Genomic DNA, 49787 nt, shown 5'->3' with positions numbered 1-49787 from the left:
CCCGGCGCAGGCCGGGACCCATAACCACCACCGTTCGTTGGCGTACGGACACTGGCCGCTTGCCCTTTCCGATGGCCACGGCGTATGGGTCCCGGCCTCCGCCGGGACGACGCTGTTGGTTGGCGAGATGATGCGGCTAATCCCGTCCGAACTGGTGCTTCAACTCGACCTTGGCGCGCTCCAGGCGCGACCGCTCGGTCTTCGGCAGCGTCTTGCCGGCGCGGTTGATATAGAAGGTCAGCATCGAGAGCGCGGAACGGTAGGCGCCGCTCTTGCGGCGCGCGCTGTGCTCGGCGGATCGCTTCAGCGATGATGCGATCTTCTTCGCGCTGGTCTGCTTGAACACGCCGTGCTTGAGGTCGAGCGCGTCGCTCTCCTTTGTCACCCGCTGCGACCAGCGCTTCGCCGTCCTCTTGCTTACGCCACGCCTGCGACGCGTCGTGCTCGTGGACCGTGCCGGTGATGTCCTTGCCGTCTTGCGCGTTGCTTTCTTGTGTGCGGCCATCGATGCCTCCGTGTCTTTTAAGCCGAGAACAGCTCGCTGCGATCGCGGTTCCTATGCCGCATTGCGGGAACCCTTGCCGGCCTGCGGCGTTGACACCGCGTGGCGGGCACTCCGTTTGCCGCAATTCCGGGTGAGTGAACCTTGGAACGGATCGTTCCGGGGTTTTTCTCATTGGTCGATTCTGATGACAGTGCAGCCGACACAGTTGAGTTCCGCGACGACGCAACAGGCCGTGGCTCCGGTCACGCCGGACGATGACCGCATCATCGAGACCTCGATTCCGGTCCGGCTCGACAATCTCAGCTGGAGCCGCTTTCACACCCGCGTCGTGCTGGCGCTCGGCATCACCTGGATCCTCGACGGGCTGGAAGTGACGCTCGCGGGTGCATTGTCGGGCGCGCTGAAGGACAGCCCGACGATGAACTTCTCCAATGCCGATGTCGGTCTTGCCAGCAGCGCGTATCTCGCCGGCGCCGTGCTCGGCGCGCTGGGTTTCGGCTGGCTGACCGACCGGATCGGGCGCAAGAAGCTGTTCTTCATCACGCTCGCGCTTTATCTGTCGGCGACCGCCGCGACCGCGCTGTCGTGGAATGTCGCGAGCTACGCGCTGTTTCGCTTTCTCACCGGTGCCGGCATCGGCGGCGAATATACGGCGATCAACTCGACCATCCAGGAACTGGTGCCGGCCCGCTATCGCGGCTGGACCGATCTCGTCATCAACGGCAGTTTCTGGATCGGGGCGGCGATCGGTGCGCTGAGCGCCATCATCCTGCTCGACCCCGCGTTCCTTGCGCCGGACCACGGCTGGCGGATAGCCTATTTCACCGGCGCGGTGCTCGGCCTCATCGTGCTGTTGATGCGGATGTGGATCCCGGAAAGCCCGCGTTGGCTGATGATCCACGGCTATCCCGACCGCGCCCACAAGATCGTCGCCGATATCGAGACCTCCGTGCTCGGCCGCGAGCAGTCGAGCGCAGACTTCGAGAAGATCAGGCTCCGGATGCGCGATCACACGCCGCTGCGCGAGGTCGCGGTGACGCTGTTCTCCACCTATCGGCAGCGCTCGCTGGTCGGGCTTACGCTGATGGCCGCGCAGGCGTTCTTCTACAATGCGATCTTCTTTACCTTCGCATTGATCCTGACCGACTTCTTCGGTGTCGCCGCCAGCAATGTCGGCTGGTACATCCTCCCCTTCGCCGCCGGCAACTTCCTCGGGCCGCTGCTGCTCGGCCGCCTGTTCGATACACTCGGCCGCCGCACCATGATCGCGCTGACCTATGGCATCTCGGGCGTGCTGCTGGCGCTGTCCGGCTATCTGTTCTCGATCGGCGTGCTCAGCGCGCAGACCCAGACCATCGCCTGGATGGTGATCTTCTTCTTCGCCTCGCCGGCCGCGAGCGCCGCCTATCTCACCGTCAGCGAGACGTTTCCGCTGGAGGTGCGCGCGCTCGCTATCGCCGCCTTCTATGCGATCGGCACCGGCATTGGCGGCGTGATTGGACCGGCGCTGTTCGGCGTGCTGATCGACACCGGATCGCGCAACAGCGTCTTTGCCGGCTACCTGCTGGGGTCGGCACTCATGATGGTCGCCGCGGCGGTCGCATGGCGCTATGCCGTCGCGGCCGAGCGGAAATCGCTCGAATCTGTCGCGCGACCACTGGCATGTGTGGAGTAGACTATGACGAAGCATGACGTGGCCGAAATGCCCATGGATGATGACATCGCCCCTGACGCCAAGACGGACAGCGTGCCGACGCCGGCGTCGCTGATTCCGCCGCTCCACCAGGCCGCGGTGCTGCTTGACATCGACGGCACCCTGCTCGATTTCGCGCCGACGCCGCGCGAGGTCTGGGTGCCGCCGGAACTGTCGACCACGCTGAAGCGACTGCATGAGCGCAGCCACGGCGCGCTGGCGCTGGTCAGCGGCCGCTCTCTCAACGACATCGACCTGATCTTCGCGCCGGAAGTGTTTCCCGCGATCGGCGGCCACGGCGCCGAGATGCGGCTGCAGCCGGACAGCGAGGCGGTCGCCGCACACGCGCCGCCGCTCGACAAGGAATTGAAGCGCCGTCTTGCCGCGATCGCAAAGCTCAGCCCCGGCATTCTGCTCGAGGACAAGGGCTATTCGCTGGCGCTGCACTATCGGCTGGCGCCGCAGGCGGAGAAGGCGATCTATGAAGCGGTGTCGCTGATCCGCGCCGAGCTGCCGAATGCGCCGATCGAGGTGCTGCCGGGCAAGAGCGTCTGCGAGATCAAGCATTCCGGCTTCACCAAGGCGACCGGCGTGCTCGAGCTGATGACGCATGAGCCGTTCAGGGGACGGCGTCCGTTCTTCATCGGCGACGACGTTACCGACGAGACCGTGTTCGCGATCATGCCTGATTTCAACGGTCTCGCGTTCTCCGTCGGCCGTCGCGCAACCGGCGTCGCCGGACATTTCGACGGACCGAGCGACGTGCGCGAATTCCTGGCGCATCTGCTCGACGTTGATAGGGACGTTAGCCTGTCCTAACCGAGACGCATTCATCGCAGCCGAATCGAATACGGTGCTTTTGCGTCGTGGCGTCAACCTCGCGCGCAATTTTCTTTTCGCGAGTTCCCGCGAGTTCCGTGCGTGTTCGCCAGAATTTGGTTTCAATTGGGAGATTCCTTGATCAGGAACCATCTTGATGAATGGTTGTTAATACGCGAGTTGACCAACAGGAGGGGACCTGGTGAACCTCGTCGTCGTATCGAACCGCGTCTCGCGCGGAAAACCCAATGAACCCATGACGGGGGGGCTGGCTGCGGCACTATTGCCGGTGGTGGAAAAGACAGGGGCAATATGGGTTGGTTCCAGCGGACGCGTCCGCGACGGGAACCTGAAGGAACCTTTCGCGGAGGTCGAAGCGCTCGGGGCGGGCGCCTTGGCGATGCTCGATCTGCCGGCCGCGCACTATGGCGGCTATTACGAAGGCTTTGCCAATTCGGCACTGTGGCCCGCGATGCATTCGCGCGCCGATCTGATTCGTGCGTCTCGCGAGGACTACACGAGCTATCGCGAAGTGAACGCGTTCATGGCGCGCGCGTTGCTGCGCTTCCGCAAGCCGGATTCCGTGTTCTGGGTCCAGGACTATCATTTCCTCGCACTCGGCGCCGAGTTGCGCGATCTCGGCGTCACGCAGCCGATCGGCTTCTTCCTGCACACGCCATGGCCGGCGCGCGCGGTGATCGCGGGCGTGCCCAATCATCGCGAGCTGATCGAGGCGATGCTGTCCTATGACCTGATCGGCTTCCAGACCGATGAGGACTGCGAGAACTTCCTGAGCTATGTGCAGCACGATCTCGACTTCGAGCTGCGTGACGGCGTGATCAATTCGTCGTTCGGCCGCACCCGCGCCGCGGTGTTTCCGATCGGCATCGATCCCGGCAAGTTCGCGCAGCAGGCGACCAAGGCGATGACGCATCCCGACGTGACGCGGCTGCGGCGCAGCCTCAACGGCGAGAAGCTCGCGATCGGTGTCGACCGGCTCGACTACTCCAAGGGCCTCGTCAACCGCATCAAGGCGTTCGACAAGATGTGGACGCTGCATCCGAACCTGAAACGTTCGGTGTCGCTGCTGCAGATCGCAACGCCCTCGCGCGGCGCGATCGAAGCCTACGGCAATCTGCAGAGCGAGGTGGCGAAGCTCGTCACCGACGTCAACGGCGTGCATGGCGAGGTCGACTGGACGCCGATCCGCTACCTCAACAAGGGCTTTGGCCAGGGCGTGCTCGCAGGCCTTTACCGCACCGCGCAGGTCGGCGTCGTGACGCCGCTGCAGGACGGCATGAACCTGGTCGCCAAGGAATATGTCGCCGCGCAAAACCCGGCGGACCCCGGCGTGCTGGTGCTGTCGAAATTCGCCGGTGCGGCGAACGAGCTCGACGCCGCGCTGCTGGTCAATCCGCACGACATCGACGGCATGGCGCGCACCTTGGCGATTGCGCTCGCGATGCCGCTGACCGAGCGGCGGATGCGCTGGGAAGCGATGATGGAGAAGCTCAACAGCGGCACCATCCAGCAATGGTTCGCCGATTTCATCGAGGCGCTGCAGGATACGCACAATGCGGGAAACGCGGCGCTGCCGGAGCCACCAACCCTGTGGCCGCGCCGCACGGCGGATCTTGCCGCGCGATATCACTGAGGCGAGCATGACGATGCAGGGTGGGTGCGTTGGTTCGCCCATCCGCCGTTCTGTCGTCCCTGCGAAAGCAGGGCCCCATGCTCCGCGGCGGATGTTGTGAATGGGACTCGTCGTACCAGCATTGCGCAACAATCGGCATTTGTGGTTATGGGTCGCTGCTTTCGTGCGCAATTGCGCATTAGGAAGGGACGACGCTGAGTGTGTTGCGCGGTCAGTGGTCATAACCTCGCATGCTCGCGACGGGGCTCCCGAAGGCGAAAACCCGGACTCCATTCTTCCACGAGCGAGGCGCCCCAATAGATTCCCGGCTCTCGCCGGCGGCAGGCCCCGGAATGACGAAACGGCGGGTTGATCGGATGCACTCGTTGATTTGCGCCGGTCCCTGACCGGCGGCCGGCCAAAAGCGCGCACGGCCGCGCGCAAGCCCGCGGCGCGCGGCTGCCATCGCTATCAATTTACCCAATGTTTTCAATCTGTTGTGGAAATTTCGCGCTCCCGGCCTGCGCTCCCTTGCAAAATCCGCCTCAGCCCTTCAAGAGAGGGCCTCCCGGAGAGATGGCCGAGTGGCTTAAGGCGCACGCTTGGAAAGCGTGTGTGCGGGAAACCGTACCGTGGGTTCGAATCCCACTCTCTCCGCCATATCAACTTGAATACACTGTAGTATTTCCAGATTATGGCAATTGACTCCCGGATGTATTCCCGGTTCGCTCAGCAGATTTTGCCCTTCACGGTCGTTTGAATGGTGGCTTCCAAAGCTACACCGCAACCGCGTGCTATGTCTTTGTAGGAAATTATTCCTTGACCCCACGGCCCAAGCACTACGATTCCGGCGTGCGTGTAATAATAGCTTTCGCCTCCGAGGGGTAGGCCACTTACGGCCTTAGCTCATCCTGCTGGACCTTCGAGCGACCTGAAACCTTGGCGGCAGCGCTGCGGTTGGCGAGTTCCGGTGGAAGCTCGTCGGGCAGGTCGAAAGACAGTTCGCGGAGAGCGTCGCGGCAATCAACCTTCTTTGCCCATTCACTCACCATGCGATTGCCCGCAGTCTTTCGGAGCGCTTTGTCGACTTTTCCCACCCAGCTCTCAAGGAGCTTGTAGAGTTCGGGCGAAATCGCCTGCCGCGTCCAGATCATGTCGAAATCTAAGCGCCCACCGGTCGCCCACGAAAGGCAAGCGATTGTATAGGCAATGATGTTGGCCTGAAAGGCGGCGAACTTCTTTGCCTTGACGATTGATTGAGTCGTCCTGAAGAGGATCGCCTTAGCAACGAAGGCCTTGTACCACGCCGCATCCGGCTCGAATCCGTCTGGATGCTCATCCTTCACGCTCTGCATAAAGAATTGAAAGTTCTTCTGGTTACCGAAGCTGACCTGCTGCGCCTGCCCTTCCCAAGCATTCAGGTACTTTGCTAGGTCGGTCTTCGAAAACCTGCGCTCTTTTGGCGTTTCCTGCGCAAATCGCCGCTTTTGTGCCGCGGCGAATGAAGCCTTCAATTCTGCAGCACCGTAGCTGCCGCGAGCGCGTTCGTAGAACCAACGCCCTTTGCCATCGGACAGCCAGGTATTGTTGGCCAGCTTCTCGACAGCGACATGGAACGGGTCGTTCGCTGAAAAGTCCGCCGGCTGGACCGTGTTCTGGCTGTTGGCGGATTTCGAGACCGCGGCGACCATTTCGTCCAAGTCTGCGCCGCCGCCCACGCAAATGATCTTGGCGGGGACTGAGATCGCATCCAGATCAGCCCCGTCCTGCTTTTTGGCACGATGCAGACTTGCAGTGGTCTGACCGCCATTGACTATCTGGAGGCCTCGGACCGACTTAATACCGAACTGACCGTTGCCGTGATCCTCTACCTCCATCGCATCGACGGTGGCGACGATGCCGTTGTTGTAGGCCAGAAAGCGGTGAGGGAGTTCGCGAATTGTCGCCCTAAGACCAGCGTTGACGCTCTTGCGACCGCGAAGCCCGAGAAACGCGCGCACGTTCAATTCGAGCAGTCGGGTGCCGTATTTCTCATAAACATCGGCGAGCAGCGGGCCCGGAACCGAAGCCAAGTATGCATCATAGTCGGCGCTTCCTGAGGAAGCTTTGAGACATGGAAGGGGGCCGCCAAAATCGGCGCTGAAATCCACAACGATGTCGTCGCGGCGCAGCCCTTCTCCGAGAATGCGCTGAAGCCGCTCGATGCCGAAGAGATCAACGATGATGCGCGTGCCGTCGAATGCCTTCTTGAGGTCAATCGATCTGAGCCCTGTCAGCCCGTCCGAAAGCAGCACAATCCGAAGGACACCGATCTCTTCGCGAGCTTCAAAGATGTGGCGCGCGAGCTCGCTCGCATCGGTATTCGATGGCTCAATCTTTGTATGAAGCCCTTTGCAGCTGCATTCGTAGAATTTCATCGCCTGCTGCAGTGCAGTCAGCATCTCGTCTCGATTGAGCGCACGCGGCGGCAGTTCCTCCGTGTGGATGGTCGTCACCAATACGAGGCGCTCTTCGTCATCCGGAATCGAATATCCGGTAATCTTGTATTTCGTGCGTGCAAAGTTGCCCTCCTGCCAAAGAAGGGTCGGGTTCTCGATAGCTCCTTCATCACCGAGACGGTCGAGCACGATGCGCGTAAATTCCTCCTCGCTATAGATGCTGTTGTCTCCGGAGCGAATCGCTTCCTCGACCTCTGCCGCGAGTTCCCGAGCGAAAGTATCGAGCGCTTCATCACTCATAAGGTTCTGCCCATCATTCTGAGAAATCGAGATAAACCATCACCGTCAATAAGAAAGCCGCCTAGTAGTCTTTCGTCCAGAGAATAGGACGCATCCACAATTTCCTGCGGTACCGAGAGGCCAGTCAATCGTGGGAAGTTCTCCCCTACCTCAAAACCGTAGAGATCCTGAAGGATAAATGAGAAAGGAGATGCTTGGCGATCCACCTCAACCAGGCCGAGCCTGAGCAGTCGATCGTCGAACGCCGGTCTTACGCCGGCCGCCGATCGATCCAGGGCATCGCGGACATCGCGCACTGCCGTCAAGACGGTGCGTCCCCCCGGTGCCTCCTGGAATCGCGGACGTGCGATGAGAAGCGTCGAGAGGCCTCTGCGATCGAGCTGGTCCAGGCGCGATATTCGGACGAGATTTCCCCCGCCCGCGACCGCCTTGACCTCTACACCGATGCCCAATCTGCTGAAGTCGTGGATACCATCCAGCGGACCGAACCAGCATTCGACGGCGGCTTCATACCCGATCTCGGCGCCCAGCAGTTCCAGGATCGTAATCTCTCCAAGAAGTCCGATCTGCTCTTCCCGCGAAAGCCCGCGTCGGCCGGAGCGCAGAAAGGCCTGCCATGCCTCAAGCCGCGAGACGCCGAGTGCGACGGCCTGAACGGGCGTCGCAGCCTGTCTCACGACTTCGACCAGATCGGCCGCGAGAACTTCGAAAACGTCGCGCAGAGCTTCGCGCTCCAGCGCGACGGCGACACGAACCAGTCCTACCGCTGCATCCCGTCGATCGCTGAGGCTGACGCCTTCCGCTGATATTCTGAGCGGCGCACTCGGCGCAGCACTGAGAGGGGCCTCGATAAGGAGTGCGATCCGGCCGTCAGGCTCTCGAATGCCGGCCAGGAAGCGGACCGTTGCGGGCACGGAGAGGGCAACCGCTCTCCATTCGCGATCGCCTGGCTTCGCACTCGCGGCCTCGGCCCATTTCGATGCCAGCTCGTCCCGAATGGATGTCATACCGGTTCGAGCCGCTGTTCGACGGTATTGAACCGATACCTGATCGACCGGCCACTGCGGGAGTCTGGAAAGCTCACAACGACGCCAAAGATAGGCACATCGATCCCATCAAGCTTCGCATTCTTGGGTGATAGCGGGTACAGCAACAGAAGGGCTCGCTTCGGATTTTCGCCGCGGACCTTTCGAATCTCGGGACCGTCCGGCGTGCTCGCTTCATCCTTGCCGGCGTCGGCACGCTTTTGGTTCGTCGCGGCGAGAGCGCGAGCGGATTCCGATTGATCAAGATCAATCGCCTCGTCGCGAGGTGAGAGAACGGTCTTCACCACGTACCGCCCGGACGCTTCCCCGCGCGGCAAAGGAGCGCGTTCGATGGTGGTGAAGGTCCACCCGTTTACAGCGAGCGGTTCGCCGCTGCCGCTGAGGACTGCGACTGTCCAATCGGTTAGTTCTCCCGCGCCCAGTTGCTCGCGAATGTACGAACTGAGTCGGCCGGCATTCACGTCTCGAGCCTCATCCGGAAACAGAAGGGATGCCAAAAGATTTGCTACCTCCGCACCGGCCACACCTTTCCATACGCGACGCGCATCGGTGGATTTAAGCGCCGCCTGCTTTGGAGGCTCGTCCGCCGGCCCAAGCCGATCCAGAAAGCTTGTGATCGAATTGGCGTTGGCCTGATTAGTTGCCTGATCGTTGAAGAAGACCGTCTGTATCTTCGCCTCGCCCTGAAACGAGACCTGAAATTCGCGCGAGTGACGCATCTTGTTCGGCGCAGTCACGAGCAGGATGTCGTGGGATTGGATTCTGAGGCCGTACTGCTCTGGCGTAGCGCCGATCATCGCCATGTGGTCGAGGCGTTCGCGCAGCTCCTCTGCCGAGGTGGCTACATGGCGGAACCACAGCCGCAGGTCGGGCGTCATGTAAATCCGACAAAGGTCAACGTAGCCAGGTCGATATCCGAACCAGCGCCCCATCTGCATGAGGCTGTCGTACATTTTTGACGCGCGCAGGAAATAGCTGACGGTCAGACCTTCCAGAGTCAGGCCGCGCGAGAGCTTGTCGCCGCCGATCGCAATGACATTCAGTCCCTGTGCGGCATTGCCGTCATAATCGAGCGCATCTCGAATCTCGCTATTGACCACCTGCGGCTTGATCTTGTCCGCGGCATACGAAAGCTCGCGTTCAACATCGGCCCATTCCGTCGCGGGGAGGGATTGTCCGATCTCCGATGCCCTGATCGCTGCGGATGTGGGCGCAATATCTCGCTCCCAAAGCTCCCGCAAACGATCCAGTATGGGATCTCTCTTCTTCGCTCGATACTTCAGCTTGCGCTTTACGTCAGAGAACCATTCGTCAACCTGTCGGAAGACCGCCTGGTGCACGTCCTTGTAGCGTGAGACGTGCACCAGCATCGAGTTGTGCACGTTGCGCTGGCCACGCGCGGCACGGGCAGCGCACGCGAGCACAAAGCTCAAAATGGCATCTTCGAGGGACGGCGGGATGCAATCTTCCCCTTGATACCGAGGTGCATAGCCCCTCTTGTGGTCGACCGCGATCCAGCCTTCCTCGTCCTGGTCAACGTCCCGCGTAACATCGAGCGGCTCCTGCGCGTCACCGCTTCCGCTGCCGTCAATCCCAAAGAGGAGGCTCGGTCCGACGTAGTTCGACGGCGAGGGGAGATTAATAATGAAGCTGCGCGGGAACACGTCATCTCCGTGTTCCTCCGTGGCGCCGGCATCGTGAATGAGCACGTTCGCAAATGGGGTCGCCGTGTACGCGACGTAGGCGGAGCGAGAAAACGCAGCGAGAAGCCGTCGTATTTGGCCGTTGATCCGCTTCGGCTCGTACTCGGGATCGGGAGTATCGTCATCGAGAAACTGTTGTTCGCCGGTATCGACCGACGCTTGGTCAGCCTCGTCGTCAATAAGGAGGAGGGGGCGAGCCTCGGTGTCGCCGCGAGGCGCCAAAACCTCGCTGACCCAGTTGTTCAGATTTTCAAGAATGCGGGCATTCTTCTTGACGACCAGAAGCACCGGCCTCTGCTGTACACCGATTCCGAGATTGTCTGCGAATGCGCGATTAAAGTCACCGTTGGCAGCCTGCGTGGTGAGATGCTCGGCATGGATGCTCTTGTCGAGTTCTCCGACACCGATCCGTGTGAAGCCGACCCCACCACTTGTCGGGGTGGTGTTGTACCCCAGGAAGTCGCGGTCCATGCGACGCTGTGTCTGTTGCCGCAGTGCGTTGTGCATGCCGGCGAGCACGATTATCAGCTTGTAGCCGGCATCCGCCGCCTTACTCGCGAGTCCTGCGTAATTGGCCGTTTTGCCGAATTGGACATGCCCGACGACTAGTCCTCGGCGATCCCAGGGACCATCACGATTGGGATCTTCGATCTGCTCCATGATGAGATCGGTTGAAAGGTCGATCGCATCGATGGCAGCCGGTGGCCAGCCCTGATCCTGGAGCAGGAAATCGCCGTACCGCTTGAAGAATCTTCGGCCCTCCTTTCGATCCCCGAAATACCAGGGAACGTGACCCCGCTCGTCAATGAGCTTCGTTGGCCGCCCGACCTTGACGATCAGCCTCGTTTCCAGCTCCCGCAAGATCGCCGCGATCTGTTCAGCCGAGATGTCCGCCGCGAGGAGTTTCGCGCAGTCATTCACTGCCTTTTCAATTTCCTCTCTACCGACCGCCGTATCCGGATGACGCTGCCGGAGCATCATCAGGGCCATAGACCCGATCGCGTCTTCAACCGAACTCATCGCTTCGCCCCCAGCTTCCGCATCAGTTTTTGTTCAATGTCGTCGACCTTGTCGAATGGGTCCATTGTCGAGAGCCGTGCAGCAGCTTCGCTTTGGCTGAGACCCGCTCGCTCCATCATCTTCGCCATGGAGAGCGCGGTGCTGATGAGTTCGGAGCTGTCGACCTCCCCGTCGGGGACGCCCCCACGTTCGGTCACATCAAGCCACACGCGATCGACGGGAACGGTCCGCTCGATGAGGTCGAGAAGCCCCTCAAGCAGATCGTAACCGGGTTTGTCGATGCGCTCTTTGATCATCTGGACAAGTTCGTGGTCGCGCCGGACGGTGTACCGCCGCTTCGAGCCCCCCGGGTTTACCTGCCAAATCCGCGATACACCGGTTGCCTTCTGCCGACTGCCATACTGCCCCCGATGCACGAAGACCTCGCGGGCCCTGCGGCGAACATCCTCCGCTATTCGTTGGAGCGGCTTTCTGATCGCATCCGGTGGCCTCGCGATTGCTTTGCGCACGTCGATTCGCCAGTCATGGTCGGCCGTGTTTGGAATATCGATCCGGATGCGGGCGAGCCGGCTGGTCTCGTCGCGGGTCCATGCGCGGCTTCCACCGAGGCCGAGCCATCCTCCCGCCGACAGGAGGCGCTTTTGCCGGTACACATAGAAGCCCTGCTGAGCCGTCCAACCGTCTGGGCCGCCCGCCTTCTCAAATTCGATCTCGCTGCGAAAGCGGTCCCGGTGCGGTAGGACGAAACCGCGGACGCGGACCTTGCTGCCTCCGGGGCCGGTTATGTGCTGTTCCGGATTTCGGATGATCGATTCGTCTTTTTCCAGAAATGGGTCCCAAGCGTTCACCCGACTGCCGTTGAGGCTGATTTTGAGTGCGCGGGCGTCCCCCGCGAGAAAGCGGTGGAATACCATGCCCAGGTGCGCGTCGACGCGCTGGAGATCCGCGAGAAATGACTCGTAGGTCGGCCGATCGGTGGTGCGGCCAAAATCGACCTTGCGCCAGATGACGAGCGTGCCAGACTTATTCGACTTTAGTTCATCGAGGATTTCACGGGGGAGTCCGGCATCGCCTTCGATCAGGTCCCAGCCGCCTCCGTTCTTGCGAAGCTGATCCAGGTCCCACGTAAATGACTCCAAGCCCGAACGGGTCTTGGAGACGACCGTCAACTGCCGGCACTGCGAAAGCGACGCGGTCTTGAGGCCCAGCCCAAATCTGCCAAGGTCCTCTGCGGACCGTTCGGCCTCCGGGCCGATGCCACCGAAACGCATGGCTTCCACGAGGCGGTCGGCAGGCATGCCGGACCCGTCATCCAGAATCCATCCAACCGGCTCTCCATCGTTCCATTCCCATTGAATCTCGATACTCTTCGCGCCAGCAGCTATGCTGTTGTCAAGAATGTCGGCGGTCGCAGTCTCAAGCGAATAGCCGACCCCCCGAAGGGAGCCGACGAGAGCGGCTGCGGATGGTGGTACGGCGCGCGTTGGCACGGGAAAAAACTAGGAAAGCCCCACGGGAACAAAGAAAACCCAACGTACCAGGGGTTGCAGGCGTTGGCGAGCAGAGTCCTCGGTTCGACATCATGAGCCGGGAGAAGCGCAGCGCCCTCATGCGGCGCATTCGGGGCCGCAACACCGGCCCCGAGATGACCGTGCGGCGGCTGCTGCACGCGCTCGGCTACCGCTATCGGCTCCACGCAAGGGAGCTTCCAGGGAAGCCCGACATTGTGTTTCGCAGCAGGAAGGTCGCCGTCTTTGTGCACGGCTGCTTCTGGCATCGCCATGACTGCGGGTTGGCATACGTACCCAAGACCCGTCCCGAGTTCTGGCAACGCAAGTTTGAAGGCAATATTACGCGGGATCAACGAACGAGGCGCGAATTAGAGGTGGGAGGTTGGCGCGTGGTCGTTGTCTGGGAGTGCCAGTTGAGCGATATGGCTGCGCTCGGGAGACGCCTGGCGAGAGAGATCGGTCCGCCAGGCAGTTCCATCCGCCGCGGTGGCGCGCGGTAGCTAGTGCTCGACGCTCGGGCCCGAAAACTCGCGCTCAAGCCAAGCGCGCACGGCCGTAGCGTCTCCGTGCCCGTGTCGCCTAAGGAGGCCAACAATATCAGCCGCCGCGATCACGATGATCGGGTGCTCATCTTCCTTGATTTCGCGGTATGCCTGTAGATCGACGTAGCTCGTTGTGACCAGCATTCCGAATTGTCGATGCCGCAGCCGCGAGATCAGACGGGACATCTCCCGCACTCCCACGCTGTTATCGAGGGCGTAGCACTTCGCTTCCAGCGCGAAGTCGACGAGGATCGAGGCGATCCCATGGCCCAGGCGCAGCTTGCCGATCGCGTCTCTTCCCCCGTCGCGCGATGGACGGGTCAAGTCGAGCTCCGCTATGTCCGGCAACATGAGCCGGGCGATTGCTGCGGCGCACTTTTCGAAATCATGTGGCCGTCCCTCAAAGAATTGTTGGACCTCGCGGATAATGGCGAGGTCTTCGGCACTGGCGGGAAGCTGCTCAACCTTGACTCGGTGTTCAATCGAGCGCGTGGATTTGAGTGCTCTGTATCGGCCCTTGTCCACCCAATCGATCCAAGCCTGCGGCGCGTGTGAGCTGTGTGGGTTGCCAGCGATCACCTCCTCGATCCAACTCCGTTCAATGAGCGGAGCATTCAAGATCGTGAACCGTGCGCGGTAGTTCTGAAAGCGCATACCATTTGCAGTCCGCCAGATCGCAACCAAGTCTTCAGCGACCTGCTGCTCGGAAGTACCCGGGACGGCGAGCCCGAGGAACATTACATCTCGCCACTCTCCGGTATTCCCAAACACGAAGATCGGCGGAACGCTGCGCCGGCCTGCGTCTCCTTCATGCGCGGCGGCAAAGATACGACGCAGGAGCTCATTGCCGTTCCGAGGCGTGGCGTGAAGGGCTCGACCAGGCTGCTTGTTGTCGCCGTAGTACGTGAACACGCCGGTTTCACGGTCGAGTTCATCGGGCCAGTTGGCGTCGGCCATGGACGAGGTGAGCACGACCATCTCAAGAGCGGCAAGCGTGCCGCGGTAGCGGAATCCGCCCATGTTGGATACTCGAAGAAGGCGAGGGAACGGATCATCGCCCGCATTGCCCGAGCGACCACTTTGATAGACGGCATCGACGTGTAGGTCGGCCGCTCCAAGCTCGTCGAACGAGACCGACTTCCCCGCGTCTCCCAACTGCCGCTCCCCGACTATTTCTGATGCGACGGCCTGGCAATGTCCGCCGAACCTGGTAAGTTGCGCCGGCATCCCGTTTCGTCTCATGGAATCGTTGGTCGATGAAATCATCCTTTGCCGTCGCCGCCAAATGCGCTCGGCTCAGCAATCCACAGGCGCGTCCGCGGGTCCTCGACCTATTCGCGGGCTGCGGCGGCCTGAGCCTCGGATTCCGGGCGGCCGGCTGTGACATTGCCGCGGCGCTCGAGATCGACGCGCTAGCCGCCCGCTCGCACGCGATCAATTTCTTCAAGGACGCGCCGAAGGAGACTATCGAACACCACGCCAGACCCCGTGACGTCGCCTCGCTTGAACCTGAGGACGTCGTCGCGGAATTCGGACTCGGCAAAACTGCTGAAGCCATCGATATTATCGTAGGTGGACCTCCCTGCCAGGCGTATGCCCGCGTTGGCAGGGCAAAATTGCGAGAGGTTGCCGATCATCCCCGCGCGTTCAAGATCGACCCGCGAGGGAATTTGTACCTGCGGTATCTACATTACGTCGATCGCCTGAAGCCGCTCGCGATCCTCTTCGAGAATGTACCGGACATTCTCAATTATGGTGGACACAACGTCGTGCAGGAGATCGTCGATGCTCTTGATGGCATGGGGTACGAGGCCGCCTATTCGCTGATCAACGCCACACATCATGGCGTTCCCCAGATGCGAGACCGCGTCTACATGATCGCGTACCGTAAGGAGCTTGATGCGGCCATTCACTTCCCCCGAGCGACGCACAAGTGCGATCTTCCGCCTGGCTACGCTGGAACTCGGGCCGTCTCTTTGAAGTTGATTAATGCCTCAGTGGGATATGCCTTCGTCAAGCCGGATACCGGCCACGAAGAACTTCCGCACGCGGTCACGGCTCGCGAGGCCATCGGCGACCTGCCGCCTATTACCGCCCATCTCGAAGGTAAACTAAAACGGGGTGCTCGACGCTTTACGGAGGCAGTGAGCTACCGCAGAACGAGCTGGGACAATCTGTCAACGTATGCCCGGTCGATGCGCTCCTGGCCAAACTTCAAGGCCCGCGATGGAATCTACGACCACGTTTTGCGCTATCTACCGCGCGACTCTCGAATTTTCAAAGCCATGGAGTCTGGCGACGAATATCCCGCCGCGCATCGTGTGGCGATGCAGTTGTTTCAATCGGCGGCAAAGCGGCGCGGATTCTCCCCTTCGAGCGCGCAATGGCGGTCGCTTCGCGATTCTATGGTCCCCCCATACGATCCGACAAAGTTTCCCAACCGCTGGTGGAAGCTGAAGGCTAACGGGCCCGTTCGAACGCTTACCGCGCACATCGGCAAAGACACCTATACGCATATCCATTACGACAGCGACCAAGCGCGAGTCATCACGGTTCGAGAGGCGGCTCGGCTGCAATCGTTTCCTGACGGATTTGTCTTTGCCGGAACCATGAACCCGGCCTTTCGGCAGATCGGAAACGCGGTGCCGCCTGTGTTGGCGCGTGAGATTGCGTTGGAGATTGTCTCAACGCTCCGAAACACCTTGTCGCCCGCGAAGGTGGCGGCCGAATAAACCATCAGTGAGTTCGAAAAGAATAGCAACCCGCGTATTGCTAGCTTCTTGATCGGGAGTTCCGTGGCTCAGGTGTATTTTTCCCGTCGAGACCTGTCCGACCGCAACATAAACCATAAGTGATTTCGCTCTCAAGTTGTAAAGCCGACTGAAACCAATTCACTTCTGACCAAGGCAGGTGGAACGCTGGCCCGCAACGTTAGATGCGGACGCGGAAGCGCCCCTGAGCATCGAATGATGGCGAGGTCGCGCGGCCGGCTGCGTTGGCGGTTTGGTCGAGCAGCGGGCGAATCAGCCTCGCGTACTCGTATGCATCGTCTGGCACATCCTCGATGATCACCTCGGAGAAATGGAACTGATCGCGATCGAGGATCCCTGCTTCGTCCTCGAAGATGCCGCGCTCCATGGCAAAAGAGTAGGGTAGACCTTTGACACCGATCAAGCTCACTAGAACGACAAATGGCGGTATCGCGCCGCGGGCTTGTAGTGCGCTCAGGTAGTTGTACGACACCGCCACGATCTTGCTTTCATCCGGATAGACGTGAGGCGAAAAGGACTTTCGCCCGTGCCCTCGCCCATCACCAATCGTGAATCGACCGCCTCGACGATCCCGCTGCGGTAAATCTGGACATATGCGCGGTGCGACCGCCCATCGGAGCCGAGGTTGGACAGCACCAAGCAGCCGTCCATATTGATCCGAACCTGCCCGACCTCCGTGCCGATTGGCGGGAACGCGGAGACCAGGTGCTGCGGATGCTCGTCCATTTTGAGCTGAAAAGTCTTGCCTGCCCTCGAATGACGCAAGCGGCGCGACATGCACGATGAAGGGATGGTCGCCCATGAGCTGGATCGGCACGTCGCGGGCGACGATCTTCGCAATCCGATCGAAGCGAAAATCGCGAACTCGCTCCGAGAGCCGGGGCGCGCGTAGGAACAGCGTCCGAAGCTCGTCGACATTGGGCTCGCACTTGCCCCCGATCCTTGGCGAACGATGCGATGCGGCTGATTATAGCTGCGTGGTACGCGAAACACCAATGCACTTCCACCGGCTGCAATCGGAACGGCATGGGCCGCGAACCCGAAAATGCGCGGCTGCAATCCGGACCTTGCCGCATTTTCTAGACGCAGGATTTCGGCGTCGGCATCGAGCTGCAGGGGAGCGAAAGCGGTCGGGACGCCAGACTGCGCGTCCATGCCGATGATGATCTCGCCGTCTGCGGTGTTCGCGAAGGATGAGATGTCAGCGAGAAATTCGCCGATGTCGCGATCCGCGTTGCCGTAGGTGCCGCGCTTGTTATTCGATGTCGCGGCTCTCCGAGACCGGCTCGTCGATCAAGCCCTGCAGATGAGACTGGTCAATCTGCTCCAAGGGGATGTGTCGTAAGGTCACGGTGGAATATGCCGTTTCAATATTCGGGATCGGGATCGAATTCTTGCTGGATGTCGGGCAGGTACTTCAGCGACGACCGGCGGTGCTTGTCGCGCGCGACCAATGCGCGGGTGCGATCCGAGAACCAGATGTTCCCGCCCTGCGAGGCGGTAAGGCCGGGCGCCTCGTCGCCGCGCGCCCACTCGAAACCGTGCCGCCAACTCGGCCAGATGAGTACGAAATACCGGTCCATTTGCACGTCGTAGTGGACCCCGCGGAAGCCGCCAACGTTGTAGCGATACCGCCGCATATGCTTGACGATCGCCGGCACGCACGGCGGCTTCCTGCTCGACCAGGAGTAATGTTTGCGCTCGTTCAGCAGGCCGGGGAACTTGTTAATCCAGGCGGTCTCAACGTCGAACCGGTCCTCGTACTTGCACCATTGGAGGACCACGCAACGGATCGGATACCCCTGCCGCCACTCCTCTTGGAACCAGTGGCGCAATGCGCCACCGCTATACTTGATGTGTTCGCGGAATCGATCCTCGCGAGCGCCTCCGGTCTCACCCACATAGCGGACGAGGCCGTCCCGACCGGAAAAGAGCCCATAAATCTCGGCCATCGCGCGGTTCCCACAGGTTCCATTCGCGCTCGGATTTGGGCGGAATCAAGACAAATCGGCAATTCCGCAGAAGTGGAGCAATCGCCGAAAGAAGAATTAATTCGGGGATGCTCGTCGCACCCGGCGCCGCGGTCAAAGGCGCGCCGAACGGACCGTCTCTCCCTAGGCCGGCACCGGCTGGGTCAGGCAGCGGACGCCTCCGCCGCCGCGCAGGATCCCGTTGAGATCGAGCATGCGGATCCGCCGGCCGGGAAAGCAGGCGGCGAGGGTGCGCTCCGCCGCGCCGTCGCCGAATGGATCGCCGAAGCGGGCGGTGATCACCTGGCGGCGCGTCACGAACAGGTTGACGTAGGTCGCGGCGAAGAGATCATCGGCCAACTCGAGCCATCGCTCGCCCGCGCTGGCGACGGAGCGCAGTCTGCCGACGATGCCCTCGGCCGAGGCGCGGCGGAGGGCAATGAGGTCGCGGTGGCGACCGCGGTGGCCGGCGCCGGGGTCGATGGTCTCGACCAGAAGACCGCCGTCGGGCAGAAAGGCCAGATAGCCGTCGGGGTGACCGGACGTGATCGGCTCCTTCGGGTCGCCGTCGAGCCAGAGGATCGTGCTGAGGCCGAGCGCCGCCAGCGCCGCCGAGAGATCGGCTTCCGTCAGGTGCGGATTGCGCCCGAGCAGGCAGCTGCGCGTAGCAATCGCGAGCCCCCTGCCGTCGGAGAGAATCGCGCCGCCCTCACCGACGAAGGGGGTCGACACGACCGGCACGCCGAAGTCGAAGATACGCGCGAGACGGTCGCCCGGACGCGAGGGGCGACGCCACGAATTGTCCCAGCCGTTGAAGTTGAGATCGATGGCGACGATGCCGTCCGGGCCGTGGGCGAAGACTGGGGCGATATCGCGCATCCAGATGTCGTCGACCGGTGCCGGCACGATCTCGACCTCCGGCGGCAGGCCGCGCGAGCGCACGGCGCCCAGGAGATCGGGCGGCGTCAGCAGCGTCACCGGTTCGTCTTCGGCAATGGCGCGGATCACAGCTTCGAGCTCGTCCTCGACGCGCTCGCGGTCGGAGCCCCATTCGCGGTGCACCGCGAACGACATCACGGTGTTCGCGTGAGGCTCGAAATCGGCCGGAATGCTGAGCGTCGATTCCTTCATCAGGCCGCGGTCTCGGATCCCGCTGGCGCCGGCGGATTGCGCCACTTCCACCGCCAGGGCAGGTGGGCGTCGGTGCCGACATTGATGCGCGTTCCAACCTCGATGTCGACGATCGGCTCGACCGGCCGGTAGAGGCGGAACGGTCTGTCGAACAGCCACGCTCCGTCGAGCGCGGGCAGGATGTCGAAGGCTTCGCCCACGTTGCAGGGGCCCTTGGCGAGGATCTTCTCGTAGCCCTTGGCGCGGGTGCGGATGCGGTGGTCCGCGGCCGGATCGGTGCTGCGGCGCCTCGCCATCGCCTCCAAACCGAAAACGGGGATGCCCTCGCGGATCAGCAGCGAACTGGCGCGGCCCTTGGGACCGCAGACGATGTCCATGGCCAACATTCCGGAACGATCGTAGGGATGGACGTAGACGTGGCCATGGCCGAGGCGCTGGGTGTCCGCCCCGTGTACGGCGCCCTCGGTCTCGTCGTAGGCCTCGAGCACCGACAGGGCGAGCGCGGCGCGGGCGCCCCGATAGTCCATGGCGAGCACCGTTCCGATCATACGGGGGCCCACCAGCCAGGAGAGGTCGGCCAGAAAATCCGGCTCCATCGGGACATATTCGCGGTCGAAAAAACGGATCATGCTGAAATCTCCTTTCCAATTCGGGCCACAGCGCTCACGCTTCGGCCAACGCGCGCGATCCTAAGCCCGGAATCTGTTTCCAGTCAAATAATCCTTATAAATCAATATCTTATAATAAATAAAAGCGATGCGCGGCGGGAGCGATCCCGCTCAGTCAGCAAAGGCGGCGAGGGGGCCGACTTTGCCGGCCTGCTCGGCCGCGTTCGCGCCGGACTATCGAAGACCCGAGGGATCCACGTCGAACGAAGTGCGGGAGCCCTTAAGGGCCGCGTCCCTAGGATTCGGAGGCCACCCTGAGCGGGCCGGCCCGACCGCCCTCCCAGGCTGCAATGGCCGAGGCATTGAGCCGATCGCCCGACTACCGGGTCCTGCGCCGCTTGGTCGCTCGACCGACCTACATCCCGACAGCAGGGCAGGCGGTCAGAACCGGCATTCTGCTCGACACCGAGACGACCGGCCTCGACCACGCCAAAGACGAGATCATCGAGACTCCTCCAGAACAGCCGACACGTTGCGGAGCTTCCACTCGATCGACTTCTCGGACCGTCCTACCTCCCGCGCCAGCCGCCGGTAGAGCTCGGCCTTGTTGATCTTGTCGCTGGCGCGCTCACGTTCGAGCATCAGGAAATAGTTGGTGACCACAATGGCAACCTGCTCGGCCGTCCAGTCGGTCCCCTTGGCCCCCGGCGCTGTATCATCTGCGTCCACTCGTCGCTTTCCCTGCTCGCACGGGAAATCCTACCAGGCAGCAGCCCAACCGCAGACTTTCGAAAAGCCCTGCATGCGTTGTCTGCCGGGATATGCGAGTTGCGCTCGTTCGCAGGCCCGCCTTTATCCCCGTAGCCTTCGGGAGGTCCGATTCACCGGACTCGAGAGCCAGGAGTTGACTTATCCAAGAAGCGCTTCAGTTTGTCGGCGAGCAGATCTCGGTTACGGATCTCGCATTCCCAGATGACCAGAACGCGCCAGCCGATCTTGCGAAGTTTTTTTCTGTTGTCGGCGTCCCGGGACATGTTGCTCGAGAGTTTTGCCGTCCAGAAATTTCTGCGGGTCGCCGGCTGTGTGGATTTCGAGCATCCCTTGTGCTGATGCCAGAAACAGCCATGGACGAACACGACCGACTTGAACCGTGGGAAGACGATGTCCGGCGTGCCCGGCAGGTCCTTACGATGGAGCGAAAAGCGGTACCCGGCCTGATGGGCAACGCTGCGGACCGTGAGCTCCGGAGCCGTATGCTTCGTCCGGACGCGGGACATCAGAATCGAACGCTGCTTTTCGGTAAGCGGGTCGGCCATGACAGTTCTACTCAGCCTTCATTGAACTTCAGCCGTCTCGGACGAAAGGGCAAGTCGGCGCAGATGAGTCCTTGAAGCACGCGCGCGCTCGCTTTTCGTCATCAAAATGGGGAAGAATGAGTCTCGCAGTTTTTTGCCAGCCGGGCCTAGGGGGACTGATTAGCCGACCAGCACAAAAATCCATGATCGGGATATGGAAATCCAGCGACGGAAGCACGACAACTCCCTGTTGCCTTTGCCGAATCAATGGCAAGACTACCTCCGGATGCGTCCAGGATGGACGGTAGCGCGGGGCAATATCTTGGCCAAGAAAAAGCGTAGGGCGATTGACCTGTTCAGCGGCTGCGGAGGGCTGACCCTTGGTCTCAAGAAGGCCGGCGTCGAGGTGATCGGCGCGATCGAAATCGACGAAAAGGCGCGCCAAGTCTACAGCGCCAACCATCCGGAGGTGACCTTCCTCGACAACGACATCCGTGAGGCGGATCCACATGAGATCATGCGCCGATTGCGGTTACGCCCGAGGGAGCTTGATCTACTGGCGGGCTGCCCGCCATGCCAAGGATTCTCGAGGATACGCCGGAAGAACAAGCGCGGGGCGCGGGCGGACGAGCGGAACATGCTCATCGACAACTTCGCTCTGTTCGTCGAGGCGCTGCGGCCCAAGAATCTCATGCTCGAGAACGTTCCGGGGTTAGCCGATTATCCGCGATTCCGCGCCTTCAGGCAGCACATCGAGCGGTTGGGCTACACGTACGAATGGAGCGTGCTGGACGTGTCCAGATTCGGCGTTCCGCAGCGTCGGACCAGGCTGATCCTCATCGCCTCGATGGACAAAGCGCCATCGATGGCGAAGCCGTCGAACCGACGCGTAACCGTGAGAGACGCTATCGGAACTCTGCCGAAGGCCGGCGCAAGCGGCGACCTTCTTCACGATCTGCCGGAGGCAAGGTCCGAGAAGGTCAGATCCCTCATCGCCGCCATTCCCAAAGACGGCGGTAGCCGGTCGAGCCTCCCGCGTGAGCTGCGGCCCGCCTGCCATCGGGACTACAAGGGCTTCAACGACGTATTTGGACGCATGGCGTGGGACGACGTCTCTCCCACGATCACCTCGGGGTGCTCCAATCCGTCGAAGGGTCGCTTCCTCCACCCCGAGGAGGATCGGGCCATCACTTTGCGGGAAGCGTCAATCCTTCAGGGCTTTCCGCCGACCTACAAGTTCGACGCAAAGCTGGGAAAGGAAACGCTGGCCCTCATGATCGGGAACGCGCTGCCTCCCCCGTTCATCAGGCAACAGGCGCGGGCACTGCTGTAATCCCGGGCGTCGGACACCGAAATGAATCCTCCAGACCTCGAGAAGCTGCTATCGGAAGCGAAGAAGTTCGATCCGGAAAGGCCGACCGACGGCTTCATCCGCGAAGCGACATTCACGAACTTCAAGAACATCGAGCCCGGGACGAAGCTGGTCTTTCGCTTTCCGCTAACCGCGATCGTCGGTGCCAACGGCACGGGCAAGAGTTCGATCCTGCATGCCCTCTGGGGCATGCCTCGCGGCTACAGCACCAGCCGATTCTGGTTTTCGACAGCGGTCGATCCGATAGCGGCCGGGAAGGATCCTCCGAGCTATTGGTATGAGCACTGGATATCCAAGCTGAAGACTTTCGTACAGACCCGCAAGGTCTTGGGCACGAAGCGGCACGGCTACTGGGAGCCGGCCCGCGCTCTGGCACGCGACGGCATGACAGTTCTCGGCCCGATGGAGGCCAGGGAAAAGGAATATCGAACGGCTGAGCGCTGGAATCCCGTCACTCGCACTCCCCTCTACATCAACTTCAAGGCCGAGTTCAGCGCATTCGATCGCTTCTTCTACTTCGAAGACGGCCAGAAGTTGGAGAAGAAGCAAGACGACTACGTCCGGAGGGCGGACAGATTGAACACCGTCGTCAGACTGCGCCGCGCCAGCTACAAGCTGGGTAGCCGGGAGTCGGTCTACGAAAACCGGGATCTCACTCCCGACGAGTTGGCATGGATCGGTTTCGTCCTGGGACGCGAGTACGACAGCGCGCAATACGTTCGACATCGCCTGCTCGGCGTCGGCGAAAGTCCGACGGTTGTGTTCAAGCGACGGGGAATCCAATACTCGGAGGCATCGGCAGGAAGCGGCGAACTGGCGATCGTCAGGGCGGTGATCCAGCTTCTCGCGTGCGAGAAAAACTCCCTCGTCCTCCTGGACGAACCCGAGACCTCGTTGCACCCTGGCGCCCAGAGGAACTTCCTGACCTTTATCCTGCATCTGTGGAGGCAGAAGCAGTTGCAGATCGTCATGTCCACGCATTCGCCGACGATCGTCGAACTTCTTCCCACTCAGGCCGTCCAACTTCTTGAAGAGACCGACGGGGCGAAATGCCGGATCGTCCCGGTCACTCACCCGCAGGTCGCCTTCAACCGGCTCGGGCGCGCGGTGGGGAATTTCCTCAACATCGCGGTCGAAGACGACCTGCTCAGGGCAATGGTGGACCTCGCATTAAAGCATCTGGACGAGGGAGAACGCGAGACGATCCGATTGCACACTCCTCCGGCAGGTGCATCGTCGATTCTCGCGCACGACATTCCAGTCTGGATCAGTACGAAGCAGCACTTCTACGTGATCCTCGATGGCGACCAGACGGTCGAATATCCCGACTTCAACGAAATGACGCAGGCCGAAACCGACGCTCTGCCGGCCTGGATCAAGGAAAAGTTCGGGACGTCCCCCGATCATCACGGGTCCGACCCCGCTCAGGCGCTTTTGTATCTAAAATGGGCCAGCGCCCGGGTGAGATTCCTGAACGCGGTATGTCCGGAACTCGTTCTCCTGCGCGCGCTTCTGGGCTCGCCAGATCTTGAGCTCACCAACGAAAAGGCGAAGTCGAAACTGATCGAGGAAATGGAGAGTCGAGGTCACAAGACCGACGCCGTATCGCTATCCGCCAACGTAAGCTTCATCATCGCCAACAAGGGCGCCGACAACGAACACGTCAAACACCTCGCCAAAATCTTGCGCGAATTCCTGCACCACCACTCCAAGGAAATCAGCGGCTAGAATCGCCAGACATTGATGTAGATCTCGATCCGACGCCGGGAAGGTGAGACATGGATTTCGACGACCTCGTCTGAGAATTGGCACCGCCGCCGAAATCGGGCGGCCAAATGCGCTGGCGAGCGCGAGCAGGAAGTTTCCTTCGATTGAAGCGGAGGAGCACGCAAGCGAGGACGGCATGCGAGCCGCCTCGCTCTTCACCTCGTGACGTCGCCGGCGTCTGATACGCCAATGCCTGAAGGCGGGCCGCCTACGATCGGGTGAAGCCAGATGCTAGGCTTTGACTTGATCAAGGTCTGGAGATTGTCCGAGGTGGGGGCAACCGGTGTGCGAGCCATTCCAAACTACCGCGCGTGACCGAGCCCATTGAGGTGGGGTTCATGAGGGGGTGCGGAGGTGCTTCGAGATAGTTGATTCGAGGGCCCCGCGTGGACAGAATAGCCTATCTACCGATAGGAGGTTCGTCAGGACACCTATGATTGTCTAGCCCCGGCTGCCTTGCCTGACCGCTTGGCAGAATAGCGCTACGCCCATTAAAGGTCTTCCCGGCCAAGATTAATTCGCCCACACATTCGGGCAAACGACCAATAGTAGCGAGACAAAATAATGAAGGTGTTTGAGTTCGAACATCGACTTATTGATTTTTACGCCCGCTTCTCACGATCCTTCAGCATCATTCGATCTGATGACCTGAAATCGGAGATCGACCGCCAGTACGATGCTAGTCGCTTTTGGCGCCCACGACTCATGAGTATCCTCCCGGAGTTCGGGGCTCTCGATAGGCCCGCGCGCAAGGCGATGCTGAAGTTGCAATTAATGATTCGGTCTTGATGGAATCAATCAACGCTAACCTTCCGTCGAACGTTTTCGCCCACCGCCGCTCCACGGGGACCTGCAATGATTTCACAAAGTAAAGATGAAGAATTTCGATCTTTGTTCTCTGAGTTTGCCAAACACTACCTGAGCACTAGCGAAGGCGAGAAGCACTTACGATTCTATGACGAAGGTAGATTGACGGGTCGGAAGAATTTTGAGGCTATCAAGGCGATGAGTGGTGACGTTACAGACAGCGTTCTGCGCGGTCTGCTGCCTCATACTAATTCTGCCGCGCATCGAGCTTCTGGAGCTTGGATTCACATAGCGCCTACAGTTCAAGGTGACATAAAAGACTGGTTCGAAGGGGTTGGGTGGACCCGCAGGGAGGATTGGCCAAATATCGCGCGAGCCATATTCAGATTTGTTGCTCGTTGTGCGGACGATCCTCGATCGCTCGACGCAGCGTGTTCGGATTTTGTCGCGATGCAGTACACGAAGGGATTCCAGACTGGGCAAATGAGCCCAATTTTGAATGCCATAAGCCCTGACTGCTTCCTGATCATCAACAACAAGAGCCGCAAAGTAATAAACTATCTAACCGACAGCAACTTCAAGCAACCGCTTACGAGCTACGCAGCCGCGAATGAAGCGGGCCGCGCGCTTGTTGCTCAGCTATCGTCCTTCATGCAAGAGACGACTAAGATCGACGCCCGGCCAAGTGACCTATTTGATATCTACTGCCATTGGCTTGTTGCCATTAAAAAGCATGGAGGCGTCAGTGCAGTTGTTGGAAAGAAGATAAAAACTGAGAACAGCGAAGTCATCGTGACGGTCCCCGACGACACCGTCGAGAAGGCGGGATCAACTAGCACAGCCGACGCAACTGAACCACGCCAATCCTACCGTATCCAGGCTGCCCTCGCTCACATTGGTGCGAAGATGGGCTTTCGCATCTGGGTGCCTCGCAATGATCGGCAGAACATCCTTGCCTTGATACCTGTCGATAAGAGAGGGCTCTTTCTTGACGAACTACCGCTCAACTACGATGACGTTACAATAAGAACGATCGAGCAGATTGATGTCATCTGGCTGAAAAATCGTTCGATGGCGCGAGCCTTCGAGGTTGAACACACGACCGCGATCTATTCGGGACTTTTGCGGATGGCAGATTTGCTAGCGCTACAGCCGAACATGGATATTCGATTACACATCGCTGCGCCAACCGATAGGCGGGAGAAGGTCAGGCAGGAGATCCTAAGGCCTACGTTCTCGCTCTTGGAGCGCGGCCCCCTCTATAGGATGTGTTCGTTTCTCTCATATTCAGCTGTGGAGGAGATGAACTCGCTTCCTCATCTGGAGCATATGAATGGATCGATCGTAGACAAATACGAAGATGCATTTGCAGACGAAGAAGACTGAGAATCCTCGCGCCGTGTTGACAGGTGTCAAACCTCACGCTGAACGCCGGCAGAGTCCCCCTTGATCGCCGGTAGTCTGATAACCGTTTCGACTTGATGTCGGGCTTGTATTGATTGTCGCTACGCCGATCGCGACTCGGACGATCTTCTGGCGCTGACTGATATCAACAACGAGCTTCGGTTATGCGCTCTCGAGCAGTCATAGGAGCACTCCCGCCATGCGAAGCTTTTCGGCTCCGAAAAATCTAGCAATCCGATCCGCTTGTTTACGATCGAGCATATAGCATTCGCAGCTTGGTATCGTCGCGGCTACAACCGTCGCCATATTCGACGTGGCAATGTCGCAGCTGGCCCCGTTTTCGATTATCGCGCTTATACCATCGACCGGCAGTTTTCGGGGTATTCTAGATCCAGCACCGACAGTCAGCCGGTTTTTTAGCGCGCTCGCAACGAGGGCCAATGCCGGGCGGAGGGTGGCCTCACGTCGGGACGTCGGAAACCTTTTCGTCGACTTGGCCTTGAATTTGCGCTCCGGCTTGATGAAGAGGCTCTTAGGTGGCGAGACTCCGAATTGTGCTGCCAGCGATAAAACAAAGCGGTTCAAAATCGCTTGGTCGGCATCGTCTTCAGGAACTCCGCCAAGTGTTTGACGGCGTTTCTCGCGAGATTCCGGAGATGGATCGGATCCACCCCTGCCGCCGGCAGTCCCATTGGTCAGGCACCCACCTTCATGGACGCGTTTGAAAAGCCTAATCAATGCGCTCTCGCGTCGATAGGCGTCCTGCGCTACCGTGTAAACGCTGTCGATTTCATAGATCAATCCTGCGCCAACATCCGCGATCGATCTAATGACGTTTAGCTTATGACTTTTCTCCGCGTGGCGCGCCTCATTGCAATGGTGGAATAGGCGGTCGCCCGTTCCCTTCCCTACATAGAAAGGGCGACCGTCTGGTCGTCGAAGAATGTAAACGTAGTGTGTCTCGTTCAGCGTTCGCAGATAGCTGCGCACACTGGAGCGAGTGCCGATGAAGAGGCGACCAGATTTAATTTCTGAATCTTGGGATGACGTGCTCATTCGATCGATACCTCAGCTTTCGGACGGGGAAGTGGTGTCGTTGCCGCTAAGCAGATCGTCACGGAGACGCGCGATTCGATCGGCGGTCTGTTGCTGCATTCGGCTTTTCCATTGGCTTTCGTAGGTATCGAAGGCCTCTCGAATGCTTGCTACTGCGCCGCGCAATGCGGCTTCGAGGCGACCATCGTAAATCGCGACCTCGACTCTTTGTGCGAATACGTGCCAGGGAAACCAAGTTTCAGTTCTCGGAATCGAAGGATTCGTGGGGTGGTCTAGGAGCTCGACTGGCTGATGCCGATCATCCCTAGCTCGATCGAGCCAATGGGCAACGTGCTCAGCATCAACTGGCGTCCACGAAAGCCAATATTGTTCCATGCACTGCTTGTCGTCTGCTAACGGCGTAATGTCCCACATGAATGGAGAATTAACAGTGACGCCTGAGAGCGCGGCAGCTGTTGCGGCGAGATCCTCCTCAACGTCATTCTGATCTAGCGTTACCAGCGGTACAAATTTGCGCCATGCGTCACCTAGCAGAACCCTAGCTGAATGCTCCGGTCCAAGTGACGACAGGTTGTTAGTGGAATAAGCATCAAGGGGGCCCTGGCTTAATATCTCGCCATTGTCATCAAGAACGTTCAGTCGAGCGTGGGCGCGGGTCTCGAACATCGCACCGCACGTGTCATCAGCAGCAGCCGGGGCGAGCACTAATCCGATCTCCCGATAGATATCCAGATTTGCCTGTCGCTCCTCACACTCTGTTATGGGTTGCGCCAGGTCTTCGGCTGTCGGGGTTACAGTCGGCTCGGTACAAGACTCTTGGCACAGGCAAATAGGAAAGGTCAGGCCGGCGTGCCACAGCCGAACGAGAGGAACACTTGGGAGCGGCGGTCCTGCGTCCCACATGTCGATCCAATCTTGGTAACCAGCCAGATTCAGACAAGTCATGCTCTCATCTGCGACATGGAAGCTTGCCCTGTGGCCATCCCACCTCGCGGGAATTCTCCGCAAGCGTGCAAATAGCGCCGCAAGGTCCGATTCGCGTATCACCCGCGCACAAAGTTCTTGCAGAAGAAATGCTAGCTTGTCCGCGGTTTCATGCCTAAGCCCTTCTTCATCGTTGGCTCGGTCAGAGCGGCTCGGTGATCGCCAATAGGACGAATGGCGAAAAATACTGATCTCGCTTTCGTCTGGATCCAGGCCTTTGATGTTGGCGATGAACCTGGCGCGTTCGGCGTACGGCCGCACAAAGCGCGTTTTGATTTTGTTGGCTTGCTCTTCAAAAATTGTTGGGTTTGCTAAGTCGATCGTCGGAGAGATCGAGTAGCGGTGCATATGAAATTCTGAGTCACTATTGAGTTTGCGCCACTTACTTTTCATTGCGGCGATGGTCGCGTCGTTTCTTCCTTCCTTATGGATCAACAAACCGAGTGCTTGTGCTGCCCGCAGCCTATCTTCCCGGCTTGTCCATTTCAGATGACCATCATCAGCCGATCTTTTGTACCGCATTTGGAGGTCGCGAAGTTTCATCTGCTCGATGTGTCGACGCCTCTCTTCGTGAGCTCTCGGATCACGGTCACTGTCCGAGAAGAACCGACGCTCACCCAGACGCTGAGGGAAGCGTATGATGTTGTTGTCCATGGTGCCCTCAATGTCTTGATCGGTATCGACGACCGATGGCCGTGTTGTGGATGGGAAAGACGGTCACGACTTCGGCCTGCGCCTCACTCCAAATGAGCGCAAATTTGCTCAGCTTGTCAGATCGCATGATCGTTTTGGCGTGGCGCTTGCTAACTCGAACCAGTGTGCAGTGGCTGCCAACATTCTTTTCGATGTCGGCGTTGGTCAGCATCAACTCGATCATTTCTCGGCTGATACCGCGTTGGCGGGCGCGAAGCTGAGCATGTCGGGATAGACTGATCATTGTGGGCTCCGTGGTTTGAGCCTCACCTTGCCCTCCAGCTAACCCAGCGTCCGCAACAAAATGGGATAATTATATCTAAATTTTGGTATCAAAATTGGTACTGGCAAAAAAACGCTAATAATCAGCCGGTTGCCGAAGACCGTGGACGATGAAAATTCACGTGAGCTTAATGCTCGCGGCCCCATATTCCACCGTTGGCTAGGTCGGATAGCTCAATCGTTGATGCTTCGGGGTCCGAGTAGGCACGCTCAACCACGATGTGCGGCGTCTCGCAAATCAAGCGGTGCTGCTGGGGAGTGGCAGTAACCGATCCCGCCTAGACTTCGCACCCAGCCAGACCGGAGACGTGGAAGTGTCCTTCCAACTGACCGTCTTGAAAGTGCTGGCCGGCCAGTCCGCCGGGCGCGCCTCTGTTCCCGAAGTCCGGGATGCGGTCGAACTCCTGATGAACAGCGGCAAAGACTGGACCGATCGCATGAAGCGGTTGGCCGAACATGCGCCCGACCTGAATATCTTCTCGGCCAAATTCATTCTTCGCGACGCCGCCGGCTGGGAGATCACGCAGGAGGGGCGGCAATTCCTGACCGCTCTCGAAACAGCTGTCGCCGTTCGAAGATCGCCTCTTCGCTCAGTCGATCCGCCGGCGATCGAAGCCGCGCCGACGATGGTGACCGAAGCGGCAACGTCGTCTGATCCTCCCCGAAACCGCCGTCAGAGGACGCGTCGTCGCCGCGGGAAGGATCGGTCCGGTCGGCGTATGGCATGAAGAGGTTGACGCTTTTGCGCCGTCCCCGCAAGCATCGTTGGCATTAACCTTGCTGCAAGCATCGCAATACAGCGACCTATGGCGGGAGCTGTATCAGCTTGAGGCAATCACGATGGACCAGACGTCCCATTCCGGAATTACAGGCCCGATACAGCTGCAGGCGCTGATCGCTGATCTCAATTGGAGAATTCAGCTATTGAACTCCGACCTCGCGGAGGAGAACGTCAGCGGCACTTCGCGTTCAATGCTCGCGCAGCATTTGAAGGCGCGCCACAACAATCTCGTTGCTACGGTCGCTATGCTGGAGAAGCAGCTGGCGTCCATTGGTTCTGTGGTACGAGCGCCCCAACCAGCGCTCCGGGGAATACGTCGTAGGCGCAAGTGCCATGATGCTCAACCGCGCGGCACGATCGCAAATCCTCGTTTGATTGCCGTTTGAAAAACAGACTTCAGACCGGGGTCTTTCAGCACTTCGTCACCGGCGCTGAAGCCGGCGACCCGCCGCCAATCGAAGTCGACACCGGCCTCGGGGAGAACTGTGGCGTTGAAAGCATACGCTGTTCGGCCGGGTTGATCGGTCGCTCCGCCTTGCTCAACGAATTTCTGAAGCCGGTTCATCTGTCCCCCTGTTACCAGTGAAGGGCAGCTTGCCATGCTTGGAGTAGGGCGGCAACGCAGGCAGCCGCCGCCCGTGAATTCCATTTGATTTGAAGGGCGGCGGTTCGTCGAACGTCGATGCTCTATTTGCCAAGCTGGCGGCCCATCACCCAGTGTTGGCCGATGAGGTGGAGCGGACCATACGAGCCGCCCAGTCCTAGTCAGCCTCAGAAAGCTCTGCGCCGAACTTCTTGCTCAGTCTTCACCGCGTTGCAGACATAGCAACGGAAAAACGTGGACGGCTTCGTATTTCCCACGTGGCCCAGAGGACCATAGGACCCGCGCCATGAACATCGTCGGGGCCAAGCCACTGATCACTGCGATCGCGGCCTAAGACGTCCTTTACCTGTTCGCACATCTCATACAGTAGCGGAAGCTGAATAGACGGATACCACGTACTTGTCCTTTAGCTTCGAGGCATACGAGCGAAGTTCGTCAGTAAGACGCCCGTTAGTTTCAAGGCTGTTCAAGCACTCTTCAATGTATGCGACCTTTATCCGACGCCGAAATAGAGGTCTCACCCCGCTTAAGATCGTCTGCAAGGGCTTGTGAAGTGATCGGTTCGCGAATGGAAGCAAGAACACGAGCTGGTCTTCCTCATTTGACGACAGTAGCGAGATGTTGCGCAAGAGCTGATAGTTTCTGAAAAAGGTCGTCTCGTTGAGAAAGTCCTGAGAGACTATGCTCGTCAGACGCGGCCTATAGATGTTCTGCAGCTTTAGTTGATGTTTTAGATCATTTTTCGTCGTGCCAAATCCCGTTTCGGATAGTTTGACTTCGCAGAACACCCTCGCCTCGGAGGTGCGCCACATGACGTCGGCATTGGTGCCTTCATCGAGGTCGGCGATGTGTTCAAATTCCCAGTCGGAGGTCACGTCCTGGTCAACGCCCAGTGCGCGGCTCAGTGCTCTTGCAGGCGCTGGGCCAGAGGAGAAGAAAGGGAAGAAGAGATTGAAGACGAATGCCTGCGACGAGTTGAGGTGATGGAAATATTTGTGAAGCCTTACGCGGGGGTGTGCCTTCAGATACGCTTGCAAGGCAGCGCGTGGGGGCTCTAACAAGTTTAGATCTTGCCGTCCCTTGGGCAAGATATGCGGATACGTCTTTCCTCGATACGTCCCCGCTTCCAATATCCCCAGAGCGATTCCTGCATGGTCTGCCAGATGCGATTGCAGCGATTGTTGATAGCTGGGCGCTATGGACTTGGCCATGATTCCTTCCTGCAAAATGGAATTTAACCGAAAAGCAAATGAAAGCGCGGGTGCAAATTGGTTGTGCCATCAGGCTAGAGTGTCCGAAGGAAGACGACCTCTGCATCTTAGGGGGTTACGAGCGCCAATCAGGGCAAGTTCCTGGTCAACGTGAAGCTGGACGGTGACCGGGCAGACGTCCAAGGCGGCAATCCAGCCGTACAAGGCAACCTTCGATCCGGGCGATGATGCCGTGGACATGGTACCAGATCAGCCGCCTCCTGTCCCACCAAGCTAAAGAATCAAGAGCAATCATGATGGACGGGAAGACCCTGACGAGTTGCTTCAAGGAATGCTTGGAGCTGCTCAATCAAGTCCTCAGCGACTCGTCTATCAATCTGAAGAGTTGTGGTACCCGCTGCGTTGTCAGGCAGCCAAGTACCCACCGCGGAGATTGCGGCAACGTCGGATCCTGGCTTCACCCGAAGTTGCACATCCTCGACCAGGAGACGCTGAGGCGGAATAGTCGTCCCTTGCACTGAGCCTGATAGAATTTGGTTATTAACGGCTGCGGGAGAAACCTTTAGAATTGCATCGGCTAGCCATACGGCATGCTTGTAAGAAATCGTCCATTGCTGCGGACATTCGACATTCGCCTGGTCTATCAGAATTGTTATTGAAAGCCCGTCTTCGGAATTCACGACTTCGCGAATTCGCTTTATTTGGAATTCTCGCGGCTCATCGGGCAATTGCTCCACTCCGAGTTTGATCGCGCTATTGACGCTTGGAAGGTCACTTTCTGGATAGGAGCCAAATGATCGCACCTATAATGATGATTGTCCAAACGAGGCGATCGCTGCCCATAGTCCGCTGCTTTTCGCCAGGCCTGAACCGGTGACCACAACTTAGACAAGTGATGTAGATGCGGCTGCTCATGAGCAGACCCGTCCATATGTTCCAGCCTCGCTTCTCCGCGTGAACTTGCCAAGATCCGCACTTCGGACAGGTTACAGGACGGTCCGCTAGGACGAATTTGTTCGGACTGTCGGTCGTCTTTGCCAGCGTCGGAGTGGCATCCGATCCGTCAACGGTTTTGGCGGCGGCCGCCGGTAGACCGCAGTGAGGACAACTCGCCGCCCGATCGCTGATCGATTTGCCACACTCCTCACAGGCAATCAGTGCCATCGCAATGCCACTCTCGAAAATCGTGATTTGAATATGCCTTTGCCTATTCAGGCGAGGAAGAATCCTCCCACAGCCGACGGTCGAGAGGGGGCGTGGTTTTACGGAGGTTAGCTCCTTTGGAAGTCTCGATGCCCGTCAATCGCTTTTTGTCCAAAGGTTGCCGCTACCTCATTCCTTAGCGGCATCAGAGATCGGCAAATGTCGAAGGCACAACTATCAAAGAAATTATAGATGGCACCTTCTCCATTGATAGTGACCCATTTGTTCAGAGAGTATTCGATCACGGATGATCTATTAGCATCCAAGTGGCTCCCTCCCATTTTGTTTGCTAAGAATGTAATCACGGCGCGTGGCTTGATGGGCCGCTGTGCAAGAATCATAAGTCTTTCATGGTCCAGGTAATCTTGCAGCTTGTAAGGACGATATGCCATGCCGGGTGGATGTGATTGCGTCGTGATCGGTGGGAAGAACGGGACGACATCAGGCGGGAGGTTTTGTGCGTCTGCTCCGTCGGAGCCATAAACATCCGCAACAAGAACGATGAGTCGGCTACGGCGTTGTTTTTGAACGTGGAATGCCAGCCTATTACCAGCGCCATCGAGAGTTAGTATCCGAAGCGAATGAGCCATCCGCAAACGGGTGAATGGGTGCAAGGGCCGCTGGTAGCAGCAAGCTAGCAGATCATCGACATGCCAGACGAATAGCTGATCGAGGTAGTCATTCCCCTCTAACTTTGTCCAGTCTCGTCCCATCACGATGCCTTGCTAGGTGGAAACGAATACAGCTCCTCAAATTTACCATCCACTAATTGGCCAGTAGACCACTCCGAGAATTGCACAGCCTGATGATCGGCCACAGCAGCGATCAATCCGCTCTCAACGTCGAACGTCTTGTATTGGGCCTGCGCTTCGTATCCCCGGATGAAGTGTTGAGCGCCAGCGCAAATCAGTCCGGAGCCAGTGACGCCATGAGCGCGACTGGATAGCTTTGGACGCAGAACTGCATGGGGAAGGTGGATGAGTGGCTGATGCTTCAAGCCGCCGAGTTGGAGCCATATTCTTTGCTCCCTTTGATCGGCCGTGGGTAGCGTAAGCGCCGCTCTCTTGCCGCCGTCATCGGCGACGCAAAGTCCAAATGATCCGTCCGAAGCAAATTGAAAGAAGCCACCGAGTGGGATGCCATCAAAATCCGTAACCACTCCTTTGAAATCAACCTGCATTTTGAAAAAATCCCCACCGACCAAGAACGCAGATCATCTTGCAACCATTAGTGGCCCACAACCCGTGGTTCTACGGCGTTGAAAGTGTAAACTAGTTCACAAACCAGCGGCGAATGGGCTGCTAGATCGTTCCGCGCTGAGAGACTTCAGGGGATCAGTAGGCGCCGTCGGGACAGTCCATTTCGAGCCCGGCGGCGTAGCTTTTTCAAGGACCGTTTCGACGGCGGTCGCGTTTGCTGAACATGCTGCGAAATCCTCGAGGGAGCCTCGGAAATTCATCATCCGGTTTTGGCCTGTTGCACTTCGGGCAGGGCGCGCCAGCACCACCGCAGCGGCACGCGTGATTGCCGGTCCAGGGCTGGTCCGGGTGGTTCTTGCAGACCCATCCGGTATCGTCGCAGAGAATGCAAGCGGGCTCGGTCATCGCATCAGCTTGAACAGTTCGAGGACATCGGCCAGTCTCAGCATAGCGCGCCTTGCATGTGCAACCCGCCTAATAATGGACTGCCTTGCCCCCTGAAGCAGCGCAATGAGCGCCCAACTAGATCGGTCTGATCTTCTCTTTGAACTTGCGGTTGATGAGCATTTCGACCCGCCGCTTTGCCAGCTCGGGTAGCCTTGTGCGCACGGTGGTTCGTATCAATTCGTCGTCTAGCTCAATGACGACCTCGAATTGGTCGTCGTATTGGCGGGTCGCGCTGAACGTGACGCCTCTGTGGCTGTGAGTAGTGGGCATGCGCGGGACTTAACAATCGACGCGCCCGGTCTGTACCGGAAAGTACGGGCAATCGTCTCGCTCCAGGAATAGCCCTATGCGCCTGTGGATCAGTGGCCGCGCACGAACCGTATGGCGGAGCTAGCACCCATGCCGACAGCGGCAGACATCGCAACAGAAAACAGGACGCGCCAAAGGTCGGCTTGCTTAGGTTCGAAAGCTGGCTCGTTTTACCGATCCACACTTGTCCCATATTTTGAGGTAAGATCAACGATCAGCGTAAGCCGCGGACGTACGGGTGGTCGGTCCTGCGCGAGCATTCCTTACACCGCATGTAGCGCTCCAACTCGTGGATCGGTGTCCACTTTAGTCGGAGGACGATGTCGAGCGCGACGGTCAGATGAGTGCTGTCCCTGTCAGACGAGCGTGGCGTGTAAATGTAGGTTTGAGGCGCATCACCTTGCTCGGACTACCTTTGCGACGCGCAATCCAGTTTTGATCGCTTCGCGGTGCGAATTGCTTGCTGCAAAAGAGCTCGCGCGCATTTGGCGCTTCCTGTGACGGAAGTGAATGTCTATGGCCACGCTTCCCTTGTGCCGAGGCGAATTGATGGTGCTAGCGAAATGGAACTTCGGAAGGTTTTTCAGCTAAGCATCGGCATCATGCCAACGGTTCGGCGAACGAACGTTTACGGTGACGAAGAAAATCGGCTCTATTTGTTAAAGCTGGATCGCGATGTCGCTAGTTTTGGGGGGCGTGAGCGGCACGAGACGTTTGGTAAGATCATCGTAAAGGTAGGTCATGCGAAGGAGCCGAAGTAGCGCCGTGACGCGCACAATTCGCGAAAGCTTGGGTGGAGAATTATTTCTCGGCGACAAATCAAGTTTGATCGTGGCCTTCTGACGTTACTAGCCCCACTAGCTTCAAGATTTCCGGCGCCTAACGTGGGGGTGATGGGAGTGCTCGCATCCTTTTTAGAACCAAGCGTCCTTCACTTAGCGGCAGACGGTTCGTCCATACCTCATCGATCTGCTCAGTGCCATTCGGTCGGGACGGGATTCCATCAAATTCAAATACTCGAATGCAGCCAATTTGATTAAAGGCCAGGAAGAGTGATGGTCAGGTCGTGGTCGACTCAGATTCTGTGATCCGCTGGAATTCGAATAGCAGCTCCTGGAAGTGCTTGGCGAGGTAGCCAACGACCTTGCCATTGCGCAACAGCTTTGAGACGTAGCCGACCGCCAACACCAGATCGAGATGATCGGTCCCATAGGTTTGTTCGGCGACCTTGAATTCGCGGGCGAGGGAGGCTGATTCCCGTTCCATCAGCGCGACCTGCTCGTCCGACAGACCCTTGGGTTGGCGCGGCGTATAGCCGGCCGCCAGTTGACCGCGCGGCGTCGCCACCACCAACGAGCGCACATAGCTATTCGAAAAATTGTTCATCGCGATCATCAGCTCAGCCGCCTCGATCTGTCTAATCGGAGCAAGTTTGCGCAGTTCTGAAAACGTGTTGAGTGTCAAATGCTTTTCTTTGAGCAGCTCAACCGCCTCGGCGCAGATGCCATCTAACAGTTTGCGTCGCCGACGGATGCTGGCGACATCGACATTGAGTGCTTTGGCGATCCGCGCCTCCGAGACGCCTTTCTCGATCGCTTTGAGGATCATCCGATGTTCCTGAATGATCGCGATGCGGTTGACCCTCTTGTTATAGGTGAAGGCCTCGTCCTCGGTCGACACCAGGCATTCGATTTCCGCCAGACCAGAGTCCTTCAAGACCTCCAACCGCAGATGGCCATCGAGCAGCAGGAACTTGCCGGTGGTGTCGCGGCTGCGCGCCACGACTGGCGGCTCGACCAATCCGATTTCGGCGATCGAGGCCGCGATTTGGCGGTACTTTGCCGAGCGCTTGACCTCCTCCGACACGAGCTTGAGGGGCTGTATGTCAGCAAGTCGGGCGACCAGTGTGCGCTCCTCAAAGCTCATGCGGACAGAAATATGGGGTCGGCGCGCCATGGCTCATCCCTGGCCGTGCAGGCGGACCGCAAGGTTCTTGGGTAACGTATCGAGCTTTTCGCCTTCCAAAATCGTCAGAAAGTCCGGCTCGGTGAGCAGCTTCCGTAGAGCCTCGAGAATGAAAACCAGCCGCGCCTTGGTGCTGTTGGATTTGCGGACCAGGACACGCTTGCGGTCAACGTCTTGCCGGTACGCCCGCAGCAGGGCATTCGAGCTGATCGGGGCATCGTCGGTCCGGCGTGGGCCAGTCTTGTATCCCTTGCCGCGGCGCCGCCGCTGCTCGATCAATTTCTTAGCCGCGAGCAGCCGCTGGCCGCGCAATAGCTTCTCCTCATAGGCGTGTTGCAGGACGTTCTGGACATCATTGTCTTCGGCCTGGGCGATCAAGACGGCAATGCTGACTGGCAACTGCCCGGCCTCGACCGCCCGCAATAGCCGTTGTTCGCCACTCTCTAACAAATTGCTCACACCCTTCACATACTCGACGGTTAGCCCAGTCTTGCGGGCGATGTCGTCGAATTCATAGCCCCTTTGCCGTAGGCCTTCGATGTCGTGTAGCAGGTCAATTGAGCGATGCTGGCGCCTGGCACAGTTCTCGACCAAGCTCATGATCGCGCTGTCTTCATTGGTCGCATCGATGACGACCGCCGGGATATCGCGCTGTCCGAGCGCTTGGTAGGCCTCCAGCCGCCCCTGGCCGCAGACAAGGTCGTAGCGCTGCTCGCCGTCACCCATCTTACGTCTCACCGTGATCGGCCGCTTCAGCCCCAGTTCGGCAACGCTCGTGATAATCTCTTTGAAGATACGCCGGTTCCGAGCCCGTGGGTTCACCACATCGATCGCGCTGATCGAAATCATCTCAATGGATTGAGCCGAGCCCATAGCTGACCTCCATCAGTTGCGAACGAGCGGCAAGCTCGAACAGCATATCCAGGGTGTCGAAGCGGTACGCATCCAGCACTAAGCCATTGTCTTCGGCCAGCGAAGCACTCGAGTGCTCAATCTCGAACCGCGGCAACAGGTAGTAGTCGAGGATGCCGCTGTTCATCTGGTTCATGCGAATCGCGACAGTGATGTCGGGGCGCAGGCCAGCATCGAAGCGAATTTTCCAACGATATGAGCCGGCCACCGTCTCCTGCGCTCGAACCAGACATAATGAGGTTGTGAACTCGTCATTGACCGAAAGCAGGTCGGTTTCGACGTTCTGCTCGACTGTGCCGCCAATATCCTCGATACCCCGGATCGTTGTCTCGATCAGCTCGGGATACATCCGCCGGAGTGCCCGGTTAATCTCAATATAGCGGTAGTCACGCTCTGGGGTAAAACCGATCAGTTCATATGCCCGGACAAGGCTTCCGAATCGAGCCCGGTAGGCGCTGCTCGAGGGCCCAAGCTCCAACTCGTCGATAATGATGCCAGACAGGTAGCCGTGCTTTTCGAGCAAGCCCCGCAACAAGTCCAGCAATTCTTCATCGGAATAGGTCTTGGCGCGATCGTCGATGATCTTCTGTGCCGCCTGGAAGGTTTCGTCATCGACGATCGAGTCAAACGCTTTGTCGTGTCGAATCCAGCGCTCCGGTGGGTTATAGACTCGGTGACCTTTCAGCTTGCACGAGCAGCGGTTCCAGACGTTGTTGCCGACATATTTTTCGTTGATCAGGATCTGGTGCACAGTAGCCCTACTCCAAGGGCGACCGAGATCAGTCTGGATGCTCTTATCGTTGAGATAGGTCGCGATCTCGCGCTCGTCTTTGGCGTGATGCACGAAACTGTCGTAGATAAAGCGGATAATCTCGATTTCTTCATTGGGGCCGGGAACAAGGATGATTCGATCGGTCTGAATGCTTTTGTGCTCTCCGCGAACCAGCGCCCCTTTGGGCACGCCATTTTGATCGATCAATTGTCGCCTCAGCCCGTAGCCAGCTGGTCCGCCTTGACGATAGCCAAGTTCGATCAACCGTCGCTGCCCGGCAAAAACCTTGACCGATAGCTCGCGGCTGTATTCGCCGGCCATGGCCCGCTTGACACCTTTCACAATGGTCGAAACAGGGCTTCCATCATTCTCGAACTGTTCGGCGCAATAGCGCACCGAGATGCCGGCTCGTTTGCAGATGTATTCGTAGTAGGCGCTTTCATCAGCATCCTGAAAGCGGCCCCAACGACTGACGTCGTAAACCAGGATTGTCGAGAATTCCGCTGCTCCGCTTTGCACGTCGTTGATGAGCTGCTTTAGCGCGTCTCGGTCATCTAAGTTCAAGCCGCTCTTGCCGCTGTCTTCGTAAGTCGTCTGTATCTGAAAGCCGTGCCGAGCAGCATATTCGCGAATCGCCTGTGATTGATTGGCGGTTGAGTACTGTTGATGGTCGGTCGACATGCGCACGTATTCGGCCGCAAGCGACCGCGCATCAACGCGCGTTGCGGAAGTAGGTACATTTGATGATCCTAAGACAGTCATGACTGCCCCACTAACGTCAAGAATACGTGATGATCTGGCCGGGACGACGAGACTAGGCCCCGTGTCGCATGCCAGCTTGTTTGCTACAGCGCGTCACGGATCAGGTCCTCGCGGAGGCCCGCGGCTGGGCCCGTGAGGCCGGCTTCCGGGGCCACTGGCGCATCGAACTCCCAAGCGCCCCATTCGGATAGCTTACGCAGAGAAGCGCCTCATTCCCGCTGCTAGGCCCGCGGAGGCCGTGCATGTGTCCATGCTGCAAGGGGTGGCTTTGAGTAGAATTTAGCAACTTCTGCCTTTCTGATAACAAAACCATATGCTTAGCCACCTTCTGGGGCAGAGGGTACCTTCTGGGCAGAATGCGACCCCTACTGAGACCAAGCATGTGATTCTGCGGCCAGAAGGGCAGAAGGGCTGTCGGGTCCAATGAGACCGTCCGGTTCAAAATTCCTCTCGCCAAACCCAGCCGTTTGCCGTTTGTTTTGAGCTGATGCCCATGTTTTTTCGCGCGGTCTTGATCTGCTCTGCTGTGATGCCGCGTTTCGTAGCCTCCTCGATCGCATGCTTTGCGGGCACCGTCCGACTGCCATCTAGCTCTGGCTGCGCGCGGTCCATGATGGATTGTAGAAACGCTTGAACCTTTTGCTGCTCGCCGCGCGGCTTCCTCCTCTTGTCGTTGCCGCCGCCCCGCGAGGCGGCACCGACAGCTTGATCGGCGGTGATGTCCACCACGCCTTCCCACACTACGCGTGGCGCCGCGATGCTGTCGTGTGTTGCGGGGTCCTGACCGACGACGGTTTCCGCGATGCGATATGCTAGTGTTGGCATCCTTACGTGCGCATTACTCTTCGCGTTGGCGAAGAGTACGCGACCAGTCGGAATCATCGAGCCGTCTTCGTCCTCCTTGAGTTCCTCGGCGCACACATGCCCAATTCGTCCAGCGGCAATAAATGCTTGACTGCCAATGAAGTGGTCGATGGCCTTTTGCCCTGCACTCTTTGCTGGATGGGTGATCGTCGAAATCGCGATGTTATTGCGCTCGGCGAAATCCTTTAGAGGCCCTAGCTGGCTACGAACCTCTGTCGTCTTGTGACTGTCCAGCTTTCCGCCCATGAACGCGGTGATAGGATCGATGGTGATAAGGCCGACTTCTCCTATGTCGGTCACGGCCTTCTCCAATATGTCGAGATCGTCGCCGAGTAGAAACTGACGATTCTGACCATCCCGCTTTATGCTCTTAAGAATGTGCACGCGATCTAAGCCGGCATTAGCGGCCAGCAGCCTCGGCACCACCTCATCGTCCAATACGTCTTCGGCCGTCAGCATGATCACATTCGCAACGGGCAATGCCTTGGCACCATCTGGCCACGCGAGGCCGGCGCTCACGCAGGCGATAAAGTGAATTTGCGTCTGCGATTTCCCGAGACCCGGAATGCCGGTAAGTAATTCCTGGGCGCCTCGAAGCAGATGACCAGGCCAGATCCATTGTTTTGCCTTGATGACGACATCCTTAGCGCAAACCAGGTCGTAACCGTTCGAGTCAACCAGCTTAGTTGCTTTTAGCTGTTTGATTGATGGCATACTCATGCCGTCACCTCGCCGCTAAGCAGCCCACGATATAGCGCGCGCCAGCCGCGATCGAATTGATCCGCGTACCAGAAGACGGTCTCGATCCCGATCGACCGTAGATGGCCGCAGTCTCGCCACTTACGCTCACACTCTCTGGGATCGTATTTGGTGGACTGTTGCGACCACTCATCAAATAGCTTGTAACCTGCATCGCCGAGTGCGGTGTGGATTGCACCGCCGATGCGATACCAAATCTCGTAGTCGTCGCTGGGAATGACCGACAGAGCTGCTCTGATCTTTAGCTCAATTTCCTTAGCCGGCTCAGGCAGATAGACGAAGGGATTATCTTCTGGGCGAAGTGAAATGCCGGCGCCGCGGTCGGCCCGCATCATGGCGGCTTCTGTCGGAGTCAGGATATCAGCGGCTTCGCGTTTGGTTGACGCTTGTGGTTGCGCAACACGCCTTTTCCGCGAGTCTTCGCCTGACTTGGGCACAAGTTCTACCAACCACCGAGGCGCTTGGGCTATGTCGAGGCCATTCAGCCATCGATATTGGCCGCCGCTTGGATGACTCGACGGCGGCGCGATTACCATGCCGCCTTCGCCCCTAATGTCGATACCGAGTGCGCGGGTCTCACCTTCAATCAAGATGTCGGACGCACTATTCTTGATCTTCTTACCCATCGGCAACTTGAAGTAATAATGCACCGATCCGGTTGGCGATTCCGCCATCAATGTGGATGGGAGCGGCCCGTGCCTGTCCTCCAAGGCGCGAAGCGCGGTAAAGCCGTCGTGCTTGTGACCCGTGACGCTGGGAGTATCGACATCGAGAACAAAGAAGCCATTTACCGATCCTGTCGGAATGCCGAGCGGATCGTCCGGATACATGGTCCAGAGCCTTTGTATCTCCTCAGGATCTTTCGTCATCGCCCAGTTGAGGCCATTCTTCCTTTTGCCGGACCAGCGACCTTGCTTGGTCCACTTGCCTGGCTTTGACAACTTGAAACGCGCCTGGAAAACGTACCAGCCCTGCGCGGCGCAGGCCAAGGCTGCTTCCACGTGGCCCTTCATGACTGAAACCCGTTATCGAAAAGCCATTTCTGAATGCTGGGAATAGCGGAACAGGTCAGGCCAGATTCGTATCCAGAGACGCGGACGTCACCGCTTGTAGTTGCGAGCAGGGCCACTTTGCGTCGACAAAAACGACACTGCTTCACCCACCTGCGGTCTCCAATTTCCGCAAAGCCAAGATGACGAGCCGCCAACTGCAACCTTGCGTCCGTCTGCGCCTTGAGCGACGCGGCGGCATCCATCGCTTTGCTACAGGCTTCCCAGATTTTGTCACTGTCGGTCCAATCACTGCTGTTTGTGGCGGCTTTCGTTGTAGGCACACTTTGGCTGGACGCGGCCTTCTTGCGGCTTATAGAATTTTTGGCAACCTGATCCGGCTTGCCGTTCTCGACGGCTCTTTCCTTTGCGTATGTCATGCTGCATCACCCGTTCTTTCGAGTGGGCGCAGCATCGGCGCTTATTTTGGCGCGTGCCTTTGCCTCACGTTCCGTTTGCCACTCGATAATGGCGCGACCAAACCATCCTCTTGCTCTGCCCGTGTCGCTGAGCGAAACGGGGGACGGGATTTCACCGTTAGCAATCTTTCCGGCCAGTGCAGTGGCGCGGTAGCCAAAAAAGCGATGACCGTCGGCGACGCGATAGAACCAGTCGGCATTTATTGGCTGATTGTCGATGGGGTGACGCCGGCGTTTTGCCATTGGGGCTCTCCAGGTTTTATTGCCAGGTGGAGAGTCATAACGTCACCCGTAACCGCGAACCGGGACTATTTGGCACCCGGTTTGCGGCTAGATCGTTGATACCGCGTCATGTGAGCAAGCAGATCAATCTTGGGGTCACCAAACAAAATGCTGGAGAGCTGGTGCCAATCATTTTTGCGCGTCAGCTTGATGGCCTCAACGAGGCCCCTTTTCTTGACCAGCCAGTACTCTGTCAGTTTATAGGCCATCTCCACCGCTACACGCTGACGATGACTGGCGCGCCCTAGCGGCATTGGTAGCTTCTCCCACTCGGACGTTAGCTGTTCGCAGAAGTCGATCGCGCCCTTAAGGTCGAATACTTTGTCGAATTGAATTTGCTGGAGCGGTGGCAAGTCATTATAGGCGACCTTGGCCCTGCTTATTGCTTCGGCGAGGCGCTTCACGGCCCTTACGGTTTCTTTGGATCGTGGCGATCGGATTCTTTGTTCCTCTTCGGCACGATTAACGAAACTGATGGCATATCTGATAGTTTCTCGGCACGTCGCCCGCTCCGTAGCGGTAGGCCTGAGAATATCGAGGGCCTTGCGAATCTCGCCTTGGTATTGCCCCTTCCCGGGTAGGAACATTTCATCCGGGATAACGAAATCAAGCTGCCCGTCATCAACGAGGCTAAGGGGAAAGTGGCGATCCCTGACGTTCATGGCTTCGAGAAGCGCCGGAATCTCACTTTTGTCGATCATTTCAGGTCCTTCCGCATAGCAACGACATCACCCGAACGTTTCGGTAGGTTGCAATACCTCGCCCAATCGGCCATGAGGCGAGCGCGCTTGGCGAACAGATCCCCGCGCCGATAGGCAGCTTCCACCTTGTTCCCAATCACGTGGGCAAGTGCCATTTCGACGACATGATTCGGATAGCCGGTCTGCTCCGCCGCCCAATCCCGAAATGTCGACCGGAAGCCATGGACGGTTATGTCCCGTCGACCCATGCGTTTCAGCACTTCGGCCATCGCCATATTTGAGATTGGAAGGCCCTTGCGGCCGCCGGGGAATACAAAATCTCCTTCACGCGGCATCGCCTTCAAAATTTCGAGTGAACGGCCGGTCAGTGGCACGCGATGCTCTTTCTTTGCCTTCATGCGTCCGGCGGGGATCGTCCAAAGTTTCTTATCCAGAGCGATCTCTGACCAATGAGCACCGATGACTTCGCTCGTGCGGCTGGCGTTAAGAATAGTGAACTCCAACGCCCTGGCCGCAATGCCCTCGCGAGCGGCGAGCTGGGCAATAAAATCTGGTACTTCAGGAAAAGGCAGTGCCGCGTGGTGCTCGATCTTCGCAATAGTGTTGCGCGCGGGGAGGGCGTGGACCAAGTTGCCGTCCCAGGTAGCTGGATTCTCTCCGGTCCGATAGCCCCGTGTCTTCGCGAAATCGAGAACAGCTTCAATTCGACCGCGGACCCGGCTCGCTGTTTCGGTCTTAGTGTACCAAATCGGCTCGATCGCCTTAAGGACCAGTGTTTTGTCTATTGCTGCAACGGGTAGCTTTCCTAACGTCGGGTAGGCGTACATCTTCAATGTCGAGAGAAATTGTGCCGCGTGCTTGGCATTATTCCATTTGCGCGAGTGAAACTTGAAATATTGGTCGGCGCATTCTTTGAAGCTCACACTCGCTGCTGCGGCCACGGCGCGCTCGGCGGCTTGGCTGGCGCGCTCCTCGGTTCGAGCATCGATCGGGTCGATCCCATCTTTTAGCAACTGTCGTGCTCTACGAGCGCGCTCACGAGCTTCCTCGAGCGTGAAGTCGGCGACTGGGCCAAGGCCCATCGCGCGCTCGCGCCCACCGCGCTCGTAACGCAGGAGCCACGAGCGACCGCCGGTAGCTGTCACCTGCAAGTAGAGGCCCCTACCATCACCATAGCGGCCCGGCTCGGAGAGTTTTGCGACCTGCTTTGCAGTCAATGGCATAGGTTAGTATTCCTGGATTCCCAAACCCCCGGCTGTACTCCCGGCCCGGCTGGAGCGGCACCTATCGGGTAATATCGGGTCAAAACGGGCAGGAACAAGTCGCGAAATGCTTACGGCGCAGGGCTTTCTTAGCTTCTGCAACGGGGGCGTTTCGAGCCTCTCTGGGCCGTGCCGGGCACTAAAACGGCGGTCACTCTCTCCGCCATTTCCACGATCCTTGTACGCCAAACTACGGTTGCGTCCGCTTGCGTTCGCAAGTTGTGCTGAATGCACGCCGATGGCCAGGGCAATAGCAGAAGCCGTTCATGGGACGTGGTCGGGGCGGAATTGCCGCACCGAAGCCGCCGATCGTCGGCAGAACGACAACAACGCGGCAAAACGCCATTGCCGATGCCGGCCGAATTGCAGACCGCGATCGAGCCGTACGGGACGCCGATCCCTCGCTGCCGCGGCGTGGGGACACGCACAATGGATAATCCGGAAGGAGTAGTGGGCTCCCCCATGCGGAGAAATAGCGCGCGCCGATGAACTGCATGAAACTACGACAAAATGACCGATCGGCGAGGGCGCAGATCCCATGGGACAGACCGCAAAAAGGGAATTGCACCCGTTGCGCATGCTGGCGCTGCTGATTCCGCTGCTTACGACCGTTCCGCTGTCCACCGTGGATGCACAGGCGCAACCTGCTGCACCGCGCCAATTGCGACGTGAGCCACCGCCGCAAAAGCCGCAGGTGACGATGAATGCCTGGACGGTCGGCCTCGCTGGGGGCCTGCTCGAGGGCGCGCCCATTCGTCTTGCGGCCGAAATCGCCCGCGTCGTGGACGATGGCGACAAGCTGCATGTGTTGCCGGTCGTGACGCGCGGCCCGACGGAGAATGTGAACTCACTGCTGTATTTGCGCGGCATCGATGCCGCCATCATCAATTCCGACGTGCTCGAGGAATACAGGAGCCAGGTGCCCGATATCCAGCAACGGCTGGCTTTCGTGCTGAACCTGTTTCCGTCCGAACTGCATATCTTCGTTCGTCCCGAGATCCAAAGCCTGAGTGATCTCGCCGGCAAGAAGGTGAACTTCAATAATCTGGGTACTGCGGCAGCCTATTCGGGGCCGCTGATCTTCAGCCGCCTTGGCCTCGATGTGGAAAAAACCTTCATTCCCCATCAGGTCGCGCTCGAGCAGATGCGCAAGGGCGAGATGGCCGCGGTCGTCTTCATCACCTCGAAGCCGGTGGATGCTTTCGTGCGCGGCCGCTGGGAGCCGGGGTTCAAGTTCCTGCCTGTTCCCTATGACAGGAGGTTCGAAGACTTTTATCTTCCCGCCTCGCTCGAGGCCACGGAGTATCCCAATCTCATCAAGCAGGGCGAGCGCGTCACGACAATCGCGGTGCCGACCGCTCTGGTGGCTTTCAACTTTCCGACAAAGTCGAATCGCTATGAGCGCCTTGCGCGCTTCGTGGAGTACCTGTTCTCGCGGATCGACAAGCTGCAGCAGCCGGGCTTCGACCAAAAGTGGAAGACGATCAATCTCGCCGCAACCGTTCCCGGCCTGACGCGCTTCCCCGCAGCGCAGGCGTGGCTCGATCGCGAGCCGCGCGCCGCCGCAAATCCATCGCAATGAGACGCGCGGCGACCTGCGCGGTGGCTGGAGTCTTGCTCGCAAGCGGCATTGCTTCGGCGCCGGCGGCAGGACTTCGCCAGATCGCCCAACTCCGCGATTGCTCCGCCAAGGAACGCTCCGAACGGCCGGAGTGCTCCGAAAAGACACCGCGGGCGTCACCGCTGCCCCAGGCGAACCAGGGTAACAGCTGGGTCGTTAGCCTGACCACTTCACCGCTCGACTATTCACCGGTCGCCACCGCCACGACGTCATCGCGCGACGGTGCCGGCGAAAGCGGAATGACGCTTTCGATTCGCTGCCATGGCGGGCGGAGCGAACTGATCGTCGCCGGATCCCGCGTGTCCGGTCGCGGCGATGGATATGCGATTTCCTACCGCATCAACGACGGTCCGCCGCAGCAGGTCGCGGCAGCCGTGCCCGCGTCCGGGATCGGCGTTGCGTTCGGCGGCGACGTGATTCGCTTGCTGCAGTCCCTTCCGGACGGCGGAGGTCTCAGTATTCACCTCGCACCCCGTACCGGACCGGCGCTGGATGCGGTGTTTCCGTTGGGCGGGATGGATGTGGTGCGCGCGAAGATCACCGCTGCCTGCAGGTGGCCACAACCGACCGCAAAACCCAACGGCTAGGGATTTGAATAACGTGTCTTTAACAGGAGAGGTATCCATGCGCGTGTTTCAGCATATTGCGAAGGTAACCATCATCGGAGCCGCAACGGCGCTCTTGGCCGCTTCATACGCTGCGGCGGAGCAAGGCGGCGGACGATATTGGACACCGACAACAACGAACCGCACTGCGGACTATCAGCACGTTTCAGAAAAGGTCCAAAGGGTTCACGTCTCGCGCAAGGCGACGACCCACAAGAGGGAACGGTCTCCTCTCAACGCCAACGCCCGGCTTCCATCCAACGCCAAGTCGCACAACCTGATCCTGCAGGTGAACACGAACGATCCCGCAGCCATGAATCTCGCGCTCAACAACGCAATCAACGTTGCGCAGTATTACAAGGATCTCGGCGAGAAGGTGAAGATCGAGGTGGTCACCTTCGGACCCGGCCTGCACATGCTGCGCGACGACACCTCGCCGGTGAAAGCCCGTCTTGAGGAAATGGCGCTGAGCACGCCGGAGGTCTCGTTCAAGGCCTGCGGCAATACCCAGGAAAAAATGCACAAGGCCGAAAACAAGGACATCCCGATTGTTCGCCAGGCGGAGGTGGTGAAGTCAGGCGTCGTGCGCGTGATGGAACTGCAGGAGAAGGGCTGGTCCTATGTGAAGCCGTGATCTGCGGCCTAACCCGAAAGGGGTGGGTGGGGTCCTCCATGCGGGCTGTAGGCTTCGCGCTGCGGTACGGCGCATAATGCCGTACCTCAACAGATCGTGTCGCCGCGCGGCAGGTGATTGCAGATGGGCCCGGTGATCCTCAAGGACAAGGAAGTTGCCCGCTGCGACGTCGCAGATTCGTCGTGCCGGCTGCTGCCCAAGGCGGGACGGTCCGCGCTGTCGTGGACGACCGCTGCCTTGCTCGCAATGGCGTGCGCGCCGGAAACACGGGCGTCCCCGGCCCCGGCGGGCCCGTCGACGCAACCGCAGCATGCGGCGGCCGCCCGCAGTCTCGGTTTCATCGAAGCGGCAAGGAGCGGCGCTCTCGAAGCCTCGCCGCCGGGTCGAGGCGGTAATGACAGACCGGTGCAGGTTGCCCAAGCGAGCGTCAGCGACACGGGGCAGGCTTCGAAACGGGAATACAACTGGGCGGAGTCGCTCTCCTGCGAACTGACGAATGCAAGACGTGACATCGAGTTGCTGCAACGCCTCGAGCAAGAGCGCTATCGGGCCGAGTCGATGGAGCAGAGTCTCGCGGCGGCGCGCCGCGATATCGAGGCCCAGGCCGCGTTGACGGACAAGGCGGTCCAAGAGAAGCAGGCCGCGCAGGGCGGCGCGGAGTTGCTGAACTCCCTGCAAGAGACGCGTGAGCGGGCGGAGCGCCTGGAGCGGGATCTGGCGGCAGCGCGGCGTGATGTCGAAACCCAGACCGTGCTGGCGACAAAAACGGGTGAGGAAGCGTCTGGGCTGAAAGCAGCGGCGGAAGGCGGCGCGGCTGATCTACAGCGGGAGCGCGAGCGGTCCGCGCGGCTCGAGCAGGATCTCGAGGCGTTGCGCCGCAACGTCGAGACCCAGACTGCGCTGGCGGCAAAGGCAGGCGAGGAGGTTTCCCGGCTGCAGGGGATGCGTGAGAGCGGCGCTATGGAGCTGCAGTCGTCCCTGCAACGGGAGCGCGAGCGGAGCGCGCAGCTGGAGCAGGATTTGGCGGCAGCGCGGCAGGATGTCGAGACCCAGATGGCATTGGCGACAACGACAAAGGAAGAAGCTCTGCGGCAGAAGCAGGCAGCGGACGTCGGAGCTGCCGAGCTCAGGCAATTGCGCGAACGAGCCGAGGCGCTGGCACGAGACCTCTCGCTGTCGCGGAGCTCGATCTATGCATACGAAGCCCAAGTCCGCAAATCCGGAGACGAAGCGACGGAGCTCAAGCAGGCGGTTGCAAGCTGCACGGCTTCGGCCAGCAAATTCGCACCCGACGAAGGTGAGCGGTTCGCGCGGCTGGAGCGGGATCTTGCGGCTGCTCGCAGCAATGTCGAGACCCAGGCCGCGCTGGCGACCAAAGCAGGCGAGGAGGTTTCCCGACTGAAACAGCAAAGCGAAAGCGGAGCGGCCGAGTCGCAGGGCTCCCTGCAAAAGGAGCGAGAGCGGTCCGCGCGGCTGGAGCAGGATCTTGCGGTCGCGCGGCGTGATGTCGAGGCCCAGACCGCGATGGCGGCAAAGGCGGCCGATGAAGCCCTGCGGCAGAAGCGGACGGTGGAGGCCGGGGCCGCCGAACTGCGGGAATCGCGCGCGAAGGCCGACGCGCTGGCACAGGAGCTTTCCCAGACGCGAAGCACGATCTACGCCTTCGAGGCGCAGGCACGCAAGGCCGGTGAAGAAGCGGCGGAGCTCAGGCAGGCGGCCGAGAGCGGCGCAGCTTCGGTTCACAAAGCCACACCGGACGAACGTGAGCGACTGGTGCGGCTGGAGCAAGATCTTGCGGCTGCCCGCCGCGATGTCGAGACGCAAACCGCGCTCGCGGCGAAAGCGAGCGAGGAAACCGCCCGACTGAAGCGGGAAAGGGAAAGCGGTGCGGCAGAGTTGCAGAACTCACTGCAAGCGGCGCGGGCTGACCGGCTGGAGCAGGATCTTGCGGCAGCGCGGCGCGATGTCGCGACCAAGACGGCGCTGGTGACGAAAGCAGACGAGGAAGTATCCCGGCTGAAGGTGGTGGAAAAGAGCGGCGCGGCCGACCTGCAAAGGGAGCATGAGCGGTCCGCC

At 59.2% G+C, this 49787-nt stretch carries 42 protein-coding genes and 1 tRNA gene; 14 read left to right on the top strand and 29 right to left on the bottom strand.

All coding sequences use genetic code 11. The features are described 5' to 3' along the window. Nucleotides 1-136 precede the first annotated feature (136 nt). Nucleotides 137-505 (bottom strand): DUF3175 domain-containing protein, encoded by a 369-nt coding sequence (locus AKL29_RS10130; RefSeq protein ID WP_082190537.1) that lies wholly within the window; start codon nt 503-505, stop codon nt 137-139. 184 nt (nt 506-689) lie between these two features. On the opposite strand from AKL29_RS10130, the gene AKL29_RS10125 reads away from it, so the two are divergent. The 4 genes from AKL29_RS10125 to AKL29_RS10110 all read left to right on the top strand — a co-directional run bounded on the left by AKL29_RS10125 (nt 690) and on the right by AKL29_RS10110 (nt 5310). Next, nucleotides 690-2180, top strand: coding sequence for an MFS transporter (locus tag AKL29_RS10125; RefSeq protein ID WP_244481885.1), 1491 nt, complete (start codon nt 690-692; stop codon nt 2178-2180). 3 nt (nt 2181-2183) lie between these two features. Beyond that, the gene (gene otsB / locus AKL29_RS10120; RefSeq protein ID WP_050384046.1) at nt 2184-3017 is read left to right on the top strand and encodes a trehalose-phosphatase; all 834 of its coding nucleotides are present in this window, start codon (nt 2184-2186) and stop codon (nt 3015-3017) included. Nucleotides 3018-3219: 202 nt separating this feature from the next. Continuing rightward, the gene (locus tag AKL29_RS10115) at nt 3220-4671 is read left to right on the top strand and encodes a trehalose-6-phosphate synthase (protein WP_050384045.1); all 1452 of its coding nucleotides are present in this window, start codon (nt 3220-3222) and stop codon (nt 4669-4671) included. A 549-nt stretch (nt 4672-5220) separates the two neighbouring features. Next, nucleotides 5221-5310 (top strand) — tRNA-Ser (locus AKL29_RS10110). A 233-nt stretch (nt 5311-5543) separates the two neighbouring features. Here AKL29_RS10110 and AKL29_RS10105 read toward each other — a convergent pair. From AKL29_RS10105 to AKL29_RS10090, 4 genes are read right to left on the bottom strand one after another with little or no spacing between them, the layout of a single operon-like run. After that, nucleotides 5544-7388, bottom strand: a complete 1845-nt coding sequence (locus AKL29_RS10105) for an AIPR family protein (protein WP_050384044.1) — start codon at nt 7386-7388, stop codon at nt 5544-5546. Further along, complete coding sequence (locus AKL29_RS46620) at nt 7385-8395, bottom strand: PD-(D/E)XK motif protein (protein WP_082190536.1); 1011 nt, start codon at nt 8393-8395, stop codon at nt 7385-7387. The genes AKL29_RS10105 and AKL29_RS46620 overlap by 4 nt, the downstream gene beginning before the upstream one ends. Further along, a complete protein-coding gene (locus AKL29_RS10095; protein WP_050384042.1) occupies nt 8392-11157 on the bottom strand; it encodes a Z1 domain-containing protein in 2766 nt (921 codons plus the stop codon). The genes AKL29_RS46620 and AKL29_RS10095 overlap by 4 nt, the downstream gene beginning before the upstream one ends. Then, nucleotides 11154-12647: an ATP-binding protein gene (locus tag AKL29_RS10090; RefSeq protein WP_050384041.1), complete on the bottom strand. Its 1494-nt coding sequence runs from the start codon at nt 12645-12647 to the stop codon at nt 11154-11156. Before AKL29_RS10090 ends, AKL29_RS10095 begins: the two co-directional genes overlap by 4 nt. Before the next feature lie 92 nt (nt 12648-12739). Between AKL29_RS10090 and AKL29_RS10085 the strand changes: the two genes are divergently transcribed. After that, a complete protein-coding gene (locus AKL29_RS10085; protein ID WP_050384040.1) occupies nt 12740-13168 on the top strand; it encodes a very short patch repair endonuclease in 429 nt (142 codons plus the stop codon). Here AKL29_RS10085 and AKL29_RS10080 read toward each other — a convergent pair whose 3' ends face one another. After that, nucleotides 13169-14476 carry a restriction endonuclease gene (locus tag AKL29_RS10080; protein WP_202814541.1) on the bottom strand — a complete coding sequence of 436 codons (1308 nt, stop codon included), beginning with the start codon at nt 14474-14476 and terminating at the stop codon, nt 13169-13171. Between AKL29_RS10080 and AKL29_RS10075 the strand changes: the two genes are divergently transcribed. Further along, on the top strand, nt 14467-15942 hold the full coding sequence (locus AKL29_RS10075) for a DNA cytosine methyltransferase (RefSeq protein WP_050384039.1): 1476 nt from the start codon (nt 14467-14469) through the stop codon (nt 15940-15942). The two genes, AKL29_RS10080 and AKL29_RS10075, sit on opposite strands and share 10 nt — an antisense overlap. Nucleotides 15943-16141: 199 nt before the next feature. Here AKL29_RS10075 and AKL29_RS10070 read toward each other — a convergent pair whose 3' ends face one another. From AKL29_RS10070 to AKL29_RS10040, 7 genes are all read right to left on the bottom strand, one after another. Then, nucleotides 16142-16453, bottom strand: coding sequence for a hypothetical protein (locus AKL29_RS10070; RefSeq protein ID WP_152977509.1), 312 nt, complete (start codon nt 16451-16453; stop codon nt 16142-16144). After that, complete coding sequence (locus AKL29_RS41755) at nt 16435-17136, bottom strand: hypothetical protein (RefSeq protein WP_152977508.1); 702 nt, start codon at nt 17134-17136, stop codon at nt 16435-16437. Before AKL29_RS41755 ends, AKL29_RS10070 begins: the two co-directional genes overlap by 19 nt. A 212-nt stretch (nt 17137-17348) precedes the next feature. Continuing rightward, complete coding sequence (locus AKL29_RS10060) at nt 17349-17933, bottom strand: hypothetical protein (protein WP_050384036.1); 585 nt, start codon at nt 17931-17933, stop codon at nt 17349-17351. 162 nt (nt 17934-18095) lie between these two features. Next, on the bottom strand, nt 18096-19082 hold the full coding sequence (locus AKL29_RS10055; RefSeq protein WP_152977507.1) for an agmatine deiminase family protein: 987 nt from the start codon (nt 19080-19082) through the stop codon (nt 18096-18098). Next, the gene (locus tag AKL29_RS10050; RefSeq protein WP_050384034.1) at nt 19082-19711 is read right to left on the bottom strand and encodes a DNA-3-methyladenine glycosylase; all 630 of its coding nucleotides are present in this window, start codon (nt 19709-19711) and stop codon (nt 19082-19084) included. Before AKL29_RS10050 ends, AKL29_RS10055 begins: the two co-directional genes overlap by 1 nt. Nucleotides 19712-20191: 480 nt before the next feature. Then, complete coding sequence (locus AKL29_RS10045; RefSeq protein WP_050384033.1) at nt 20192-20419, bottom strand: hypothetical protein; 228 nt, start codon at nt 20417-20419, stop codon at nt 20192-20194. Nucleotides 20420-20571: 152 nt separating this feature from the next. Beyond that, nucleotides 20572-21006 carry a very short patch repair endonuclease gene (locus AKL29_RS10040; protein WP_050384032.1) on the bottom strand — a complete coding sequence of 145 codons (435 nt, stop codon included), beginning with the start codon at nt 21004-21006 and terminating at the stop codon, nt 20572-20574. Nucleotides 21007-21307: 301 nt separating this feature from the next. Between AKL29_RS10040 and AKL29_RS10035 the strand changes: the two genes are divergently transcribed. The 3 genes from AKL29_RS10035 (at nt 21308) to AKL29_RS10020 (ending at nt 26317) form a co-directional block, all read left to right on the top strand. After that, nucleotides 21308-22318, top strand: a complete 1011-nt coding sequence (locus AKL29_RS10035; protein WP_202814540.1) for a DNA cytosine methyltransferase — start codon at nt 21308-21310, stop codon at nt 22316-22318. A gap of 21 nt (nt 22319-22339) precedes the next feature. Then, complete coding sequence (locus AKL29_RS10030; protein WP_050384031.1) at nt 22340-24085, top strand: ATP-dependent nuclease; 1746 nt, start codon at nt 22340-22342, stop codon at nt 24083-24085. Between the two features lie 894 nt (nt 24086-24979). Next, on the top strand, nt 24980-26317 hold the full coding sequence (locus AKL29_RS10020; protein WP_152977506.1) for a hypothetical protein: 1338 nt from the start codon (nt 24980-24982) through the stop codon (nt 26315-26317). 198 nt (nt 26318-26515) lie between these two features. Here AKL29_RS10020 and AKL29_RS41750 read toward each other — a convergent pair whose 3' ends face one another. Genes AKL29_RS41750 through AKL29_RS10010 form a run of 3 tightly spaced genes read right to left on the bottom strand, consistent with a single transcriptional unit; the run spans nt 26516 to nt 29312 of the window. Next, entirely contained in the window at nt 26516-27391 is an 876-nt protein-coding gene (locus AKL29_RS41750; RefSeq protein WP_152977505.1) for a GIY-YIG nuclease family protein, read from the bottom strand. A 12-nt stretch (nt 27392-27403) separates the two neighbouring features. Continuing rightward, nucleotides 27404-29029 (bottom strand): hypothetical protein, encoded by a 1626-nt coding sequence (locus AKL29_RS10015; protein WP_050384028.1) that lies wholly within the window; start codon nt 29027-29029, stop codon nt 27404-27406. 7 nt (nt 29030-29036) lie between these two features. Next, nucleotides 29037-29312, bottom strand: a complete 276-nt coding sequence (locus tag AKL29_RS10010) for a DUF4258 domain-containing protein (protein WP_152977504.1) — start codon at nt 29310-29312, stop codon at nt 29037-29039. A gap of 352 nt (nt 29313-29664) precedes the next feature. On the opposite strand from AKL29_RS10010, the gene AKL29_RS10005 reads away from it, so the two are divergent. Then, nucleotides 29665-30078 carry a hypothetical protein gene (locus AKL29_RS10005; protein ID WP_063779900.1) on the top strand — a complete coding sequence of 138 codons (414 nt, stop codon included), beginning with the start codon at nt 29665-29667 and terminating at the stop codon, nt 30076-30078. A gap of 393 nt (nt 30079-30471) precedes the next feature. On the opposite strand, the gene AKL29_RS41745 is transcribed toward AKL29_RS10005, so the two are convergent. From AKL29_RS41745 to AKL29_RS09935, 13 genes are all read right to left on the bottom strand, one after another. Next, nucleotides 30472-30696, bottom strand: a complete 225-nt coding sequence (locus AKL29_RS41745; protein WP_152977503.1) for a hypothetical protein — start codon at nt 30694-30696, stop codon at nt 30472-30474. A gap of 398 nt (nt 30697-31094) precedes the next feature. Then, on the bottom strand, nt 31095-31946 hold the full coding sequence (locus AKL29_RS09990) for a PGN_0703 family putative restriction endonuclease (protein ID WP_050384024.1): 852 nt from the start codon (nt 31944-31946) through the stop codon (nt 31095-31097). A gap of 281 nt (nt 31947-32227) precedes the next feature. Continuing rightward, on the bottom strand, nt 32228-32674 hold the full coding sequence (locus tag AKL29_RS41740; RefSeq protein WP_152977502.1) for a hypothetical protein: 447 nt from the start codon (nt 32672-32674) through the stop codon (nt 32228-32230). A 1187-nt stretch (nt 32675-33861) separates the two neighbouring features. Then, on the bottom strand, nt 33862-34329 hold the full coding sequence (locus AKL29_RS09980; RefSeq protein ID WP_050384022.1) for a hypothetical protein: 468 nt from the start codon (nt 34327-34329) through the stop codon (nt 33862-33864). A 1834-nt stretch (nt 34330-36163) separates the two neighbouring features. Further along, the gene (locus AKL29_RS09965; RefSeq protein WP_050384019.1) at nt 36164-37060 is read right to left on the bottom strand and encodes a plasmid partitioning protein RepB C-terminal domain-containing protein; all 897 of its coding nucleotides are present in this window, start codon (nt 37058-37060) and stop codon (nt 36164-36166) included. Nucleotides 37061-37063: 3 nt separating this feature from the next. Next, on the bottom strand, nt 37064-37942 hold the full coding sequence (locus AKL29_RS09960) for a ParB/RepB/Spo0J family partition protein (RefSeq protein WP_050384018.1): 879 nt from the start codon (nt 37940-37942) through the stop codon (nt 37064-37066). After that, nucleotides 37920-39515 (bottom strand): recombinase family protein, encoded by a 1596-nt coding sequence (locus tag AKL29_RS09955; protein WP_082190534.1) that lies wholly within the window; start codon nt 39513-39515, stop codon nt 37920-37922. The genes AKL29_RS09960 and AKL29_RS09955 overlap by 23 nt, the downstream gene beginning before the upstream one ends. Nucleotides 39516-39953: 438 nt before the next feature. Beyond that, nucleotides 39954-41099 carry an AAA family ATPase gene (locus AKL29_RS09950; RefSeq protein ID WP_082190533.1) on the bottom strand — a complete coding sequence of 382 codons (1146 nt, stop codon included), beginning with the start codon at nt 41097-41099 and terminating at the stop codon, nt 39954-39956. Further along, on the bottom strand, nt 41096-42151 hold the full coding sequence (locus AKL29_RS09945; protein WP_050384015.1) for a bifunctional DNA primase/polymerase: 1056 nt from the start codon (nt 42149-42151) through the stop codon (nt 41096-41098). The genes AKL29_RS09950 and AKL29_RS09945 overlap by 4 nt, the downstream gene beginning before the upstream one ends. Next, nucleotides 42148-42567, bottom strand: coding sequence for a hypothetical protein (locus AKL29_RS41725; RefSeq protein WP_152977499.1), 420 nt, complete (start codon nt 42565-42567; stop codon nt 42148-42150). Before AKL29_RS41725 ends, AKL29_RS09945 begins: the two co-directional genes overlap by 4 nt. A 6-nt stretch (nt 42568-42573) precedes the next feature. Continuing rightward, the gene (locus tag AKL29_RS41720; RefSeq protein ID WP_152977498.1) at nt 42574-42849 is read right to left on the bottom strand and encodes a hypothetical protein; all 276 of its coding nucleotides are present in this window, start codon (nt 42847-42849) and stop codon (nt 42574-42576) included. Nucleotides 42850-42914: 65 nt separating this feature from the next. Continuing rightward, nucleotides 42915-43589: a hypothetical protein gene (locus AKL29_RS09940; protein WP_050384014.1), complete on the bottom strand. Its 675-nt coding sequence runs from the start codon at nt 43587-43589 to the stop codon at nt 42915-42917. Then, a complete protein-coding gene (locus AKL29_RS09935; RefSeq protein WP_050384013.1) occupies nt 43586-44812 on the bottom strand; it encodes a tyrosine-type recombinase/integrase in 1227 nt (408 codons plus the stop codon). Before AKL29_RS09935 ends, AKL29_RS09940 begins: the two co-directional genes overlap by 4 nt. 616 nt (nt 44813-45428) lie before the next feature. Here AKL29_RS09935 and AKL29_RS09930 point away from each other — a divergent pair. The 4 genes from AKL29_RS09930 to AKL29_RS09915 all read left to right on the top strand — a co-directional run. Beyond that, nucleotides 45429-46433 carry a TAXI family TRAP transporter solute-binding subunit gene (locus AKL29_RS09930; RefSeq protein ID WP_050384012.1) on the top strand — a complete coding sequence of 335 codons (1005 nt, stop codon included), beginning with the start codon at nt 45429-45431 and terminating at the stop codon, nt 46431-46433. Between the two features lie 32 nt (nt 46434-46465). After that, entirely contained in the window at nt 46466-47059 is a 594-nt protein-coding gene (locus tag AKL29_RS09925) for a hypothetical protein (protein ID WP_244481883.1), read from the top strand. Nucleotides 47060-47096: 37 nt separating this feature from the next. After that, the gene (locus AKL29_RS09920) at nt 47097-47711 is read left to right on the top strand and encodes a DsrE family protein (RefSeq protein WP_028335221.1); all 615 of its coding nucleotides are present in this window, start codon (nt 47097-47099) and stop codon (nt 47709-47711) included. Nucleotides 47712-47834: 123 nt separating this feature from the next. After that, on the top strand, nt 47835-49787 hold a 1953-nt coding region (locus AKL29_RS09915), incomplete at its 3' end, for a coiled-coil domain-containing protein (RefSeq protein ID WP_160321727.1).

Origin of the sequence: Bradyrhizobium pachyrhizi, from assembly GCF_001189245.1 — a bacterium.
In the GTDB taxonomy this organism is placed as follows: Bacteria; Pseudomonadota; Alphaproteobacteria; order Rhizobiales; family Xanthobacteraceae; genus Bradyrhizobium; species Bradyrhizobium pachyrhizi.
This window is presented reverse-complemented; position numbering and strand designations above follow the sequence as displayed.

Excerpts from the sequence above, each read along its gene's own strand:
- AKL29_RS10130 (WP_082190537.1), bottom strand. The coding sequence starts at position 505 with ATGGCCGCACACAAGAAAGCAACGCGCAAGACGGCAAGGACATCACCG.
- AKL29_RS10125 (WP_244481885.1), top strand. The coding sequence starts at position 690 with ATGACAGTGCAGCCGACACAGTTGAGTTCCGCGACGACGCAACAGGCC.
- otsB (WP_050384046.1), top strand. The coding sequence starts at position 2,184 with ATGACGAAGCATGACGTGGCCGAAATGCCCATGGATGATGACATCGCC.
- AKL29_RS10105 (WP_050384044.1), bottom strand. The coding sequence starts at position 7,388 with ATGAGTGATGAAGCGCTCGATACTTTCGCTCGGGAACTCGCGGCAGAG.
- AKL29_RS46620 (WP_082190536.1), bottom strand. The coding sequence starts at position 8,395 with ATGACATCCATTCGGGACGAGCTGGCATCGAAATGGGCCGAGGCCGCG.
- AKL29_RS10095 (WP_050384042.1), bottom strand. The coding sequence starts at position 11,157 with ATGAGTTCGGTTGAAGACGCGATCGGGTCTATGGCCCTGATGATGCTC.
- AKL29_RS10085 (WP_050384040.1), top strand. The coding sequence starts at position 12,740 with ATGAGCCGGGAGAAGCGCAGCGCCCTCATGCGGCGCATTCGGGGCCGC.
- AKL29_RS10075 (WP_050384039.1), top strand. The coding sequence starts at position 14,467 with ATGAAATCATCCTTTGCCGTCGCCGCCAAATGCGCTCGGCTCAGCAAT.
- AKL29_RS10080 (WP_202814541.1), bottom strand. The coding sequence starts at position 14,476 with ATGATTTCATCGACCAACGATTCCATGAGACGAAACGGGATGCCGGCG.
- AKL29_RS41755 (WP_152977508.1), bottom strand. The coding sequence starts at position 17,136 with ATGGACGCGCAGTCTGGCGTCCCGACCGCTTTCGCTCCCCTGCAGCTC.
- AKL29_RS10060 (WP_050384036.1), bottom strand. The coding sequence starts at position 17,933 with ATGGCCGAGATTTATGGGCTCTTTTCCGGTCGGGACGGCCTCGTCCGC.
- AKL29_RS10055 (WP_152977507.1), bottom strand. The coding sequence starts at position 19,082 with ATGAAGGAATCGACGCTCAGCATTCCGGCCGATTTCGAGCCTCACGCG.
- AKL29_RS10050 (WP_050384034.1), bottom strand. The coding sequence starts at position 19,711 with ATGATCCGTTTTTTCGACCGCGAATATGTCCCGATGGAGCCGGATTTT.
- AKL29_RS10040 (WP_050384032.1), bottom strand. The coding sequence starts at position 21,006 with ATGGCCGACCCGCTTACCGAAAAGCAGCGTTCGATTCTGATGTCCCGC.
- AKL29_RS10030 (WP_050384031.1), top strand. The coding sequence starts at position 22,340 with ATGAATCCTCCAGACCTCGAGAAGCTGCTATCGGAAGCGAAGAAGTTC.
- AKL29_RS10020 (WP_152977506.1), top strand. The coding sequence starts at position 24,980 with ATGATTTCACAAAGTAAAGATGAAGAATTTCGATCTTTGTTCTCTGAG.
- AKL29_RS41750 (WP_152977505.1), bottom strand. The coding sequence starts at position 27,391 with ATGAGCACGTCATCCCAAGATTCAGAAATTAAATCTGGTCGCCTCTTC.
- AKL29_RS10015 (WP_050384028.1), bottom strand. The coding sequence starts at position 29,029 with ATGGACAACAACATCATACGCTTCCCTCAGCGTCTGGGTGAGCGTCGG.
- AKL29_RS10010 (WP_152977504.1), bottom strand. The coding sequence starts at position 29,312 with ATGATCAGTCTATCCCGACATGCTCAGCTTCGCGCCCGCCAACGCGGT.
- AKL29_RS41745 (WP_152977503.1), bottom strand. The coding sequence starts at position 30,696 with ATGAACCGGCTTCAGAAATTCGTTGAGCAAGGCGGAGCGACCGATCAA.
- AKL29_RS09990 (WP_050384024.1), bottom strand. The coding sequence starts at position 31,946 with ATGGCCAAGTCCATAGCGCCCAGCTATCAACAATCGCTGCAATCGCAT.
- AKL29_RS09980 (WP_050384022.1), bottom strand. The coding sequence starts at position 34,329 with ATGCAGGTTGATTTCAAAGGAGTGGTTACGGATTTTGATGGCATCCCA.
- AKL29_RS09965 (WP_050384019.1), bottom strand. The coding sequence starts at position 37,060 with ATGGCGCGCCGACCCCATATTTCTGTCCGCATGAGCTTTGAGGAGCGC.
- AKL29_RS09960 (WP_050384018.1), bottom strand. The coding sequence starts at position 37,942 with ATGGGCTCGGCTCAATCCATTGAGATGATTTCGATCAGCGCGATCGAT.
- AKL29_RS09955 (WP_082190534.1), bottom strand. The coding sequence starts at position 39,515 with ATGACTGTCTTAGGATCATCAAATGTACCTACTTCCGCAACGCGCGTT.
- AKL29_RS09950 (WP_082190533.1), bottom strand. The coding sequence starts at position 41,099 with ATGAGTATGCCATCAATCAAACAGCTAAAAGCAACTAAGCTGGTTGAC.
- AKL29_RS09945 (WP_050384015.1), bottom strand. The coding sequence starts at position 42,151 with ATGAAGGGCCACGTGGAAGCAGCCTTGGCCTGCGCCGCGCAGGGCTGG.
- AKL29_RS41725 (WP_152977499.1), bottom strand. The coding sequence starts at position 42,567 with ATGACATACGCAAAGGAAAGAGCCGTCGAGAACGGCAAGCCGGATCAG.
- AKL29_RS41720 (WP_152977498.1), bottom strand. The coding sequence starts at position 42,849 with ATGGCAAAACGCCGGCGTCACCCCATCGACAATCAGCCAATAAATGCC.
- AKL29_RS09940 (WP_050384014.1), bottom strand. The coding sequence starts at position 43,589 with ATGATCGACAAAAGTGAGATTCCGGCGCTTCTCGAAGCCATGAACGTC.
- AKL29_RS09935 (WP_050384013.1), bottom strand. The coding sequence starts at position 44,812 with ATGCCATTGACTGCAAAGCAGGTCGCAAAACTCTCCGAGCCGGGCCGC.
- AKL29_RS09930 (WP_050384012.1), top strand. The coding sequence starts at position 45,429 with ATGCTGGCGCTGCTGATTCCGCTGCTTACGACCGTTCCGCTGTCCACC.
- AKL29_RS09920 (WP_028335221.1), top strand. The coding sequence starts at position 47,097 with ATGCGCGTGTTTCAGCATATTGCGAAGGTAACCATCATCGGAGCCGCA.